This window comes from Rhizobium sp. P28RR-XV (assembly GCF_012641385.1).
Taxonomy (GTDB): domain Bacteria; phylum Pseudomonadota; class Alphaproteobacteria; order Rhizobiales; family Rhizobiaceae; genus Rhizobium.
Genome location: NZ_JABAIG010000007.1, coordinates 57672 through 115342 on the forward strand (window position 1 = coordinate 57672; position 57671 = coordinate 115342).

General features: G+C 58.7%; 52 protein-coding genes, 3 pseudogenes and 1 riboswitch (2 of these 56 cut by a window edge). Of the genes and pseudogenes, 31 read left to right on the plus strand and 24 right to left on the minus strand.

The window, feature by feature from the left end:
• The 4 genes from HGP12_RS15930 to HGP12_RS15945 form a co-directional block, all read right to left on the minus strand.
• A protein-coding gene (locus HGP12_RS15930; RefSeq protein ID WP_168879208.1) for a ribonuclease H crosses the window boundary here: on the minus strand, positions 1-138 show its start. The gene continues 357 nt to the left of window position 1, outside the view; the window shows 138 of its 495 coding nt (coding positions 1-138); its start codon is at positions 136-138; its stop codon lies off the left edge, out of view.
• A gap of 67 nt (positions 139-205) precedes the next feature.
• Complete coding sequence (locus tag HGP12_RS15935) at positions 206-1477, minus strand: type II toxin-antitoxin system HipA family toxin (protein ID WP_168879209.1); 1272 nt, start codon at positions 1475-1477, stop codon at positions 206-208.
• A 1-nt stretch (position 1478) separates the two neighbouring features.
• Positions 1479-1811: a multiprotein-bridging factor 1 family protein gene (locus tag HGP12_RS15940; protein WP_205926488.1), complete on the minus strand. Its 333-nt coding sequence runs from the start codon at positions 1809-1811 to the stop codon at positions 1479-1481.
• 314 nt (positions 1812-2125) lie between these two features.
• Positions 2126-3811 (minus strand): hypothetical protein, encoded by a 1686-nt coding sequence (locus tag HGP12_RS15945; RefSeq protein ID WP_168879210.1) that lies wholly within the window; start codon positions 3809-3811, stop codon positions 2126-2128.
• Between the two features lie 287 nt (positions 3812-4098).
• Positions 4099-4214: riboswitch (guanidine-I (ykkC/yxkD leader) on the plus strand.
• A 75-nt stretch (positions 4215-4289) separates the two neighbouring features.
• Here HGP12_RS15945 and HGP12_RS15950 point away from each other — a divergent pair.
• The 7 genes from HGP12_RS15950 to atzF are packed head-to-tail and all read left to right on the plus strand — an operon-like array spanning position 4290 to position 13895.
• The gene (locus HGP12_RS15950; protein ID WP_168879211.1) at positions 4290-5363 is read left to right on the plus strand and encodes a putative urea ABC transporter substrate-binding protein; all 1074 of its coding nucleotides are present in this window, start codon (positions 4290-4292) and stop codon (positions 5361-5363) included.
• 59 nt (positions 5364-5422) lie between these two features.
• Entirely contained in the window at positions 5423-6241 is an 819-nt protein-coding gene (locus HGP12_RS15955; protein ID WP_168879212.1) for an ABC transporter permease, read from the plus strand.
• On the plus strand, positions 6238-7065 hold the full coding sequence (locus tag HGP12_RS15960) for an ABC transporter ATP-binding protein (RefSeq protein WP_168879213.1): 828 nt from the start codon (positions 6238-6240) through the stop codon (positions 7063-7065). The genes HGP12_RS15955 and HGP12_RS15960 overlap by 4 nt, the downstream gene beginning before the upstream one ends.
• Positions 7062-7880: an urea amidolyase associated protein UAAP1 gene (locus tag HGP12_RS15965; RefSeq protein ID WP_168879214.1), complete on the plus strand. Its 819-nt coding sequence runs from the start codon at positions 7062-7064 to the stop codon at positions 7878-7880. Before HGP12_RS15960 ends, HGP12_RS15965 begins: the two co-directional genes overlap by 4 nt.
• A 15-nt stretch (positions 7881-7895) precedes the next feature.
• Complete coding sequence (locus tag HGP12_RS15970) at positions 7896-8546, plus strand: urea amidolyase associated protein UAAP2 (protein ID WP_168879215.1); 651 nt, start codon at positions 7896-7898, stop codon at positions 8544-8546.
• A 1-nt stretch (position 8547) separates the two neighbouring features.
• The gene (gene uca, locus HGP12_RS15975) at positions 8548-12084 is read left to right on the plus strand and encodes an urea carboxylase (protein ID WP_168879216.1); all 3537 of its coding nucleotides are present in this window, start codon (positions 8548-8550) and stop codon (positions 12082-12084) included.
• Positions 12084-13895: an allophanate hydrolase gene (gene atzF / locus HGP12_RS15980; protein ID WP_168879217.1), complete on the plus strand. Its 1812-nt coding sequence runs from the start codon at positions 12084-12086 to the stop codon at positions 13893-13895. The genes uca and atzF overlap by 1 nt, the downstream gene beginning before the upstream one ends.
• A gap of 442 nt (positions 13896-14337) precedes the next feature.
• Here atzF and HGP12_RS15985 read toward each other — a convergent pair whose 3' ends face one another.
• Positions 14338-15300, minus strand: coding sequence for an HD-GYP domain-containing protein (locus HGP12_RS15985; protein WP_168879218.1), 963 nt, complete (start codon positions 15298-15300; stop codon positions 14338-14340).
• 53 nt (positions 15301-15353) lie between these two features.
• Entirely contained in the window at positions 15354-17192 is a 1839-nt protein-coding gene (locus tag HGP12_RS15990) for a bifunctional diguanylate cyclase/phosphodiesterase (RefSeq protein ID WP_168879219.1), read from the minus strand.
• Positions 17193-18072: 880 nt separating this feature from the next.
• Between HGP12_RS15990 and HGP12_RS15995 the strand changes: the two genes are divergently transcribed.
• Both HGP12_RS15995 and HGP12_RS16000 read left to right on the plus strand, forming a co-directional pair.
• Positions 18073-18756, plus strand: coding sequence for a response regulator transcription factor (locus tag HGP12_RS15995; RefSeq protein ID WP_168879220.1), 684 nt, complete (start codon positions 18073-18075; stop codon positions 18754-18756).
• Positions 18749-20080 (plus strand): sensor histidine kinase, encoded by a 1332-nt coding sequence (locus tag HGP12_RS16000; protein WP_168879221.1) that lies wholly within the window; start codon positions 18749-18751, stop codon positions 20078-20080. Before HGP12_RS15995 ends, HGP12_RS16000 begins: the two co-directional genes overlap by 8 nt.
• A 5-nt stretch (positions 20081-20085) precedes the next feature.
• On the opposite strand, the gene HGP12_RS16005 is transcribed toward HGP12_RS16000, so the two are convergent.
• The 3 genes from HGP12_RS16005 to HGP12_RS34480 are packed head-to-tail and all read right to left on the minus strand — an operon-like array spanning position 20086 to position 21410.
• Positions 20086-20853 (minus strand): cytochrome b/b6 domain-containing protein, encoded by a 768-nt coding sequence (locus HGP12_RS16005; RefSeq protein ID WP_168879222.1) that lies wholly within the window; start codon positions 20851-20853, stop codon positions 20086-20088.
• A 33-nt stretch (positions 20854-20886) separates the two neighbouring features.
• Positions 20887-21282 carry a cytochrome c gene (locus HGP12_RS16010; RefSeq protein ID WP_168879223.1) on the minus strand — a complete coding sequence of 132 codons (396 nt, stop codon included), beginning with the start codon at positions 21280-21282 and terminating at the stop codon, positions 20887-20889.
• 5 nt (positions 21283-21287) lie between these two features.
• On the minus strand, positions 21288-21410 hold the full coding sequence (locus HGP12_RS34480) for a hypothetical protein (protein ID WP_281408513.1): 123 nt from the start codon (positions 21408-21410) through the stop codon (positions 21288-21290).
• A gap of 359 nt (positions 21411-21769) precedes the next feature.
• On the opposite strand from HGP12_RS34480, the gene HGP12_RS16015 reads away from it, so the two are divergent.
• From HGP12_RS16015 to HGP12_RS16035, 5 genes are all read left to right on the plus strand, one after another.
• Complete coding sequence (locus HGP12_RS16015) at positions 21770-22081, plus strand: hypothetical protein (RefSeq protein ID WP_168879224.1); 312 nt, start codon at positions 21770-21772, stop codon at positions 22079-22081.
• A 444-nt stretch (positions 22082-22525) separates the two neighbouring features.
• The gene (locus tag HGP12_RS16020) at positions 22526-23839 is read left to right on the plus strand and encodes a divalent metal cation transporter (protein WP_312862905.1); all 1314 of its coding nucleotides are present in this window, start codon (positions 22526-22528) and stop codon (positions 23837-23839) included.
• Between the two features lie 220 nt (positions 23840-24059).
• Positions 24060-24773: a CBS domain-containing protein gene (locus HGP12_RS16025; RefSeq protein ID WP_168879225.1), complete on the plus strand. Its 714-nt coding sequence runs from the start codon at positions 24060-24062 to the stop codon at positions 24771-24773.
• Between the two features lie 246 nt (positions 24774-25019).
• Positions 25020-25625 (plus strand): VOC family protein, encoded by a 606-nt coding sequence (locus HGP12_RS16030; protein WP_246703428.1) that lies wholly within the window; start codon positions 25020-25022, stop codon positions 25623-25625.
• A complete protein-coding gene (locus HGP12_RS16035) occupies positions 25625-26509 on the plus strand; it encodes an NAD(P)H-binding protein (RefSeq protein WP_168879226.1) in 885 nt (294 codons plus the stop codon). The genes HGP12_RS16030 and HGP12_RS16035 overlap by 1 nt, the downstream gene beginning before the upstream one ends.
• Before the next feature lie 48 nt (positions 26510-26557).
• Here the strand turns inward: HGP12_RS16035 and HGP12_RS16040 are convergent, their stop codons facing one another.
• The 5 genes from HGP12_RS16040 to HGP12_RS16060 all read right to left on the minus strand — a co-directional run bounded on the left by HGP12_RS16040 (position 26558) and on the right by HGP12_RS16060 (position 30957).
• A complete protein-coding gene (locus HGP12_RS16040; protein WP_168879227.1) occupies positions 26558-26791 on the minus strand; it encodes a hypothetical protein in 234 nt (77 codons plus the stop codon).
• A 366-nt stretch (positions 26792-27157) separates the two neighbouring features.
• Positions 27158-27361, minus strand: a complete 204-nt coding sequence (locus HGP12_RS16045; RefSeq protein ID WP_168879228.1) for a hypothetical protein — start codon at positions 27359-27361, stop codon at positions 27158-27160.
• A 242-nt stretch (positions 27362-27603) separates the two neighbouring features.
• Complete coding sequence (locus tag HGP12_RS16050) at positions 27604-28104, minus strand: NUDIX hydrolase (protein WP_168879229.1); 501 nt, start codon at positions 28102-28104, stop codon at positions 27604-27606.
• On the minus strand, positions 28097-29782 hold the full coding sequence (locus HGP12_RS16055) for a Na/Pi cotransporter family protein (RefSeq protein WP_168879230.1): 1686 nt from the start codon (positions 29780-29782) through the stop codon (positions 28097-28099). The genes HGP12_RS16050 and HGP12_RS16055 overlap by 8 nt, the downstream gene beginning before the upstream one ends.
• A 173-nt stretch (positions 29783-29955) precedes the next feature.
• On the minus strand, positions 29956-30957 hold the full coding sequence (locus HGP12_RS16060) for a LacI family DNA-binding transcriptional regulator (RefSeq protein WP_168879231.1): 1002 nt from the start codon (positions 30955-30957) through the stop codon (positions 29956-29958).
• Positions 30958-31140: 183 nt separating this feature from the next.
• On the opposite strand from HGP12_RS16060, the gene HGP12_RS16065 reads away from it, so the two are divergent.
• From HGP12_RS16065 to HGP12_RS16100, 8 genes are all read left to right on the plus strand, one after another.
• On the plus strand, positions 31141-32169 hold the full coding sequence (locus HGP12_RS16065; protein ID WP_168879232.1) for an ABC transporter substrate-binding protein: 1029 nt from the start codon (positions 31141-31143) through the stop codon (positions 32167-32169).
• Positions 32170-32258: 89 nt separating this feature from the next.
• Positions 32259-34496 (plus strand): iron ABC transporter permease, encoded by a 2238-nt coding sequence (locus tag HGP12_RS16070; RefSeq protein ID WP_168879233.1) that lies wholly within the window; start codon positions 32259-32261, stop codon positions 34494-34496.
• On the plus strand, positions 34493-35557 hold the full coding sequence (locus tag HGP12_RS16075) for an ABC transporter ATP-binding protein (RefSeq protein ID WP_168879234.1): 1065 nt from the start codon (positions 34493-34495) through the stop codon (positions 35555-35557). The genes HGP12_RS16070 and HGP12_RS16075 overlap by 4 nt, the downstream gene beginning before the upstream one ends.
• 35 nt (positions 35558-35592) lie before the next feature.
• A complete protein-coding gene (locus HGP12_RS16080) occupies positions 35593-36393 on the plus strand; it encodes an inositol monophosphatase family protein (RefSeq protein WP_168879235.1) in 801 nt (266 codons plus the stop codon).
• A 157-nt stretch (positions 36394-36550) separates the two neighbouring features.
• Positions 36551-37861 (plus strand): sn-glycerol-3-phosphate ABC transporter substrate-binding protein UgpB, encoded by a 1311-nt coding sequence (gene ugpB / locus HGP12_RS16085; RefSeq protein WP_168879236.1) that lies wholly within the window; start codon positions 36551-36553, stop codon positions 37859-37861.
• A gap of 66 nt (positions 37862-37927) precedes the next feature.
• Positions 37928-38809, plus strand: coding sequence for a sn-glycerol-3-phosphate ABC transporter permease UgpA (ugpA, locus tag HGP12_RS16090; RefSeq protein WP_168879237.1), 882 nt, complete (start codon positions 37928-37930; stop codon positions 38807-38809).
• 9 nt (positions 38810-38818) lie between these two features.
• Positions 38819-39667, plus strand: coding sequence for a sn-glycerol-3-phosphate ABC transporter permease UgpE (gene ugpE / locus HGP12_RS16095; RefSeq protein ID WP_168879238.1), 849 nt, complete (start codon positions 38819-38821; stop codon positions 39665-39667).
• The gene (locus tag HGP12_RS16100; protein WP_168879239.1) at positions 39667-40719 is read left to right on the plus strand and encodes a sn-glycerol-3-phosphate import ATP-binding protein UgpC; all 1053 of its coding nucleotides are present in this window, start codon (positions 39667-39669) and stop codon (positions 40717-40719) included. The genes ugpE and HGP12_RS16100 overlap by 1 nt, the downstream gene beginning before the upstream one ends.
• A 722-nt stretch (positions 40720-41441) precedes the next feature.
• Here HGP12_RS16100 and HGP12_RS34665 read toward each other — a convergent pair.
• Positions 41442-41862 (minus strand): annotated as a pseudogene (locus HGP12_RS34665) (DUF1223 domain-containing protein).
• A gap of 228 nt (positions 41863-42090) precedes the next feature.
• On the opposite strand from HGP12_RS34665, the gene HGP12_RS16110 reads away from it, so the two are divergent.
• Genes HGP12_RS16110 through HGP12_RS16120 form a run of 3 tightly spaced genes read left to right on the plus strand, consistent with a single transcriptional unit; the run spans position 42091 to position 44050 of the window.
• A complete protein-coding gene (locus tag HGP12_RS16110) occupies positions 42091-42954 on the plus strand; it encodes a cytochrome b/b6 domain-containing protein (protein ID WP_168879240.1) in 864 nt (287 codons plus the stop codon).
• Positions 42951-43727 carry a molybdopterin-binding protein gene (locus tag HGP12_RS16115; protein ID WP_168879241.1) on the plus strand — a complete coding sequence of 259 codons (777 nt, stop codon included), beginning with the start codon at positions 42951-42953 and terminating at the stop codon, positions 43725-43727. The genes HGP12_RS16110 and HGP12_RS16115 overlap by 4 nt, the downstream gene beginning before the upstream one ends.
• A 53-nt stretch (positions 43728-43780) precedes the next feature.
• On the plus strand, positions 43781-44050 hold the full coding sequence (locus tag HGP12_RS16120; RefSeq protein ID WP_168879242.1) for a hypothetical protein: 270 nt from the start codon (positions 43781-43783) through the stop codon (positions 44048-44050).
• A gap of 662 nt (positions 44051-44712) precedes the next feature.
• Here the strand turns inward: HGP12_RS16120 and HGP12_RS16125 are convergent.
• The 5 genes and pseudogenes from HGP12_RS16125 to HGP12_RS16145 all read right to left on the minus strand — a co-directional run bounded on the left by HGP12_RS16125 (position 44713) and on the right by HGP12_RS16145 (position 49402).
• On the minus strand, positions 44713-45603 hold the full coding sequence (locus HGP12_RS16125; protein ID WP_168879243.1) for a LysR family transcriptional regulator: 891 nt from the start codon (positions 45601-45603) through the stop codon (positions 44713-44715).
• A gap of 139 nt (positions 45604-45742) precedes the next feature.
• Entirely contained in the window at positions 45743-46060 is a 318-nt protein-coding gene (locus HGP12_RS16130; protein ID WP_246703429.1) for a hypothetical protein, read from the minus strand.
• 30 nt (positions 46061-46090) lie between these two features.
• Positions 46091-46551, minus strand: a pseudogene (locus tag HGP12_RS16135) (DUF1348 family protein).
• A gap of 115 nt (positions 46552-46666) precedes the next feature.
• Positions 46667-48733, minus strand: coding sequence for a pyridoxamine 5'-phosphate oxidase family protein (locus HGP12_RS16140; protein ID WP_168879244.1), 2067 nt, complete (start codon positions 48731-48733; stop codon positions 46667-46669).
• Between the two features lie 57 nt (positions 48734-48790).
• Positions 48791-49402: a glutathione S-transferase family protein gene (locus HGP12_RS16145; protein ID WP_168879245.1), complete on the minus strand. Its 612-nt coding sequence runs from the start codon at positions 49400-49402 to the stop codon at positions 48791-48793.
• 318 nt (positions 49403-49720) lie between these two features.
• On the opposite strand from HGP12_RS16145, the gene HGP12_RS16150 reads away from it, so the two are divergent.
• Positions 49721-50620, plus strand: a complete 900-nt coding sequence (locus HGP12_RS16150) for a diguanylate cyclase domain-containing protein (RefSeq protein ID WP_246703430.1) — start codon at positions 49721-49723, stop codon at positions 50618-50620.
• A gap of 95 nt (positions 50621-50715) precedes the next feature.
• Here the strand turns inward: HGP12_RS16150 and HGP12_RS16155 are convergent, their stop codons facing one another.
• Positions 50716-51615 (minus strand): AraC family transcriptional regulator, encoded by a 900-nt coding sequence (locus tag HGP12_RS16155; RefSeq protein ID WP_168879246.1) that lies wholly within the window; start codon positions 51613-51615, stop codon positions 50716-50718.
• 173 nt (positions 51616-51788) lie between these two features.
• Between HGP12_RS16155 and HGP12_RS16160 the strand changes: the two genes are divergently transcribed.
• On the plus strand, positions 51789-52748 hold the full coding sequence (locus HGP12_RS16160; protein WP_168879247.1) for an aldo/keto reductase: 960 nt from the start codon (positions 51789-51791) through the stop codon (positions 52746-52748).
• 258 nt (positions 52749-53006) lie between these two features.
• On the opposite strand, the gene HGP12_RS16165 is transcribed toward HGP12_RS16160, so the two are convergent.
• Positions 53007-53381, minus strand: coding sequence for a VOC family protein (locus tag HGP12_RS16165; protein WP_168879248.1), 375 nt, complete (start codon positions 53379-53381; stop codon positions 53007-53009).
• Positions 53382-54335: 954 nt separating this feature from the next.
• Here HGP12_RS16165 and HGP12_RS16170 point away from each other — a divergent pair.
• The 3 genes from HGP12_RS16170 to HGP12_RS16180 are packed head-to-tail and all read left to right on the plus strand — an operon-like array spanning position 54336 to position 55703.
• Entirely contained in the window at positions 54336-54863 is a 528-nt protein-coding gene (locus HGP12_RS16170; RefSeq protein ID WP_168841476.1) for a DUF4142 domain-containing protein, read from the plus strand.
• Positions 54864-54889: 26 nt separating this feature from the next.
• Complete coding sequence (locus HGP12_RS16175) at positions 54890-55480, plus strand: DUF2934 domain-containing protein (RefSeq protein WP_168879249.1); 591 nt, start codon at positions 54890-54892, stop codon at positions 55478-55480.
• A gap of 19 nt (positions 55481-55499) precedes the next feature.
• Positions 55500-55703, plus strand: a complete 204-nt coding sequence (locus HGP12_RS16180; protein WP_168841635.1) for a hypothetical protein — start codon at positions 55500-55502, stop codon at positions 55701-55703.
• A 492-nt stretch (positions 55704-56195) separates the two neighbouring features.
• Here the strand turns inward: HGP12_RS16180 and HGP12_RS16185 are convergent, their stop codons facing one another.
• Both HGP12_RS16185 and HGP12_RS16190 read right to left on the minus strand, forming a co-directional pair.
• On the minus strand, positions 56196-56447 hold the full coding sequence (locus HGP12_RS16185; RefSeq protein ID WP_168841478.1) for a YMGG-like glycine zipper-containing protein: 252 nt from the start codon (positions 56445-56447) through the stop codon (positions 56196-56198).
• A 102-nt stretch (positions 56448-56549) separates the two neighbouring features.
• Positions 56550-57050, minus strand: coding sequence for a DUF4142 domain-containing protein (locus HGP12_RS16190; protein WP_168879250.1), 501 nt, complete (start codon positions 57048-57050; stop codon positions 56550-56552).
• Positions 57051-57259: 209 nt separating this feature from the next.
• Between HGP12_RS16190 and HGP12_RS16195 the strand changes: the two are divergent.
• Positions 57260-57671: pseudogene (locus HGP12_RS16195) on the plus strand (SDR family NAD(P)-dependent oxidoreductase); it runs 379 nt beyond the window's last position.

Here is a 57671-nt window from a genome sequence, read left to right on the forward strand (position 1 = left end):
ATTGTTCGACGAGCCGATATCGGAACCGCTTGCGGAATGTACCTGTCGGTCGCCTTCCAGAACAACGAACGCCCATCCTCCGGAGTTGGAGGCGGCATCGAAGGAGCCGTCGGTGTAGATGTGAAGCGTAGCTTGCATTGCTGAAAGCATGTCCCGCTATTAGGCAGCAACTGCCATCATATTCAGCCCCCGCGAGCGCCCCAGCTTAGGGGCTAGATCTGTCGTCGGGTGCATCAGGTGAATCGATACCAGACGGTTCTATGGCCTCTCGCCGATGCTCGAGCATCGGCGGAGAATCCAAGATGTCGCCAAGATAGTCGATGTCGACCCCTGCGACACCGCATTCTGAAAAAACATCCCGCCATCGTGCGATCCATCCGGCCACTTGGTTCCATTCGTGCCGAGCATCCTCTTTTGACATTCCGAAGTGAGGTGCCGCCGCCACGGCGTGCGCGATGCTGAAGTCGTTTAGAAGCGTGGGATTCGGAGAAATCTGGATCGCCTGTTGCCCGAGACCGTTCATTTGGGTCGGAATGTCGAAAGCCGGCGACAGGATCCATCCGTCCTCGGTATGAAGAAATGCGTGGTTCTTCGTGTGGTCGTCGGTGTTGTCGATCATGATGTTAAACGCCATTCTGCGGAACAGTTCTCGCTGCATCGACTGGATACAGTCGGGGACTGCGTGCCGCCGGATGATCGCAGCGATAGTGGCATAGCTGTCGTCGGTCTCTGAAGCCAGCATCGTGCGCGCTGAAACAGCGTGGACGCGCTGGTCATCGAAACGGTCAAAACGACGGACCATCAGAATATGATCGATACCGCCGTGGATGACACGTGACGATGCGACGTATAGTCCGGCTCGACGGCCCAGCTCCATGCAAGCATGCTCGACAAGCAGTTGATCCACGTTGCTGCCACGCGGAAACTTGGCGATCCACTCTTCCCCATCATCTTCGATCAGCATCTTGGGGTGGGCGCCGCCCATGCTGCCGGCGCTGGCGATGAGCTGCCTTTCTTGTTCGCTAAGGGGTTCGCGCTCGAGGACGCGTGCAATCAGCGTCTCCGCTTCTTGAAGGGAATCCACACTCATGAGCGGCTGCTCGTCGACGGGACGATACTCGTCAAAGCTGGAAGACATCCCAAGCGCACCGAAACGGCGGTCGCCCGCATACCAGAGCTTGTCAAGGGGGCTCAGTCGCGACGGGCGTGAGACGATCCTGATCATGCGCTCGCCCCAGCGATCCGGCATGGCGTCTTCGATCGCGCCAGGAGCCACCATGTCCTTCAAGGGAGCATGCACCTTTTTGTCGTGGGTGAGATCCGGAGAGAGAGGGAATCCTGAACGTCTCCACTCGTCATCCAGTTCAAGAAGGCATCTCCGATTGCTCGCCTCGAGCTTCACTCGCCCAACGAGGCGCGGCGCGATGGGGTTTTCGAGATACCAGACCGCAAGAAAATTTCCGCGGAAGTCACCCATGCTACCCTCTCTTTCGGCTCGCCCGGTTCACGTCCAGCATTGTGGCGTATTCGTCCTCGCCAGGCTTGAGAATTTCCGCTAGCTGTTCGGACTTCCCAAAAACCCAAAGCGCCGCGGCATAAACACCTATCGACACCTTTGCATCTCCCGCCTCCATCCTGCGCAGCGTAGGGATCGAAGTCCCCATCCTCGCGGCCATGGTCTTCAAGCTGTCTCCTCTACGCTCGCGGGCGGTGCGCAGGTGAGAGCCAAGTGTTTCCAGCGCAATCACCGTTGTGTCAGTAAGTATTTCAAGCGACGGGGAACTCTTGGACATAAACGTAAGCTTTCTCATATTCACCATATCGTGAATATATATGTTCTTTCAGGCCAAATTCAAGAGTCACCTGCCCGTCCCGCGAACGTGGAGAGAGCCGTCCAGAGCCGTCTTGAGAAATGCGTCACGATGTGAAGCTGCAAAGGCATTAGAGCCAAGTGTCCCGGGCTCCAAACATGCCACACGGCGTCTACGGCCCTTGCGCAGTGTGGCATTTGTCCGGCCTCCATCTTTCCACGATCGAGTTGTAACAGCGACCATAGCCGATATCTGTGATCGCCCGGTCATTTTCCGCTGGACAGGCCCAGCTTGCTCCCACGGCCTGTATCAACCTATGCCAATTCTATACGTCCTATGCTCTCACAATTGCGAAGCTGGTCGAATGGGATGACGGCGATACGGCCGTCAAAAGTGCCAACGGCCAAAGAACCGTCAACCACATCCATGCAGTAGATGACCGTCGGAAGACCTTCGATCGTTACTTGTCCGGTGATCACCACCACCCCGTCCGCTGCACTCAGCAAGGAGAGCGTGCCGTCCAGAAAAGCGACAAGGATCAACCCTTCTTTTCGAGCGTGTGCGATGGCGCTTGCGCCGGCGGTAGTGGCAAAGCGCCAAATTTCCTGGTCCGCTGTGGCATGCCTCAACCATCTGGAGCGAAGACTGCCGCCTGCGGCATCGCCGCTCGGGATTGGTTTACGGAAGATAAACCCTCTTTTGCCTTTGTTCGGGTCCGGATCGTAATGCCGCCCCGTCATGATTATGCCAGGCCCCAGTTCATCCTCGACGTAACAGCCCAGACACTCCATTGCATGGCTGGCGTGACTGCCGTCTGCTCTCAAGACCGGCCAGAGCGGCTCGACGGCGCCGTCTGGATGGACACGGCAGAGACGCTTGTTCTCATGCGATGTCTCGGGTCTGCCTTGAAGGATGAAGAGATCGGGCGCCGCATCGATTCCCAGGAAGTGGTTGAAACAATCATAGTGGCCGAGATCGGCGAAGCGCGCATCGCTTGTCTCGAGATCGACGATGACGTCGGCTTTTGCCTCTCCCGCCCGATGCCTGTCCAATCGCCCGAGCACCAGCCCGCTCTTTGAGGAAGCGAAATTATAGCAGCCTTCAAAAGTTATGATTTCCGAAAGGCTGTCGTTGAGAAGCGCCAATAACCGTGAACGCTGTATCTGCCAGCCGGAAACGTCATATACCGCGATGACGGGAGGGGACGTCCGCAGGATGTCTGCCCCGTACCGTCCGTCTTCCTTGAAGCTGATGACGCCGCCGCTCGCCAAATCATGGATTTCGAGCAGGCAGTCATTGTGAACCGCCGCTATCCTGGCATCGTCCAGCCAGGCGACGTCCCAGATCGCGCCTCGGCTCGAAAGTTCATCGACGCCAAACCATTCGCTGAGCTGTTTTCCTGTCGTCTCGTGCCCATTGGGATCGGGTGTCGCAAACTCGAGCGTATGCCTGACGATCGCCTGACCGGGGTCAATCACGACGTCTGCCATTTCCGCCCTACCGGGCTGTCGATACGGAAGGCTCAGCGGATAAACCCGGTCAAACGGGTCATCTCCCTCTCCCCATTCTTCATTCCAAGGCCGGACCAGAATATCGAGCCGCTTTCCGTCCTCACTGAAGCTGCAGCGTTCGACTTCCGGCACCGACTTGACCGCAAGCCAGGACCGATCCGCTTGCCAATCCCAAAGAAATAATTCGCCCTCGAACATGTAGCCGCCGTCATAACTACCAGCTGCCACGGCAATGACCGGATCGAAAGGATGAAAGCTCACCTCGTTGATTGGCAGGCGTAAATGGTCGAAGACAGCAAAAGGGCTTGCTTCACCGCGGTGATGAAGCGCCAGACGTTGATGTATCCGCTGCCCCATGTAAGTCGCCCGGCCGGGAGGGTTTGTGAGAAATGGGAGTGTACTTGCGATCGCAAGCATGCTGCCGTCAGGGCTCGTGAACGCCCGAGAAATCGCCCCGCTTCCTCGGATGGTTGGTGAATAGACGATCAAAAACTCAGTCTCCTCGATACCGCGCGGTACTCACTTTCACCTAGTGTTCAGTTGCACTAATCGCGGCCGACCGACCCCTGGCCGGCGCATGCCCAGACGCGAGTCCACATGCTGTTCCCGGACTGTCACCGCCACTATTGCCTAACGGAAAACCAAACTGCCGTTCAAAATTGCATATTTTTCGGGCGTATTTTTCACTTGCCAAATTCCTTCATCAACAAGATTTCACCTTCCGCCAACAAAATCAATTGCTTATAAACTGGCACGGCTCTTGCTTCGAAAACTGCAGAGTTGGTGGCTAGGGTTCCGGCGCTCCTTTTTGGAAGCGTGTCTGGTCCGAGAGCTACCACCGGCTGGGGGAGAAATCCCACCGGATGCACGGCGGGATAAAAGCCCGGGAGACCTCGTAAGCCAAGGGATTGGCGGTGCGATGGTCTTTGCCGATCCCTTTTTGAAAAAAGCAAAAAGGGGAATTTCTATGCAGACTTTTTCGAAAATCCTTTCCGTAACGGCACTTTCGGTGTCGCTGGCTTTCGGGCTCGGCTCCGCTGCAAGCGCCGCTCCGAAAACCGATTTCAAGGTTGCCTGGTCCATCTATGTCGGATGGATGCCTTGGGGCTATGCGAGCGACCACGGCATCGTCAAGAAGTGGGCTGACAAATACGGCATCAAGATCGAAGTCACGCAGTTCAATGATTACGTCGAGTCGATGAACCAGTACACGGCCGGCGCCTTTGATGCCGTAACGCTCACCAACATGGACGGCCTTTCGATCCCGGCCGCCGGCGGCGTCGATACGACCGCCGTCATCGTCGGTGACTTTTCGAACGGCAATGACGCCGTCATCCTGAAGGACAAGGCAAGCCTCGCCGACATCAAGGGCCAGAACGTCAATCTCGTTGAATATTCCGTATCGCACTACTTGCTTGCACGGGCGCTCGACAGCATCAAGCTAACCGAACGCGACGTGAAGGTGGTCAATACCTCCGACGCCGACATGGTCGCGGCCTACAAGACCCCCGACGTCTCCGCTGTCGTCACCTGGAATCCGCTGGTCTCGACCATTCTGGAGGAGGCTTCCGCCAAGAAAGTTTTCGACAGCTCGCAAGTGCCGGGCGAGATCATCGATCTGATGGTCGCCAACAGCAATGTGCTGAAGGACAATCCGAATTTCGGCAAGGCACTCGCCGGCATCTGGTATGAAACGGCGGCGCTGACGAAGGCCGACACGCCAGAAGGCAAGGCGGCCCGCGAGGCGATGGGAGCCGCATCGGGCACGGACCTGAAAGGATTCGAGGCGCAGCTTGCCGCAACCAAGCTCTTCGACAAGCCCGCCGACGCGGTTGCTTTCACCGCCTCGCCGAACCTACCGAAGACGATGGATCTGGTGCGCAGCTTCCTGTTCCAGAAGGGCCTGCTCGGCAATGGTGCGCCGTCTGCCGATGTCATCGGCATCGAAATGCCTGACGGCAAGGTTCTCGGCGACAGCTCGAACGTCAAGCTACGCTTTACGGAAACCTACATGAAGGCCGTCGCCGACGCTTCGCTCTGAGCGAATCTTCACAGGCGGCGCCGGAGCGCCGCCCGTTTCCTTCATCCGTGGAGATTCTCATGCGCTGGATCAATACAAGGCCGGGCCGTGGTGCGCAGCTTGCCTTGACGCTGTTGCCTTTTGCGCTGCTGATCGTCGCCTACGGCGCCGGTTCGGCGGCGCGGCTTGCCGAGAACGCCAACGACAAGTTGCTGCCCAATCTTGCCGCCTTTGCTGATGCCATCAATCGCATGGCCTTTCTCGCCGACCCGCGCACGGGAGAATATCTACTATGGTCGGACAGCTGTGCGAGCCTGATCCGGCTTTTTGCCGGCCTCGGCATCTCCACGATAACGGCGCTGCTGGTCGGCATGCTGATCGGCATGCTGCCTTATCTTAAAGCCCTGCTCTCTCCCTTCGTCGCCGTTATCTCGATGGTGCCTCCGCTCGCGTTATTGCCGATCCTTTTCATCGTCATGGGCCTTGGCGAGACGTCGAAGATCGCGCTCATCGTCATCGGCGTCACGCCGACGATGATCCGCGACCTGGCGCTGAAGGCGCTGGAATTGCCGCGCGAGCAGATCGTCAAAGCCGAGACGCTCGGCGGCTCCTCCTGGCAGATTGCGCTTCGCGTGGTGCTGCCGCAGATCCTGCCGCGATTGATCACCTGTCTTAGGCTGCAGCTCGGCCCAGCCTGGCTGTTCCTGATCGCCGCCGAGGCGATCTCGTCCGATTCCGGCCTCGGCTACCGCATCTTTCTCGTCCGTCGATATCTGTCGATGGATGTGATCTTTCCCTATGTCGTCTGGATCACGCTGCTTGCCGTGCTCATGAACTATCTTCTCGATCGGCTGCGCATCGCCGTCTTTCCCTGGTCCGAACTGGAGAAGCAGGCATGAGCGAACTCAGGATAGACAAGGTCTGGAAGGAATATGGCGACCAGATCGTGCTTGAGGACGTCTCGCTGACGGTCGCCTCTCGCGCCTTCGTCGCCTTGGTCGGCCCGTCCGGCTGCGGCAAGTCGACCTTCCTGCGCATGCTGCTGGGACAGGAGCAGCCGACCAGGGGCACGATCTTTCTCGATGGCGCGGCGCTGCCTTCCGAACCGGGAGCGGACCGCGGCGTGGTCTTCCAGCGCTATTCTGTCTTTCCGCATCTGACCGCCCTCGGCAACGTGCTGCTCGGCAAGGAACTCTCGGCCTCGCGCTACAAGGCCAAACTCTTCGGTGCGGCGCGCCGCGATGCGATCGAGGAGGCGCGTCAGCTCATAGCCGACGTCGGCCTTGCCGGCGCCGAGGACAAATATCCGGCCCAGCTTTCCGGCGGCATGCAGCAGCGACTGGCGCTGGCGCAGGCGCTCATCATGCGGCCCAAGGTGCTGTTGCTCGATGAGCCCTTCGGCGCGCTCGACCCCGGCATCCGTGCCGAGATCCACACGCTGATGAAGCGACTGTGGCATGAAACGCAGATGACCGTCGTCATGGTCACCCATGACATGCGCGAAGCCTTTACGCTCGCCACCCGCGTCGTCGCCTTCGAGCGCCGCCGAGACCGGCCGGAAGAGAAGGAACGCTACGGCGCGACGATTGCCAAGGATATTTCCATCTGGCCGCCGCGCATCGCGGGCACGCCATCGATCTTCAGCCCCGACCGGGACGGCCCGGTCCTTTCCCTGGGGCATCGCCGGGACGACCTGGCTTCGTCGGGAGAAATCCAGCCATGACACATGTCAGACGTTCGCCGGAAGAAATAGCCGCCAACCGCGCGCGCTACGAAGAGCATCAAAGGAGAGGCCTGGAATTCGCGCCCAAGGCTTTGCCCGAAGCAAGCCCGTTGCCTCCGCCCGAAATCGCGCGTGACACGGTCGTGCATCGCGAGGTGATCCCTGGTGGCTGGTACTGGTCGACCCATGTCCGGAAGAATGAAGCGTTACGCGTCAGCCTCGATCACGGCTTCTCGACGCTCTCCCTCGTCGCCTGGAGCGCCGCCGACACCAGCGAGCGGTTGAACCTCCCCGATACGGTGAAGCTGCAGTGGACCACGGCCATCGGCAAAGGCCGGGTGATCTTCTCCGACATGGGCCGGGTGATGTTTTCGGTGACGGAAGACTCCTCGGGTGCCCATGACGGGCTCATGGGCGGCTCGACCTTGTCATCGAACGCGGCAAAATATGGGGAAGGCAAGCGCAACACACGCGACAACCTCGTCCTGCTCGCTACCAAGGCTGGGCTCGACAAACGGGATATCCCCTCGGTGCTGGCGCTCTTCGCCCCCGTCCGCGTCGACCAGGACGGTTCCTTCCTGTGGAGACCGGACCTGCTGCACAGCGGCGATTATGTCGAACTGCGCGCCGAGATGGACATGATCGTCGGCTTTTCCAACTGCCCACATCCGCTCGATCCGAATCCGACCTACCAGCCGAACCCGGTGACCGTCACCCGCATCGCAGCGATGGAGCCACCTGCCGACGATCTTTGCCGGACCGCGACCGCCGAGGCCATGCGCGGTTTTGAAAACAACACGCTGGCGGCGATGTGAGGAGGAGCAAAGACCATGATCGATTTCATCCAGACAGCATCTGGCCGCACGCTCGAAAACGTCGTGCAGGATCATTTCATTGCCGCAGAAGCTCCGTTTTCGACGGTGGTACGGAAAGGCCAGACGTTGCGCATCGAGGATAGCTATGGCCAGCAGGCGATCGACACGCTGTTCTACAATGCCACGGATTTCTCCGAGCGCTATTCCAACCAGGATACGATGCGCGAACAGGGTGCCGCCTATATCTCCACGCATACGAAGATCATCTCGAATGAAGGCCGGGTCATGCTGACCATGACCGCCGACAGCTGCGGCCGTCATGACACGTCGGCCGGCGCCTGCTCCTGCGAAAGCAACACGGTGCGCTTCGGTCACGGCACCAAATATCTCCATGCCTGCCGCGACAATTTCGCTCTGGAGGTTGCAAAGCATGGGATGGGCAAGCGCGATGTCGTTCCGAACATCAACTTCTTCATGAACGTGCCGATCGAGCCCACCGGCAAGATGACAATCGTCGACGGCATTTCCGCGCCGGGCGATTATGTGGAGCTGAAAGCGGAAATGGACGTGCTGCTCGTCATCTCCAATTGCCCGCAGATCAACAATCCCTGCAACGGCTTCGATCCGACACCGATCCGCGTACTCGTATGGGACGGTGAGGTTTGAGATGTTCAAAAAAATACTGATCGCAAACCGGGGCGAGATCGCCGTCCGGATCATCAAGACATTGCGGCGCATGGGCATAGCCTCCGTCGCCGTCTATTCGGATGCCGACCGGTTCTCGAAAGCGGTGCTGATGGCGGACGAAGCGATGAGGCTCGGACCGGCGCCGGCCGCCGAGAGCTATCTCGACATCGATGCCGTCATCGCCGCCTGCAAGGCCACCGGTGCCGAGGGCGTCCATCCGGGTTACGGCTTCCTTTCGGAAAACATTGGTTTTGCAGAACGGCTGACAAAGGAAAGCATCGCATTCATCGGTCCGACACCCGACAACATTGCCGCCTTCGGGCTGAAGCATACGGCCCGCGAGCTCGCCCACGAAAGCGGCGTGCCGCTGCTGCCCGGCAGTGGACTGCTGGAGACAAGCGCCGATGCGCTGAATGCCGCGATCGAGATCGGCTACCCGGTGATGCTGAAATCGACGGCAGGCGGCGGTGGCATCGGCATGCAGCTTTGTGACGACGCGGAAAGCCTGAGCGCGGCCTTCGAGAGCGTGCAGCGTACCGCTCGCGCAAGCTTCGGCGATGCGCGTGTCTATATCGAGCGCTTCGTCGCGAAGGCCCGCCATGTCGAAGTGCAGATCTTCGGCGACGGCAAGGGTCGGGTGATCGCGCTCGGCGAACGCGACTGCTCTCTGCAACGCCGAAACCAGAAGGTGATCGAGGAGACGCCGGCGCCCGGGTTATCCGACGCCGTTCGGACCCGCCTGCATGGTGCTGCTGTCGCGCTCGGTATCTCCGCCCGCTACCGATCGGCGGGAACGGTCGAATTTATCTACGACCCGGCACGCGAGGAGTTCTATTTCCTCGAGGTCAACACCCGCCTGCAGGTCGAGCATCCTGTCACGGAAGCGGTCTTCGGCATCGATCTCGTCGAATGGATGATCCGCCAGGCCGCCGGCGAAGACGTGCTGACCGGCAAGGAAAATCTCGTTCCCGAGGGTGCCGCAATCGAGGCGCGCATCTATGCCGAGATGCCACATGCCGGGTTCAGGCCGAGCGCCGGACTGCTGACCGAGGTTGTCTTTCCAGACAAGATACGTGTCGACGGCTGGATAGAGACCGGCACGGAGGTCAGCCCCTATTATGATCCCATGCTCGCCAAGGTGATCGTAACGGCCGAAGATCGCGGACGTGCGATCGAAGCGCTCGGCAAGGCGCTCGAAGGCAGCGCGATTTCCGGTATCGAAACCAATCTCGATTATCTGAAAGCGATCGCGGCTTCTGATCTTCTGGCGAGCGGCCATGTGGCGACGACGGCGCTCAAGGATTTCGTCTTCGTGCCCGATGTGGTCGAGGTGGTTTCGCCAGGCGCTCAGTCTAGCCTGCAGGACCTGCCGGGACGGCTGGGTCTCTGGCATGTCGGCGTGCCGCCAAGCGGACCGATGGACGAGCGATCCTTCCGCCATGCCAACCGCCTGGTTGGAAACACCGACGAGGCGGCAGCGCTGGAGTTGACCGTCTCCGGGCCGGTGCTGAAATTCTTTTCGGATGTCACGGTCGCGCTTGCCGGCGCACAGATGCCGATGACGCTCGACGGCATGCCGGCTCCGCATGATACGGCGGTCCTCGTCAAGGCGGGCCAGATGCTGGCGATCGGCGTAATCGCAGGGGCCGGCCAGCGCGCCTATCTCGCTGTTGCCGGCGGCTTTGCGGCCCCGGAAGTGCTCGGTTCGCGCGCGACGTTCGGTTTGGGCCAGTTTGGCGGCCATGCGATAGGAACGCTTCGCGCCGGTCATGTACTGCGGCTCGCCCGGACTTCGCAGCCAGAATCGAAGCTGGCCAATGAACCGGCCGAACTCACGCGCGACTGGGAAGTCGGCGTGCTCTACGGCCCGCACGGCGCTCCCGATTTCTTCCTGGAGGAAGATATCGAAACGCTGTTTTCAACCGAATACGAGGTTCATTTCAACAGCGCCCGCACTGGCGTGCGCCTGATCGGTCCCGCACCGAAATGGGCGCGTACGGACGGCGGCGAAGCTGGACTTCATCCCTCCAACCTGCACGACAATGCCTATGCGGTCGGCGCGATCGACTTTACCGGCGACATGCCGATCATTCTCGGTCCTGACGGCCCGAGCCTTGGCGGTTTCGTCTGCCCGGCGGTGATCGCGCGCGACGAGCAGTGGAAGATGGGCCAGTTCAAACCGGGCGACAAAATCCGCTTCCATGCGGTAAAGCGCGTGGATGACCCGATCGCCGGGCCGGTTGTGAAGCGCATCGGCGACGATGCGGGTGCCGCGATCATAGGTCATAGCGAGATGGGGCCGGTCCCTGTGGTCTATCGCCGCCAGGGAGACGACAATCTGCTGGTCGAATACGGGCCAATGCAGCTCGACATCGCGCTCCGCCTGCGGGTGCATCTTCTGATGCAGGCGATCAAGGAGGCGAAGCTTCCGGGGCTCATCGACCTTACGCCCGGCATACGGTCGCTGCAGATCCACTATGACGGAACCGGCCTTACCCGCACGCGCCTTCTCGGCCTCCTGACCGAGATAGAGACCTCCCTGCCTCCGGCGCAAGCAGTGAAAGTTCCGAGCCGGATCGTGCATCTGCCGCTCTCCTGGAGCGATCCGGATGCCGAGCATGCGATGCGCAAGTATCAGGAACTCGTCCGGCCCAACGCGCCTTGGTGCCCGTCGAATATCGAGTTCATCCGCCGCATCAACGGGCTGGCCGACGAACAGGCGGTGCGCGACATCGTCTTTGATGCCAGCTATCTCGCACTCGGGCTCGGCGATGTCTATCTCGGCGCACCAGTTGCCACACCGATGGACCCGCGTCATCGGCTGGTGACGACGAAGTACAATCCTGCCCGGACATGGACGCCGGAAAACGCCGTCGGCATCGGCGGCGCCTATATGTGTATTTACGGCATGGAAGGCCCTGGCGGCTACCAGCTCTTCGGTCGGACGATCCAGGTCTGGAATACCTGGCGCCAGACGCCGGTCTTTTCCAAGGAAAAGCCTTGGCTGCTCGAATTCTTCGACCAGATCCGCTTCTTCCCGGTGAGCCATCGGGAACTGAGCGAAGCGCGTGCTGCCTTCCCACATGGCGGCTATCCGATCCGCATCGAGGAGAGCGAATTCTCCTATGCCGCCTATGAGCGGGAACTTGCCGCCAATGCGCAGGCGATCGGGGCCTTCAAAGCTCGCCAGCAATCGGCCTTCGAGGCCGAGCGGCAGCGTTGGAAAGATCTCGGCCTCGACAGCTTTTCCATCGACGAGAGCAGCGGTCCTGATCTCGGGAGCGACATTCCTGCGGGCTGCTTCGGCGTCGAAAGTGCCGTGCCCGGCAACGTCTGGAAGGTCCTCGTCGAGGAGGGCCAGCCGGTCGTCGCCGGCGAGACACTCGCCATCATCGAATCCATGAAGATGGAAATCAACGTGACCACCCACGCCGCCGGCCGTGTCCGCGATTTGCGCGCAGGCCCCGGCCGCAACGTGAAAGCCGGCGATGTCCTCGTCGTGCTGGAGGAAATCTGATGTTCCCTGCCATTCTCGATCTCGCTTCGCTCAAAGCCGCCTATGCATCCGGATTGTCTCCGCTCGATCTCGTCGAGGAGGTGATCCGCCGCCGCAAGCGTTCCGACGATCCGGCGATCTTCATCACGCCCACTCCGGACGATGACCTGCGCGCCGCCGCCAAGGCACTGACGGCACAAGCGCCCAAGCCGAACAGCCTGCCGCTCTGGGGCATTCCCTTCGCGGTCAAGGACAATATCGATGTGGCGGGTCTTCCGACCACGGCCGCCTGCCCGGCCTTCGCCTATTACCCCGACGAGGATGCGACGGTGGTGGCGCGGCTCAGGGCCGCCGGCGGGCTGGTGATCGGCAAGGCCAATCTCGACCAGTTCGCCACCGGCCTCAACGGCACGCGCTCGCCGCACGGCGCACCGCGCTCGGTCTTCGACAGGGATTATGTATCGGGCGGCTCGAGCTCCGGTTCGGCGGTTGCCGTCGCCTCGGGCCTGGCCAGTTTCGCGCTCGGCACCGACACGGCCGGCTCCGGTCGCGTGCCGGCAGCCTTCAATAATCTTGTCGGCATCAAGCCGACGCCGGGGCTGGTGCCGAATGTCGGCGTGGTGCCGGCCTGCCGCAGCGTCGATGTCGTCACTATTTTCGCTGCGACGGTCGGCGACGGCGTTGCAATCCGCAAGGTGATTGAGGGCCATGACGCCGCCGACCCCTTCTCGCGCAAGGCCGCCCCCGCAAGCCTGCCCGCCTCCGGCCTGCGGATCGGCGTGCTCGACGGAGCAGAACGGGAATTCTTCGGCAACAGAGATGTGGAGGCCCTTTATGACGCTGCGATCGAACGGGCGCGCACCCTCGGAGCGACCATCGTTCCCTTCGATTACGCTCCGTTCCGGCAGGCGGCAGAACTGCTCTATAACGGACCCTGGGTCGCCGAGCGGCTGGCGGCGGTGAAAGATTTTCTCGCCAGCAATGCCGATGATTTCGACCCGACGGTACGCACCATCATCGAAGGCGCGAAAACCTACGACGCCGTTGCCGCCTTCGAAGGCAGATACAAGCTCGAAACGCTGCGCCAGAAGACGAGGTGGGAATGGGAGAAGGCTGATATCTTGATGCTGCCGACCTCGCCGACCACCTACACGGTCGAAGAGATGATAGCCGACCCCATCGTCAAGAACGGCCATTTCGGCCGCTATACCAACTTCGTCAATCTGCTCGATTGCGCGGCGATCGCCGTTCCGGCCGGCTTCGACGCCAATGGCCACCTGCCTGCCGGCGTCACTCTGATCGGCCCGGCCTTCACCGACGAAGCGCTGGCCCCCTTCGCCGATGCCATGCATCGAACCTTGAGCGCGGGAATGGGTCGGGATCGCGCGGCAACAATCCCCGAGGCAAGCCGCGTGCCGCCGGCAGATGATGGTTCAGTGCCGATCGTCGTCGTCGGGGCACATTTGAGCGGCATGCCGCTCAACCACGAACTCACCTCCTCCGGTGGCTATCGGCTGAAAACCTGCCGGACGGCCGGCGACTACCGTCTCTTCGCGCTGCCGGGAACCATTCCACCTAAGCCAGGGCTATTGCGCGAACCCGGCTTTGCAGGCGGCGGCATAGAGGTTGAGGTCTGGGCAGTGTCACCGGAGGCCTTCGGCCGCTTCGTCCAGAAAATCCCAGCGCCGCTCGGCATCGGCAAGGTGACCCTCGATGACGGCACAGCGGTTTCGGGTTTTCTCTGCGAGAGCCACGCCACAACAGGAGCCAAAGACATTACCGAGTTTGGCGGCTGGCGAAATTTCATTTTCGCCACAGATGCCACGGCTTGAATAGTGGAGAGACGAGATGAGAAAGCTCCTCCTACGGACAATACAAATCATTCTCCAGGGCCTGATCGCCAGAACCCATGCGATCGACGGTTGCCGTTTAACGCAATCCTCCCGCCGTTCGCGGACAGGCATCCCGCGGGAGTGATCGATCGTTCTAATCGGAGCTCGGCGAACCGCTGATAATCGCGATCGTGTACACAGCGTGCCCGTCTCCGAGACGCAGGAGAATATTTTTATGAGCGGTGCCCGCAAAACTCGAAGAGGCAACCATGCGCATCCCGCTTTCAGTCGTGGCACGGCCGGCGTAGAATCCGATTACAATTTCGAACCTTCGATGTCGGGCGACGGCCGAACGAGGCCGGCACAAAAAAGCAGCCCGCTTAATTCGCTAGCACCTGGGCAGATCTACGATTCCGATTAGCCGCAGCGCTAAAGGCCACGGCTAATGGATTGTCCCGCTAATGACGATCTTCGAAACGAAAGCTGACAATAGTTTGACGTCGAAGTGTCCCGGCGAATTCATCATCATGTTGATCGCTTCGGCTCGAGTGAAAGCGCGTTTGTAGGGCCGGATCGTCGTCAGCGCCTCGTAGACGTCGCAGATGGCTGCAAGACGCGCGACGTATGGTATCTTCTTGCCGTAAAGCCTGTCCGGATAACCGCTTCCGTCGTACCGTTCATGATGATAGCGGCAGATATCGAGTACCTCCATCGGTGCGGTGCCTGCTCTTGATATCATCTCGTAGCCAAGCTTCGGATGCCCGCGAACAAGTTCCATCTCGCTGGCAGTCAATTTGCCAGTTTTGGTGAGGATTTCTTCGGAAAGCGCCATCTTTCCCAGATCGTGCACGAGCCCACCGAGACCAAGCAAGCGTACGTCGTCTTCTGCGTGGCCAAGGCCACGTGCGAAAGCAATCATCAAAGCGCTGACTGCGAGAGAGTGGAGAAAGGTGACTTCGTCCTTCTCCTTCAACCGGGCGACTGCGATCAACGCACTCAGGTTTGTGAGCGTTCCGGACATGATCCGCTCGACTGCCACGCGAGCCGCATCGTCAGCAAAGCAAGCCTTTACGCGGGCATCGTCGAGCACCCGCTTGAGGTGTGGTTCGACATCCTCAATCGATTGTCTCGCTCGCTCGATCTCCTGCGCCGTGTACACTGTGAGGAGTTTCGCCTCATAGCTCGCCGCATTGTTGCATGGCGGCGAAGCTGTTCGGTCGAGAGACCTGCCTTTGGCGACATTGATGACGACCGTCTTTACGTGGCTCGCCATGATCCGCCTGACGTCGTTGTTTGACATTATCAGAAATGGTTCGGAGCGCGTCACATTACCATGGCCGCCGAGCTCGATGTCCTCCACGAACATTCCAACTCGCAATTGGTTCACCTGGATCCGTCTACGCATTCTCGACCTCTGAACATGCACCGGCGAAATATCGAATTATGGAATGGCGCGCTCTAGGCCGTCGCCTGGAACGTGGATCTCTTACTTGGCCCTTGGTGGGAATCCCACTGAAGCCGTTGACCGCGCTCGCCGAGAAGCGCTGCGGCCTGCACGCGGTCGACCGCTCTTGAGAAAAGATATCCTTGTCCGAGCTTGCAGCCGAGCTTTTCAAGCTGTTCTGCCTGGGTTTCGGATTCTATTCCTTCTGCGATCACTCGAATTCCAAGATTGCTGGCAATGCTGATAAGTCCCTCGACGATGAACATGCCCGCATCTCCAGGTTCCATCCGATCGACAAAGGACTTATCGATTTTGATGATATCCACGGGCATCGTCAGCAAATGAGTGAGGGAGGCAAATCCGGTTCCGAAATCATCCAGCGCCACCTTCAAACCTTCTGCCCGCAGGGCCTTGATCTCGGTCGCGACAACGTGATCCCGCTGTCCGAGATAGACCGACTCCGTCACCTCGAGGATAACGTGGCTAAGGGGAACTCCTGCCTGCCCGAAAGCCCGGCAAATTTTTCCCTTTAGACCCCCACCGCGAAAGTCGGCAGCCGAAAGGTTGATGCCGACATGTTGCAGAGGAAGTCCAGCATCGAGCCAGTCTCGAATGTCTCGAGCCACTCGTGTGATCATCCGCTGTGTCATTTCGGACGCCACGCGAACGTCCTTTGTGGCTTCATGAAAATGCGCCGCGGCTACGACTTCGCCCGAAGGCGTTGTCATCCGGCACAGCGCTTCAAAACCGACAATCTCCCGTGTATCGATGCGCACGATGGGCTGGTAGTGCGGGTCGATACGATCCTCGGAAAGGGCGAGACCGACATCTCGAACCGCTCTAAACCGTCTCGTCAACGCAGTGCCGAGACCGGCGTGAAACCCGACATACCGGCCGCGATAATTTTCCTTTGCGTGATAAAGCGCAACGTCCGCGTTTCGACGGATCTGATCGGGCTTTAAGCTGTCTTCTGGCGACGCCCCGCCGATGGTCGCGGCCGGAAAGACGACATGTCCATCACAGTTGGCGGGTAGTGCCAGCGCCTTCTGGATTTCAGTCGCTGTTTTTTCAAGATTTAGATCCCGCTCTGCAAACACGATCATGGCGAATTCGTCGCCACCGAGCCTGAAGGTAAACTTTTCATCGACCGCGGCTGCGATACGATTAGCCACGACGCGTATCAGCGCGTCGCCAGCAGCATGACCGAACGTGTCATTCACCAGTTTCAGATTATCGATGTCCGCCAGCAAGATCCCCCAGGAACGATCGGACGGATCTAGCTGATTGTTCAGAACTAGATCGAATGCCGCGCGGTTCGGCAGGCCCGTCAAAGCATCCGTATAGGTCAAGCGCTGGCGCTCGATGACCCGCTCTTCCCGGTCAATGGCGATCGAGCAAAGATGAACGCAAGCGTCGACGACTTTTTGTTCCAGCTCGCTCGGCCCTCGGGACTCCCGATAATAAAACGCAAATGTGCCGACGACGCGTTCGCCACTCTTGATCGGGCTGGACCAGCAGGCCCGGATGCCGATCGGCATAGCGAGTGACCGGTAGTCCCGCCAGCGCGGGTCTGTTTCGATGTCCGTGACGATGACCGGCTCTGCACGGTAGGCAGCCGTGCCACAGGAACCGGCCGATGGGCCTGCCTTCAGGTTTTCGATTGCAGCCGAATATGTTTCGGGGAGTGATGGGGCTGCAAGAGTATGCATGCAGCGTCCATCGTATGCCAGAACTGAGGCTACAACACCCGGGATGGCTGCTTCAACTTTCAGGCAAAGCTCCGACATCGTGCTCGCCAGCGGTTCCCCTTTGGCAATCATTTCAAGAATGGCATTTTGCAACTCAAGGATCATCGTTCCGCATCTCGAAAACGAGGCCTTATCTATCACGCGGGCTTTCAGATCGGGTTACCTGAATGATTAAAGTTTGAGAGTTGCGCACCCGGCCGGCAGTCGCCTTGGCCGAGCAGGAATGACCTCTTTGAAGCCTGTTGCGGATTGGCAGCTTTGCTCCGGTGCCGATCGTTTCGGTGCAGGCGCTTGAGCGCCGCTCACGCCAGAACCGGTGACCAATTGCCCGCTTGAACTAACGGGCGTCTGCGTAAGGCCATCAATGCAAATGCGCCGATGCCGAAACCCGCCGTGGCTACTCCGATCCAGCGCCTGTCAATGAAACCGTACGCGTCCGGGCCGCCCCCAATGGACGCGGGCAATCTAGCGGCCCAGTAGCGCCGACGTTTGAGGCTCCGTCTGGCTCCGCCAAAATATTCACCGGAGCCAGAATCGCAGCCATGGCGTGCGCAGCCCCCATTCCGCAAGGGATGCAGTATCATGTTCACCATTGGTGACCCTTCGTTGGAGCTATCCAGGCGGCTATGACTCAACGGCATCGGTGAACCAATCACCCTCCAAATTCCAAGATTTAGGTCAAAGACATTCAGACAGGGTGCACCGTGTCATATCAAAGTATGAAAGTGCACCAAAGGGCTCTTCTCCATCCGCCACGTTGAAGTCAAACACATCAACCTTCTTGCCTTTTGATCGAATGAAGCATTCTTCGCTACTTGAAATGTCGCCCAAGCGCATAGCTCCGATCCAGATTTAGATGTTCTTGCAAAATTCCTTTCAAATTGTATGGTTTGTTGGCCTCGATTGAACGGTAGAGCAGCGGCGAGCACCACTGAAAACGAGTCGTTGCGGTGCGTAACCACTGGGGTTGCGAATCGAGGTGCGGATGCGCTTGTTACTGGTAGAGGATAGCCCGCGCCTGCGCGACCTGCTGGCCGAAAGCGTCCATCAGGCTGGTTGGCGCCTGGATAGCGTGGCGACGGTAGACGCCGCACATTTGGCAATACGAGCGGTCAGCTATGACCTGGCTCTGATAGACCTCGGCTTACCTGATGGCGACGGTTTGGATCTCATTCGGGACCTGCGCCGCAGCGGCTTTATCCCGCCCATCCTTGTCGTCACCGCGCGAAGTTCGATCGAGGATCGCGTGGCTGCCCTCGATGGTGGTGCCGATGACTACCTCGTCAAACCGTTCAATCACATCGAACTGCTCGCACGCTGCCGCGCCCTTCTGCGCCGCAGAGCGCCGCAGTACATCGAATCCATTATTATTGGCGGCCTGTCTTTCGATCCCGCGAGCGGCATCGTGACAGTAGGCGATGAACCGCTCTCGGTCGCGCCGCGCGAACGGTCCGTTCTGGAATTGCTGCTTCGCAACGCTGGCAGGGTCACTCCCAAGCAAATAATCGAAAGCAAGCTTTCCGAATTTGGCGGCGACATCTCGACCAATGCTGTGGAGCTGGCGATTTCGCGCTTGCGCCGCCGCCTCGCTCCATTCGATTTGCCCATCAGCATCGAGACAATTCGTGGCATCGGCTATTTGCTGCGGGAGAAGAGGCAAGATGGTTGATCAATCTGCCCGGCAAACGCTGATCCGCATTATCGCGCAGCGCGTCGCGCTGTTTGCAGCGCTGGCGATGGCGCTACAGGCCGCACTCGTCTTTGCCGATTATTATTTCGACAACGAGCAATTAGCGACGTTGATGATTGAGCGTGAAACCGCAATGCTGTCGAACGGATTCGAACATCGTCACGACGAAGCGCCCTACAAATTGCCGCATGACCTCTACCGTTACGGCATCCAGGACGGCTTCTATATCACGCGCATCCGCAGACCTTCCGGTCAAATTCTCTATACGAACTGCGACGCGCGCTGCGACAATCACCTGCTGCCGCAGGAGGTCAATCCGCCGGACCTGTGGTCCCGTATGCTAAGCGACGGCAAGCCGCTGGCTGTCGCTGGCGGCAAAACATATGAAATCCTGGGCGAGAAGATTTTTGTCGAGATCGCGATCCTGCACGACAGCGACGGCATTATGTGGGCGGTGATCGGACGTGAGTTTGCAGATCATCTCGCCATCCCGATGGCGATCATGCTATTTTTCGTTCTCGGCGGCACATTGTTGTCAATCCACCAAGCCCTGCGCCCCGTTGCAAAAGCGGCGCGAGAGGCCGGCGATCTCGATCCGCTGGACCCCGGCCATGTGATCAACCAAACCGGCATGCCGCGGGAAATTGCCGATCTTGCGGCTGCGGTGAATCGCAGCCTTGCGCGCATCGGTACGCTCATGAAGTCGCAGCGTCTATTCACCACAGCTGTTGCGCACGAAATCCGCACACCACTGGCGATGATGAAGCTGGAACTCGGCAACATTGAACATCCGCGCGCCCGAAAAATCGAAGCCGATTTGGACGCATTGGCGAGTTTTGTAAGTCAGATCACGGCTCTAGGGCGGCTCGAAAGCGCCGACCGTGCGGCGTTCCGACAGGTCGACCTGGCAACGCTAGCTGATTGGGTAGTCACCGACATCGCTCCCCTGGTTTATGACCTCAATCACACCATCGCCTACAGCAATCTTGGCGCCGGCTCCATTGAAGGTCATGCACCACTGCTTGAGGACGCGTTACGCAACCTCATCGAAAATTCTGTAAAACATACCCCGGAAGGTGCGGCCATCGAGGTTATCGCTGGCCCTGGCTTGCGTTTGACGGTCAAGGATAATGCTGGCGTTTTTGACGCACCAGCGGAAGTCCCGTTCGATGATCTCAAAGCCGACCATTTGGGTATCGGGCTAGAGATCGTCCGCCGGATTATGGCCTTGCATAAGGGACGGCTAGAGATAGACGTGGAGACTGGCCACATTACAGCCATGACGCTTATATTTAACAACTAAGAACTTTAGATTGAAGAAAAGAAGCTACCGCCGAAAAGCGTGACGGCGCCATAGACCAAGCCAGACGCAATCAGCAGACAGACGGCGGCAACAGCCAGCGAGCCACCCCTCGCCTCTTTGTAGTCAACATAGGCTTCGCGTCGTTTGCGACCAGTGATCATGGCGCCGATGAGATTTTCACGCTTGACGAACTGGTAGTAGAAGTTTGCGACGATATGCAGGCCAACCAAGGTAAGGATCGCGAGATAGAACCAGGCAGAGTGGATCGACGCGGCCCAATTCGAAACGGTATCACCCACCTGTTCAGCAAAAGGCCCAGAAGCGGTCACACCGTCGCTGGAGAACATACCAAGGAGCACTTGAACGCCACAAGCGACAAGGAGACCGACAACCATCAGCCCACCGGCGGGGTTGTGGCCAAGGTAGCGCTCCGCGCTATTGCGCCGTAACGCCTTGAGATAGGTCCATGCGGCGGCGGGAGAGCGTACGAAACCAGAAAAGCGAGCCGTTGAACTTCCGAAAAGGCCCCAAAGGATGCGATAAACCACCAGCACGAGAACGCCGTAACCGGTTGCTTTGTGCACGGTCATGTTCGGATCGTTGAAGCTGCTCGACACCCAGGCCGTGATGATCAAGGCGACGAGCGACCATTTGAACAGACGCGTGGGAAGGTCCCAGGCGCGAACGACATCGCTCTTGGCAGATTCAGTTTCCCTGCCATCCTCGGCAAATGGCTCGGAATAGGGTTCATAGGCGGATCGTTGTTCGCTCATGGGGAGTTTCCTGTTCGGGAAGATTTGCGGCGGCTATTTGTAGGTCGTGTGGCAGGACTTGCATTCGGCTGCCACTGCTACGAAGGCCTTGCGGAACGAAGCCCTATCCTGTGCCTGTTGGCTCGCACTGTTGGCAATTGTGGCCATCTTCTTAAACCGGGCATGGAGATCCTTTTCCCTGGGGCCACTCTGGTTAGCGAATAAGGCGTCGGCAGCCTCGGCATCCGCCGCGTAGCGCTGCAGGATCTGCTCGGCTGCCTTGCTGTCGAAGTTGGCAAGCACGGCCTTAGCCGAGGTCGTATTGTCACCCATGCTGCGCATGATGCTCTTGAACGAAGCAGCGACGGCCGGCCCCGCCAGGATGGCGAGAACGAGACCGGTGCCGATATAGCGATTAAGCTTGGAGGATGATTTTCGCGAAACTGTCATGATGTTCAATTTTCGTTGATTTCCAAAGGGTTTTTAAAGGCAGGTATCGGGTCATTGACGGCAGTGACGACACTGAAGCTCTCAAGTGCCCTGATACCTAAGGGGGCAATTGCGGCAAAATCCACCATCACACCCTTTCTGCGCTCCGCTTTCATCGTCCTATGACAGGCAACTGACAGGTTTGTCAGTCGCGATCGTATTGTTCGGAAGATCTGAGGCCGAACTATAGGAAGACTGAAAGTCCGTAATCCGTGCAATGGAAGTGAATGGGGCGGCCTCCGCGGGGCAGGCTCGACGATCCCGTATTCGGCAGGAATACTGAGCTTGCCGCCCGTCTTGCGCACAATCAGGGCGGCGTCTCACGTCAATGAAACGCTCTATTTGTCTCGCGGGATAGAATCCTCTTCATCGTTGATTCGGATCAATGCTGCTATTGCGATTGCCGCCAGAGTGCTTCGTGGAACCAAATCCATGAAGGAGAGAGTCAATGCTCAGAGCTAAACGCGATAACCTCGGTGGCGCACCCTCAAAAGCCATTCCCTCGATGGGGGAAGTAGAAGGCCGGATGATGATTCTCGAACTCATCGCGCTCACCGCACTTACCCGCTTGATACGTCTTCACGACGTCGGTGACAGAGCCGATCTCTTGAAAGCGATGCGCCACGCGATTGATCGAAAATGCCATGACGCTAGGCTATGTGGAACCGATACCGATTCCGCCGAGAAATACGCAGAAGAATTGCTGGCCTGTGCGCAAGAACAAGCGATTGACCTGGAAGCAATTCGAAACCATGCATGATGTCGTCTTGGAAGATCCAATGTCCTTCGGACTCCACGTGGGTAATTCGGTTGAGCTTTGGCTTCAGTCGAAGCCAACGTCACGGGGGATACTTTCGGCCAATTGAGAGCAGCCGTAGAACCCCAATGACATCACGACAAGCGATGTCGTAACGTCCAGTCTGTCAATGAGCGTTCGAAACGAAGCGCGCTCTTACGTGCCAAGAATGTGAGTGGCCTTCCAGTGTTCGGTAACCCGCTGGCGGCAGAGCTGGCGGTTGGCACCGACAAGGTCGACGTCCCGTCAAATACAGGCAGATGCAATGCAAAGTATCCTTCATTCCATTATCGAGCGAGAGGTGGTTCGAACAACTATGAATAGCATTGGAAGTATCAGGGGATATCTCGATCGGGCAATGCTCCGATCTTCGAACGTCGGCCCTGCCACAACCCGAGATAGTGGCCAGTGACACAGGACCTCGCCCCTATTGGCCAAACCTCGCGGCGATCGCGATTATCGGATCGTCTTGCTCGCCTGCGAGAGCACCCGCTGGCCAGTGTGGGCCCCGGCCTCATCACCGGCGTTGCCGATGATGATCCGAGCGGTATTGCCACCTACTCGCAGGCGGGGGCGCAGTTCGGCCTGAACATGTTGTGGACCATGCCGGTGTCATTTCCAATGATGGCAGTGGTACAGGCAACGTGTGCAAGGATCGGGCGTGTGACGGGACAAGGTTTGGCGGCGAATATAAAGACCGCTTTCCCACCGTTCGTCCTCTATGCCGTGGTATTCTCTCTCCTGATCGCCAATATTCTGAATATTGCCGCCGACGTTGCAGCCATGGGCGAGGTCGCAGAACTGGTTACGGGCTTCAACAGGCACCTGATGACAATGTTCTTCGTCTTCGGGACGCTCGCACTCCAAGTCTTCATCCCATATCACCGCTATGTCGCGTTCCTGAAGTGGCTAACAATTTCGCTCCTGGCCTATGCGGCGGTCCTCTTCACTGTCCATATCGATTGGCAACAGGTCGCCTTACGGACGGTCAGGCCGATCATCACCCCGACATCAACCTACTTTGCCGTCGTCGTCGGCGTGTTCGGCACGACGATCAGTCCCTATCTTTTCTTCTGGCAGGCATCAGAGGAAGTGGAAGACATGAACGCCCAACCCAATGCGACGGCGTTGTCCAAAGACACTCAGTCAGCCCCCAAAGAGCTTCGACGGATTGGCTGGGATACCTGGAGTGGCATGCTCTACTCCAACCTCACGGCTTTTTTCATCATTCTGGCAACCGCCGTGACACTGAATGTCGCCGGCATCACGCAGATCGACACCGCCGCGCAAGCGGCGAGCGCGCTACAGCCGTTGGCTGGTCCGTTCGCCGCTCTTATCTTTGCACTCGGAATTCTAGGCGTCGGTCTCATCGGCGTGCCTGTTCTGGCAGGTTCCGCCGGCTATGCCCTTGCGGAGGCGATGGGATGGAAATTCGGGCTAGAACGCACACCCAACGACGCCAGAGGCTTTTACGGAGTGATCGCCATCAGCGTGCTGCTGGCTCTGGTCATTCAGTATTCGCCGATCAATCCAATGAGCGCACTGTTCTGGAGCGCTGTCATAAATGGGCTTCTGGCAGTTCCCCTGATTTCCATCATCCTGTTATTGGCGGCAAACCCGAAAGTCATGGGTTCATACACGATAGGGAAATTGGCGGCATGCATTGGCTGGGCGACGGTCGCGTTGATGGCGGTTGCAGCCATGATGATGTTCGTCTCATAGCAGCGCCTTCCCGCAATTTTCGCGCTGTGGTCACTTGAAGTTTCCGCGCTGCTTTCAAGCCGGCGGCCCATTGTCATGCAAACAAAGCTTGCCGATAACCTCAACCAGGCATGCTCATTTGATGTCGATCAAAGCACGGTTATCCTCCGCGCTTTAGCCTTCTTGGCATGTAACCACCCTTGTCGGTAACCACAAGCCAAATTATCGCCGGGAGACGACCGTGCTCATCCAAGAAATCATGAACGCACCAGCTTTTACCGTAAGCCCCAAGACATCTGTTTTGGATGCGGCCACACTTATGCTCGACCGTCACGTCAGCGGTCTTCCGGTCGTCGACGTCGGCGGAAATCTTGTCGGCATTGTTAGTGAAGGCGATTTCCTTCGCCGCGGGGAATTGCGGACCGAGCGCAAACGATCCCGGGTGCTCGAGTTTCTGACCAGTCCCGGCAAGCTTGCTGATGAGTATGTTCTTTCGCATGGCCGTAGCGTTGGCGAAGTGATGACGTCAGAAGTCGTCACCGTTGCCCCCGATGCTACGCTCACCATTGCCGTCGATTTGATGGAGAAGCATGGGATCAAGCGATTGCCCGTCGTCGTCCAAGGCAAAGTGATCGGAATGGTCTGCCGATCGGACTTGTTGCGGGCATTGGCCAATATGCTACCAAAGGAGAAGGTACAGGCCAGCGACGATCAGATCGCCGAGGCGATCATCGCGGAACTGTCGCGTCAGAGCTGGAGCCGGAATGGCTACATAAATGTCAACGTTGTGAACAGCGTTGTCGAATTATCCGGCACGGTCTTCGACGAACGGGAGCGGTTGGCTGCCACGGTCGCTGCGGAGAACGTGCCGGGCGTCAAGTCTGTTACCGATCACATCACATGGATCGATCCTTATCTCGGCGTTGCAGTGCCGGCGTCCAGTGAACAAGCCTGAATAGCGGCGCGAGGGAGGACGGCGAGACGGGGCGGCGGCCGATGGGCTCAATGCCCCGTCTTGACCGTTTTGGTCCGTGCTCAGGCACTTGGGTACGTGTAGAACTCCCAAGAGGTTGGCGTCTGCGACATGTTGGCAGAGCTCCTGGGCTTTCGTTGATTGTCTTCAACGCACAAGAGGTGCCGATATCGGCATCCATGGCAACCGTACCCCGGCTTAGCACTTGCTTGCGTGAACATGTTGTCGATGAACGACGCCTCGATGGCCGATTTAGGAATTTTCGCGCATGGCGCGACTGCAATAGCGGCCAATGCCGACATCCCGCATGTGGAAGACCTTTCTGAACTCTCTTGGTCGTTCGGCGTTATGCCTAGGACATCAGGAATGCGGGAGATAAGCATGACCAAACCCAAGCTCATTGGTGTGAACCACGTCGCGCTCGAGGTCGATGATGTCGACGCAGCGCTCGAGTTCTATGGCGAGATCTTCGATTTCCAGCTCCGCGGGAGCCACCGTGATGAGAGCGGTGTTCTACAGAGGGCTTTCGTGGATATGGGAGACCAGTTCCTCGCCTTGAGCCGTGGCAGGACACAAGAGCGCGACACGAACCGTCATCTCGGTCTGGTCGTCGACGACAGATCGAGCGTCATGGACCTTGCCACCGCGGCCGGCGCGATCGTTCCGGAAGGCCGCCCATTCAACTTTCTCGACCCTTGGGGAAACCATGTCGAAATCGTCGAATACCGCGAAGTCCAGTTCACCAAGTCGGCCGCCGTACTTAAGGCGCTGGGTGTCTCTGCCGACAAGACCGAAGCCGCGAAGGAAGAAATGCGGAAGAACGGAGTTTTGTGATGTCGAAACGAGATGCTTTCGTCGTACTTGGCGCGTCCGGCCATATCGGATCGGTCGTTGCTCGAAGGCTTCTTCAAGAGGGGCACCAGGTCATCGCGGTCGTGCGCGACGAAGCCAGGGCCAGTGACCTCAAATCCGCCGGCGCCGACATCGCCGTCGTCGATGTCGGTAATATGGAGGCTCTTCGCGCCACGCTTAATCGTGGCCGACGAGCATTCCTATTGAACCCCCCGGCTCCCGTCACCATCGATACAGATGCAGAAGAAACCCGGACGGCCACGACCATCGCCGACGCAGTCGCCGGAGCGGACTTGGAAAAAATCCTGGTGGAGTCCACCTACGGCGCGCAGCCGGGGAATGCGATCGGCGATCTCTCTGTTCTTTGGAATTTCGAGAAACGCGTTGGCGCAGCCGCGATCCCGACGGCCGTCAACCGCGGCGCATATTACTTCACCAACCTCGATATGCTGCTCAACGAGGCTCGGCAGGGCTTTATCACCACGATGTTCCCGGCGCATTTGAAGATACCGATGGTGGCTCCGACCGATCTTGGCATGGCTGCAGCAAGACGACTGACCACTCCGCTCGACGACGTCGGAATCCAGTATGTGGAAGGACCGAAGGCATACTCGTTCGACGAGGTGGCGGCTGCTTTCGCCGAAACGCTCGAGCATGCCGTTACCGTCCGAACGATTGAACGAAGCGAGTGGGAATCGAGCCTGAAGCAAGCGGGTTTTTCAGAACAAGCGGCCCATGCCTACGCGCGAATGATCGAGGTATCGTTGGGCGGATTCGATATGCCCGAAGACCCCATGCGTGGAACAACTAGCTTGCGGGCTTACATCTCAGGCCTCGTGAAGACCGGGGCTTCGGCACATTGCTGAAGTTCGAAGGGCTGAGATTTGCGGTTCCCCACCCCAATCAGCACGTCATCAGCGCTCGCGCTCGGGATTAGAATCGGCACTCCCCTGCAGGACACACCAGAGCGCCGATGCCGCTGCTCCGTGCGCGTTTCCGGCTCGGCGCGCGGCGACAAGCTCGATCAGGCCGCCATGGAAATAGCTGCTGGCCATGGAGTTCAAACGGCCGTCGCGCAACTCAGCAGCGACAAGAAAATCCGGCATAGGTCCCCAACCAAGTGCCTGCAGGATCACTTCTTTTTTCATGAGTAGATCACCGACGGTGCAGGTCCGGGCGCCTTCGATGACGTAGCGGGCCATTCTACCGCGCTATCTCGAATGATGCATTGGACCAGGTCCAGCGTCCGCTCCAGCGACGCCTCCTCCAGTGGAAAAGGCAGAAAATTCGGAGCGACGACGGGAATCAGCCGGATGCGTCGAAGATTGATTGTTTCAAAGCGCTTCAGCTTAGAGACATAACCGGGATGAGGGATCGACTGCCCGCCATCGCCCTTCCTCTTCAAAGAATTCGGCCATCTTGACGGGGATGGAAGTTTCCTGACGGCGATCTGGCCGGATGAAGAATTGAGAGGACGTCCGGGACGTGAGCCGCGTTTCTACATAATATTTGGTTCATTGCCCGTTTTCCTCAGCCTTCAGTTGATCGATCGCGTCGAGAGCGTCGTCCGCCGACCATCCCGCACGTAGAGCTGCAGCGACAAGACGGATCTCGACTTCCTGCTCCAGCCTAAGAAAGGAAACCTCGAGCGCTTCTTTCGCCGTGACGATGTGATCGTCATGGGGGACAACGGGGGGAATTCTAGCAGTTTTTGGCACAGCACGCCTCCCTTGAAGTTGAGGACTGTTCTCAGTGGTTTTGACATTGGCCCGGATCAGATTTGCCTTGGTTCGGCGTCCGGTTGGCGAGGTTTAGAGCTCGTGCGCCCTTTTGATAGGTACGCCGGGGCTCCAAAAATGTTCCACTTAATGTCAACTTTCATTGTGAAATTTGGGCACAGCGCCTGACCCGGACGATTCGTCATCGCAATTCCCACCGGGACCAACTATAGCCGGAGAGCTCATCCTTTGCCTTTCTTGTCTTCTTTGAGCAGCGTATCCACCCCGCGCAGCAGGCTCTTCAACTCCGGCTCGCGGACATGGGCGGCGGCTTCGTTGGGCGAGAACCATTGCAGCTGGCGCTGCCCGCGCTCCGGAAAGCGCTCGGCCAATTCGGCGACGTCAAGAAGATGGACTTGAACGACAGAGGGGACGGTCTCGCCGGTGCCGAGGACTTTGAGATAGGTGTAGTAGCCGAAGCGTTTCTTCCTGGCCTTTCCTCTGACGCCTGCCTCTTCCCAGGCTTCGCGTTCGGCGACCTGATGCGGAAGCTTCCTGTCCATCGGCCATCCCTTGGGAATGACCCATCGGCCGCTGTCGCGCGAGGTGATCAGCAGGATTTCGACATTTTCCTGCCCCTGCGCTCGCCGGTAACAGATCGCGCCATATTGTTCGATGGAGCGGCCGGCGAAGAGTTTGTCCGCCTCGCCGGCCAGACGGCTAAGATAGGTCTTTTTAGTCATTCGCGGTCACGGCCGCCTGTGGGACCGGGCTTGGCGTCCGGCTCTGCAGGAGTTCGCCGCGCTCTTCCAAAACGGGATAGGCAGCGGCGGCGACCAGGTGGGAATTGATCTGCTTGAGATCACGCAGCAGATCGAGGTGAAGCGAGCTGGTCTCGGCGGTTTCGATCCCACCTTGCCGCAGGCGCTGAAAATGGGCTTCCGTTCCCTCGCGCTCCGCCTTGCGAAAAATGACCTTCTCCTCTGCCAGCAGGCGGGCGGCACTCTCGTTCTGTGTCATGAACAGGGCGGCCGTCGTCCGCAGGTTCGATTGCAATCGGTCGAAAAGCCTTGCCAGTTCGAGCTGCCCCTCCTTCGAGAAGCTCAAACTCCGGCGAAGGCGCTTGGCCAGGTGCGGCAGCAGGTTCTGGTCGAGCACGTCGCCGGCATGCTCCATGTTCATCGAAAACAGCAGGATTTCGTTCAGACGCCGCCTGTCGGCTTCGCCGAGCTCATCGGGATCGATCGAAGTCAGATAGGTCTTAACCGCCGTGTTGAGGCTGTCGAGGATGTTGTCCAGCGACCGCAACCGCGTCAATGCGCGGCGATCGGTGTCCGACAGCGCCGATTTCGCGCCGGCGAGCATTTCCGACAAGACGTCGACCAGCCTCAGCGCCTCCCGCGCCGCGGCCCCGAGAGCAACGACAGGCGTCTCCTTGGCGGCCGGATCGAGATATCTCGGACGTGTCGGATCGGCCTCGTCGATTCTCTGCGGCAGCAGTTTCGTCAAAAGATCGGCATAGGGCCGCAGCAACGGCATGAAGACCACCGCCAGAACGATATTAAAGGCACTGTGAAAATTGGCGACGGCACGGCCACTGTCGCTGTCGACCATCGCCGACAGGCGCGTGGCGGGCTCCAGCAGGCCGATCACCGCGATCACCCCGACGATACGCGTCAGCATATTGCCGATCGGCAGCCGTTTGACGGATAGATCGGTGCCCGACTGCCCTTCGATCAGCGGGTTGATCGCGGTGCCTAAATTGGCACCGAGAACGAGAGCAAAGGCCTGATCGAGATCGACAAGCCCCTTGCTTGCCAGGGACATGATGAGCAGCACCACGGCGACACTGGAATGGGCGGCCCATGTGAGGATGGCCGCAAGAAGCATGCTGAGCACCGGCGTCGCGGCGATCGCGTCCAGCACATAGGCGAGCGCTTTCGACCCTTCATATTGCGTCATCAGATCGAGCAGCTGATGCAGCGTCAAAAGCATGAAGCCAAGCCCGATCATGACGCGCCCGAGATCGTGAATGCGCGAGTTCCCGATCCGCCGGAACATCAGGACACCAATGAGGATGAGCGCCGGCGAAGCGGCCGCGACGTCGAAGGACAGCACCTGCACGATCAGGGTCGTTCCCACATTGGCGCCCAGCATGACGGCAAGCGCCGGCACGAGATCCACCAGTCCGCCGGCTGCAAAGCCCGATGCCATCAGGCCGGTTGCCGTGCTGCTCTGCAGGATCGCGGTGACACCGATGCCGGCAAAGAACGCCTTCATGCGATTGCTCAAGGCGCGGCCGAGAAAAGAGCGGAGATCCGGGCCGAATGCCCGCTGTATGCCGGTCTGGACCATGCGCGTGCCCCACAGCAACAGGGCGATGTGGCCGGCCAAAGCAACCAGGCCGAAAATAAGCGCCATAGCGGTCCTCCGTATGTCTGTGATGCCCGGATAAATGCCGAACATCAGCATCTCGATCAACTAACCTTTTATTAGCCGACTATGTTCTTTACCTTCTCGCCTTTCGCAAGACATACTGTCATAAAACGGTCACAAATAAAATTTCCCTGTTTATAAACAAGGGAAATGATCCTTTACCCGCCTCTGATCGTCTCACGCCAGACCAGGTCCGCTTGCAATGTCAGCGATCTTCCCTCGGCAACGCCGCTTTCCGACAACCAAGTCACGGCCTCACGTGCAATGACCGTGACCGGTTGCGAAAAAGTGGTCAGCCGATAAGAAGACCAGGATGCCTGTTCGATATCATCGAAACCGACGACACACAGCTGTTGCGGGATGGACAGCGAAAACTGGTGGCGAGCGGCGTCCATGAAGCCGCAGGCGAGCAGATCAGTCGCGCAAAAGACCGCATCAGGCCGCTCCTTGCGCGTCAGAAGGCGTTGCGCCACGATCTGGCCGGCCTCATATCCGGTCCAGCCATGCCTTTCGACCACGACGTCAAGACCCTGCTCGCGGGCTGCGGCGATGAAGCCCTGCTCCCTTGCCATGAGGCTCGGCGTACCGGCCTCGGAATTCGCAAAAGCAAGTCGCGTACAGCCGGCCCGCACAAACGCCGTTACGACGCGTGCGGCGGCCTCCCGATCATCGAGATTGATATGCAGCGGCCCCGATTGGTCTTCATCGCGATTGATCAACACGAGGCGCTGCCCGCTGCGCAGACAGAGCTGCGTGATCGATTTGTCCGGCAACCCCGATAAGATCACGGAGGCATCGGCGCGGTAGCGGATCGCCTGCTGCAGGGCCTTGTTGACGCTGCCGTCGGAGCGATCGGTATTGATCAGCATCGCCACCTTGCCGGCAAGCTGCAGGTGTAGCGTCAGTTCACGCAGAAGAGCGGAACGATAGGGTGTCGCGACATCAGAAACGATGAGGCAGACGATGCCGCTTTCGTTACGCATCAATCCCCGAGCAAGGTGATTGACCTGGTATCCCAGCTCTTCCGCCGCCTGCAGCACCTTTTGCCTAGTGGCTTCGGAGACGCTTGCCCCCGGCGTGAAGGCACGGGAAACCGCCGAGCGCGAAACACCTGCGCGCTGCGCCACTTCCTCAGCGCTGACAAAATCTCGTTGCGACACCGTGCCTCTCCCATTCGCTATAGGACTTGATCATAGTTTGCAATCGCGTGCAACGGCCCGTTATGTCGGCAATGTGAAACTTTTATGACAATCCCGGTTGACAGGGTGGGCTAAGCAATGCAGCATTTGCACACGCTTGCAAAAAGTGCTCGGCGTGGAGGCGCCGTACAGGAGGAGGACATCATGCGATTGGTCAACATGGCTGCGGCAACCCTTGCCGCGGGAATATCTCTTATTGCCTGGTCGGCGCATGCTGCAGGTGATCTCAACGTGATCTGCTCTGCCGATCCTGAAGTCTGCGATCTGATGAAGGGCCTGTTCGAGAAGCAGAGCGACATCAAGGTCAACATGGTTCGGCTTTCCGCAGGCGAAACCTATGCGAAGATCCGCGCCGAAGCGCGCAATCCGAAAACGGACATCTGGTGGGCGGGAACCGGCGATCCGCACTTGCAGGCCGCGGCCGAGGGCCTGACGCTCGAATATAAATCAGCGCTCTTGGACCAGCTTCAGGATTGGGCAAAGAAGCAGGCCGAAAGCGCCAATTTCCGAACGGTCGGCGTCTACGCGGGAGCCCTTGGCTGGGGGTACAACACCGATATTCTGAAGAAAAAGGGCCTGAAAGAGCCGAAGTGCTGGGCCGATCTGCTCGACCCCTCCTACAAGGGCGAAATCCAGATTGCCAATCCAAACTCGTCGGGGACGTCCTACAATACACTTGCCACACTGGTGCAGATCATGGGTGAGGACAAGGCCTTCGATTATCTTTCGAAGCTCAATGCGAATATCTCACAGTATACCAAATCCGGTTCCGCGCCGGTGAAAGCAGCCGCGCGTGGGGAATCGACGATCGGTATCGTCTTCATGCATGACGCCGTTGCTCAGACGGTTGAAGGTTTCCCGATCAAGGCGGTCGCACCTTGCGAGGGCACCGGCTACGAAATCGGCTCCATGTCCATTATCAAGGGCGCGAGAAACCTCGATAACGCCAAGAAATGGTATGATTGGGCCCTAAGCGCCGATGCGCAATCGCATATGAAGGACGCGAAATCCTATCAGCTTCCCTCCAACAAGTCGGCCGACGTTCCGAAGGAAGCGCCGAAGTTCGAAGAGATCAAATTGATTAATTACGACTTCAAGAAATATGGCGATCCAACCGTTCGCAAGGCTCTGCTTGCGCGATGGGACAAGGAAATCGGCGCTAAGGCCAACTGATCGCCTCTGTCGATTGCCCTTGCAGGCCGGCTCTTATGCATCCGGCCTGCTGAACTTCCGATTTTGCTGAATGGAATGCAAATCCAACCATGACCAATAGCAAACGCCGGCTGGATGTCGCGCTGATCTTCGGCACCGCTGCCCTGATACTACTCCCATGGTATCGCATCGAGGGTGGCTTCTTCGGCCTTGGCTGGCTGGGCAGCTTTCCAGGCGACCCCTCCACAGCGCCCGGAATCCTGCAGATTGCCAGTCATGGCCGATGGTGGCTCGCGATTGCCGTCGGGCTTTTCGTGCTCGGCGGCATCGCGCGCTTCGTCTCCGATCCGATGCCGCGTGGTGCGCTCATGGCGCTTGTCGGCGCAGTGGGCTTTGCTTTTATATCGCTACAAGGGCTCGCCATTACGGCATCTGGCTGGAGCTGGTCGATCTGCCAAACCCTGTTCGGTGCTTTGCCGGACGGACAGCCGGCCATGGGCGCTGGCGCCATCGTCCTCGGCATCGTCTTTGTCCTTCTCTTTTCCTTCGGCCTTGCCGAACGCGGGGCTATGAAGGGCGACGCCTTCGTCGTCAGCGCCATCACAATGCTCGTTGTGCTGGTCGCGATCTTCGTCTTCTATCCCGTCGGCAGCATGTTCGTGGGCGCGTTCCAATCCTTCGACGGATCGTTCGATCCCAGTGGCTTTACAACGAACATCCAGGATCCGTCGATCTGGAACCTTGGCTGTATTATTGGCGGCGACCGTTGCGGCGTCGCCTGGCGCACACTCTGGCTTGCCATCCTGACGGCAAGCGGGTCGACGCTGCTCGGGCTCTGCTTTGCCCTGGTCGTCACTCGTACCCGCTTTCCCTTCAAGAAGGGACTGAGGCTGCTGACAATCCTGCCAATCATCACGCCGCCTTTTGTGGTCGGTCTGGCGTTGACCTTGCTGTTCGGTCGAGCGGGCGTCGTCACGCATGCGGCTGCTTCACTGCTTGGAACAGAACCGAGCCGCTGGCTCTATGGCTTGACGGGTATCTGGATCGCTCAGGTTCTCTCCTTCACGCCGATATCCTTTCTCGTGCTGATCGGCGTCGTAGAGGGTGTCAGCCCATCAATGGAAGAGGCGTCGCAAACGCTGCGCGCCAATCGCTGGCGCACATTCTGGCGGGTCTCCCTGCCGCTGATGAAGCCGGGCCTGGCAAATGCCTTCCTGATCGGCTTCATCGAGAGCATGGCGGATTTCGGCAATCCGATGGTCCTTGGCGGCAGCCACGGCGTTCTGTCGACGGAGATTTTCTTCAGCGTCGTCGGCGCCCAGAACGACCCGTCGCGTGCGGCCGTCCTTGCCATGATCCTGCTGGTCTTCACGCTGAGCGCCTTCCTTGCGCAGCGTCTCTGGCTGCAGAACAAGAGCTTTGCGACCGTCACGGGCAAAGGCGATTCCGGCGCTCACGCCGCCCTACCCCGCGGCCTTTCAATCACGGTCCATGCGCTCGTCATTCCCTGGATGATCTTTACCGTCGTCGTCTATGTCATGATCTTCTTCGGCGGTTTCGTGCGCACCTGGGGCCTCGACAACACGCTAACGGTCGAACACTACATCAAGGCCTTCTCGATTGGTCTGCGAGACGATGGCAGTCTTGCCTGGAGCGGCGTTGCCTGGAACTCTTTCTGGACGACGATGGAGATCGCCCTGATCTCCGCACCCTTGACGGCGGTGGTCGGCCTGCTGACGGCCTACCTGACCGTGCGGCAGAAATTCCTCGGCCGCGGCCTGTTCGAATTCGCGCTGATGATGAGCTTTGCGATCCCTGGCACCGTCATCGGCATTAGCTACATCATGGCTTTCAACCTGCCGCCGCTAGAGATGACCGGTACCGCGCTGATCCTGGTCGCCTGTTTCGTATTCCGCAATATGCCGGTCGGCGTACGCGGTGGCGTTGCGGCCATGAGCCAGCTGGATAAGAGCCTCGACGAGGCCTCGCTGACGCTGCGGGCCGACAGCCTGCGAACGATCCGGAAAGTAATCCTGCCGCTTTTGCGGCCGGCGATTACGGCAGCACTCGTCTATTCCTTCGTGCGAGCCATCACTTCGATCAGTGCCGTCATATTTCTCGTCAGCGCCCAATACAATATGTCCACCGCCTATATCGTCGGCTTGGTCGAGAACGGCGAGTACGGCGTCGCGATCGCCTATTCCTCCGCGCTCATCGTCGTCATGATCATCGTCATCGCCGGCTTCCAGCTGCTCGTTGGAGAAAGACGGCTGAGACGCGTAAATCGTATCGCGATCACTTCCTTACCGACCGCGTCCGCAGCCCTTGCCCAGGAGAAACCTGCATGAACCCGAAGGCTACCGGTTCCGTCGTCTTCGAGAATGTCCGAAAGGCCTTCGGCGCCTTTACCGCCATTCCCGACCTGTCGCTGACCATTGAACCCGGAACGCTCGTGACGCTGCTCGGCCCTTCCGGCTGCGGCAAAACGACGACACTTCGGATGCTGGCGGGGCTTGAACATCCGTCCTCCGGCCGCATCCTGATCGGCGGCAAGGACGTCACCATGCTTCCCGCCAACGAGCGCGACGTCTCCATGGTCTTTCAAAGCTATGCCCTGTTTCCGCACATGACGGCGCTCGACAATGTCGCCTATGGACTTCAGTCGTCAGGTATGAAGCGGAAGGAGGCACGAGACAAAGCAGAAGAAGCTCTCGGCCTTGTCGGCCTTGCAGGCATGGGTGCGCGTCTTCCAGCCGAACTCTCGGGCGGCCAACAGCAGCGCGTCGCCGTCGCGCGGGCTCTCGTCCTCGAACCGCAGGTGCTGCTTCTTGACGAGCCGCTTTCCAATCTCGATGCGCGGCTGCGCCGGCGCGTCCGGACAGATATTCGCGAATTGCAGCAGCGGCTCGGCTTTACCGCCGTCTACGTTACCCACGACCAGGATGAGGCGCTTGCCGTGTCCGACCGCATCATCGTCATGAAGGATGGCGACATCGCACAGCAAGGTGCACCGCGCGAGCTTTACGACACCCCGGCGTCAGCCTTCATCGCCGATTTCATGGGTGAGGCGAATGTCATGCCATGCGATGTCATCGAAGCCGACGGCGATGGCGCCATGATCGCGATCGAAGGACTCCGCCACAGGATTAACGGCCGTTCGCTCAATCCCGGTCCCGCCCAGCTTGCCGTGCGGCCGAACGCCATCACCCTGACGCCAAGGACGAGCAGCGGCCTCTTCAATGGCCAGATCACCCACTCCGCCTATCTCGGCGATCACGTCGAATATGAGGTCAAGACCGCTCGCGGCTCGCTCTTCGTCATCGACGCAACCGTCGATTCCGCCCTTCCTGCCAAAACGGATGTGACCATCGCCTTCAAGGATCGTGGCATCGCCATCATCGGCGACTGAGCGCCCCCAACATCAGACGATTAAGGACACCTCACATGACATCCGCTCCCCTCGCCGATCTCGAAACACGCCTCGCGCTTGCCGAGGCGATGGCCCAGGAGGCCGGCAGGCTCGCCCTCGATTATTTCAAGCGCCGCGAGACCCTGATCATCGAAACCAAGCGCGATCTGCACGACGTCGTATCGATTGCCGACCGGGAGGTGGAAAATCTCATTCGAGGACGCATCCAGGAAGCGCATCCCACCGACAGCATTCTCGGTGAAGAATATGGTCTGGAGACAGGCTCGTCCGGCTACACCTGGGTCATCGATCCGATCGACGGAACCAGTCCCTTCGTCAACGGTATGCCGAACTGGTGCGTTTCTATTGCGGTACTGTGGGGCGGCATTCCCGTGATCGGCGTCATCTCGGCGCCATGCCACGACGAGCTTTACGTCGCCGCCCACGGCAAAGGCGCTATGCTGAACGGCAAGAGCCTCAAGCTGGACCCGTCGCGCAATATCCGCAACGCCGTGACCGGCATCGGCGCCAACAATCATGTCTCGCCGGCCTTTGTCGGGAAGATGGTCGAGCAAGTGCTCGAGGCCGGCGGCAATTTTATCCGCAACGGCTCAGGAGCTCTGATGCTCGCCTATGTCGCCGCCGGCCGGCTGGTCGGCTATTACGAGCCGTATATGCATGCTTGGGATTGTCTTGCCGGCTATTGCCTCGTGAAGGAAGCCGGCGGCTGGTACCATCCCTTTCCGACAGACGGTGAACGGCTGACAAAAGGATCGGTGGTTCTGGGTGCTGCTCCCGGTGCAATCGACGACCTCAAAAAGATAGCTGGCTTATAAATTTCTCGGGTGGACAAGAGCTGAGCAGATATTAGTTTAGGTGAACGCGCTTGCAAGTTTGATCGCTGGGTGCGGCGAATGCATAGTGTAAAGCGGACTGGCAGATCGAGGAGGATCGGCCAATCCGTTTCGCAAGAGGATAAAAATGGGAGGAATAATGCCTAATTTTTTCGCTTCGAGCTGCCTTGTGGTGGCTGCAATTTCATTCAGTGGAACATCGCACGCGCTTGCAGCAACCGAGCTGCAATGGTGGCACGCCATGTCGGGCGCCAATAACGAAGTCGTCGAGCAACTGGCCACGGAATTCAATGCGAGCCAGAAGGACTACAAGATCGTTCCGGTGTTTAAGGGCACGTATCCTGAAGCACTCAATGCCGGCATCGCCGCGTTCCGTGCCAAACAAGCGCCAGCCATCCTGCAAGTCTTCGATGCCGGCAGCGGCGTAATGATGGGCGCTGAAGGCGCCATCATGCCAGCGGCCGACGTGCTGAAGAAGGGAGGCTACACCTTCGACAAATCACAATATTTGTCGGGCATTGTTTCCTATTATTCGAAGCCGGATGGCACAATGCTGTCCTTTCCGTATAATTCGTCTTCGCCGATCCTCTATTACAACAAGGCGACCTTCAAGAAGGCCGGTCTCGATCCCGAAAGCTCGCCGAAAACCTGGCCTGAAGTCTTCGAAGCGGCCAAGAAGATCAAGTCGAGCGGCGCTTCGGCCTGCGGCTTCACTTCCACCTGGCTCACCTGGATCCAGACCGAAAATTTCGCCGCCTGGAATAATGTCAGCTATGGCTCCAACGAAAACGGCCTCGGCGGCACCGACGTCAAACTGGCTTTCAATGCGCCGCTGTTTGTCCAGCATTTCCAAGCGATCGCCGATCTCGCTAAGGACGGCACCTTCCGCTATGGCGGTCGCACCTCCGAGGCAAAGCAGCTCTTCACGTCTGGAGAATGCGGTATCCTGACGGAATCATCCGGCGGCCTCGGCGACATTATCAAGAGCGGCATGAATTACGGCATCGGGCAACTTCCTTATTACGAAGGTGAAGGCCGACCGCAAAACACCATTCCCGGCGGCGCCAGCCTTTGGGTTTTCGCTGGCAAGAGCGATACCGAATATAAGGGTATCGCGGAATTCTTCCATTTTCTGTCGCAGACCAAGATCCAGGCGCGCCTGCATCAGGTGTCCGGCTATCTGCCGGTGACGACGGCCGCCTATGAGGAAACCAAGAAATCCGGTTTCTATGACAAGAATCCCGGTCGCGAAACGCCGATCCTGCAAATGCTCGGCAAGGCGCCCACGGCCAATTCCAAGGGCGTGCGCCTCGTCAACCTGCCGCAGGTGCGCGATATCATGAATGAGGAGTTCGAGGCGATGTTGGCCGGCAAGGAGGATGCCAAGACGGCACTCGACAAGGCCGTTGAGCGCGGCAATGCCGCCATCCAACAGGCCATCGGCAATTGATGCGCTGATGCGTTTGGCCCGCGACCGTCACGGCTGCGGGCAGTTTCCCCATCATAGGAGATCGCCGTGCAGCGCGTCGTCTTTCCGAACAAGCTCCTTCCCTATTTCCTCGTCACTCCGCAGATCGTTCTCACGGTCGTCTTCTTTTTCTGGCCGGCAAGCCAAGCGCTTTATCAATCGATGCAGCGCGAAGACCCCTTCGGGCTGAAGAGCGGCTTCGTGGGGCTTGCGAATTTCCGCGCCGTTTTGTCCGACGAGACTTACCTGCATTCCCTGCAGGTGACGGTAATTTTCAGCATTGCTACGGCACTGCTGTCGATGGTCCTCGCGCTCGCGCTTGCCACCGCCGCCGATAAGGTCGTGCGCGGCCAGACACTTTATCGCACGCTCCTGATCTGGCCTTATGCGGTTGCGCCCGCCGTCGCCGGCATGCTTTGGCTCTTCATGTTCAACCCGGCCATGGGCACCTTCGCCTATATCCTGCGCCGTAACGGCTTTGCCTGGGACCCGCTTTTGAACGGCAGCCAGGCCATGGTGCTGGTCGTCGTCGCTGCGGCCTGGAAGCAGATCAGCTACAATTTCCTCTTCTTCGTGGCTGGCCTGCAGGCGATCCCCAAATCGCTCTTGGAAGCCGCCTCCATTGACGGCGCTCGCGGCAACCGGCGCTTCTGGACCATTGTCTTCCCGCTGCTCGCGCCGACGACTTTCTTCCTCCTGGTGGTCAACACGGTTTACGCCTTCTTCGACACCTTCGGCATCATCCATGCCGTGACCGGTGGCGGCCCGGCAAAGGCGACGGAGACCCTCGTCTACAAGGTCTACAATGACGGTTTCGTCAACCTCAACCTCGGCTCCTCAGCGGCCCAGTCGGTCATCCTCATGGTGATCGTCATAGCGCTGACGGCATTTCAATTCCGCTTCGTCGAAAAGCGCGTGCACTATGCGTGAGGCGAGCCGATGATCGAAAAACGTCCCATCGCCAATCTGATCGGCCATCTCATGCTGATCCTTGGCATCGTCGTCGTCGCCTTCCCGATCTACTACACCTTCGTTGCCTCGACGATGACGTCCGCCGAGATTTTGCGGCCTCCGATCTCGCTGTTGCCCGGCGGGCATTTCGCTGAGAATTATGGTGAGGCACTCTCCGGCGGTGTCGAGCGCGTGGTCGGTGTCAGCCTGCCGCGCATGCTGTGGAACACGTTCGTCGTGGCGGTCGTCATCGCTGCCGGCAAGATCGCGATTTCCTTCCTGTCGGCATTCGCCATCGTCTTCTTTCGCTTTCCGCTGCGGATGGTGTTCTTCTGGATGATCTTCGTCACGCTGATGTTGCCGGTGGAGGTACGTATCCTGCCGACCTACAAGGTGATCGTCGATCTTGGAATGATCGATACCTATGCCGGCCTCACCCTGCCGTTAATGGCATCGGCAACAGCGACCTTCCTGTTCCGGCAATTCTTCCTGACGGTGCCGGGTGAACTGCTGGAAGCCGCCCGCATCGACAATGCCGGCCCCTTCCGCTTCATGCGCGATATCCTGCTGCCGCTGTCGAAGACCAATATCGCTGCCCTGTTCGTAATCCTCTTCATCTATGGCTGGACGCAATATTTGTGGCCACTTCTTGTCACCAATGACGCGAAGATGTCGACGATCATCATCGGGCTCAGAAAGATGGTGGATTTCGCCGACGCGGCGACACCCTGGAATTTCGTAATGGTGACGGCGATCCTTGCGATCATCCCGCCCATCCTCGTGGTGGTGCTGATGCAGCGCTGGTTCGTCAAAGGCCTTGTAGAGACGGAGAAATAATGGCTGGGATCACCCTTAGGGACGTTCGCAAAACCTATGGCGGCAATGTCGATGTAATCAAAGGCGTGTCGCTCGATATCGCCGACGGCGAACTTGTCGTACTGGTCGGACCTTCCGGCTGTGGCAAGTCCACGCTCTTACGTATGATCGCGGGCCTCGAAGCTATCTCCTCTGGCGAAATTAATATAGGCGATCGCATCGTCAACCGCCTTGAACCCTCAGAGCGCGACATCGCCATGGTCTTCCAGAACTACGCGCTCTATCCTCATATGACCGTGCGCCAAAATCTGGCATATGGCCTGAAGAACCGGAATTTCCCAGCAGCCGAGATAGACAAGCGCATTCAGTCAGCGGCACGATCGCTCGAGATCGAACCCTTCCTCGAGCGCAAACCACGTCAACTCTCCGGTGGTCAGCGACAACGTGTAGCGATGGGGCGCGCCATTGTGCGCGAACCGGCGGCGTTCCTGTTCGACGAGCCGCTTTCCAATCTCGATGCCAAGCTACGAGTGCAAATGCGCGTCGAGATTAAACGGTTGCAACGCTCGTTGGGAACCACCAGCGTCTATGTCACTCATGACCAGATGGAGGCCATGACACTTGCCGACCGCCTGGTCGTATTGAATGGCGGGCGGATCGAACAGGTCGGCACGCCGATTGAGCTCTATGAATGCCCTGCCACGACATTTGTTGCGACCTTCATCGGGTCGCCTTCAATGAACCTGCTCAGGATCACAGAAAAAAGCGGCGCCGTCCTCGCACCAGCCATGAGCCAGAATGCTGGCGACGCGACAATTGGAATTCGGCCCGAGGATCTTTATCTTGCCGAGGACATAAATGATGCAGCCCTCATCGTCCGTGCGCGTGTCCAGGCGATAGAGTTGGTCGGTGCTGAAAGTTACGTCTACGGCATCTTGCACGATGAACAGACCATTGTCTTTCGTGTTCCCGGTCGCTCCCGGATAGTGATAGATTCCGACCTTGCCGTCGCTGCTTCCGCCGAAAACCTGCATTTCTTTGACGGCGAGGGAAACAGGCTAGACCGGGATTGATGATCGGCCTCCTATCCTGGCAGCTTGTTCAAGGGCATTGGGTTCGCTGCGATTGGAATCCTTGGTGCAATCCCAGTTCTATACGGAACCTGGAAGGGTCGCCTAAAATCCGGACGATAGAGATCGCGCCATCGATCAAGCGAAACGTGAAAGCTCGCCTTTCCGCAAGTTAGATTCAGCGCGACGTGACGACCGCTTATGCTCCCCTATGCTCGCCGGACTTCTCGTCAGCGGCCCAACGTATAACTATCTTTGGCCCTGAGCCATCGGACGAGAAATGGGTAAAGCGGTAGCTCCGCTTTAAGACAATGCCCCAACGCAGCTGCTAAAAGCTGGGCGGCATTATGAGTATCTTGAGTTGATCGATGGGATCAGACACGGAAACCAGCGGGAAATGGGCATCGCGACGGATCATCTCAAGACGAGGATTTTGCCAGCAAGGCTCAGTCCGTGGCCGCTGCCAGCACAGAACCACCTCGTGGCTGTTGAACGAGAATTGCCGAGTGAAGGACATGCGACGCCTTCGAGAAACCGAATGTCGCAGGACTTTCGTCCCATTGCCCGATGCGTTTCAATGCAGGGACGACGTTTATTTGGGCCAAAGTGCCGCCGGCGCCTTCGCCTCGCGCAATTGGTACGTTGACAATGTTTGGGTCGTACTGGATCAACCAGACATCCGCCGCCATTCCTCGGCCATCGCCGCGCCCTGTCTCCGCGCGGCTTTAGCTAAGGGTGATGGACGGCCCCGTCAGGTGGGAAACGGTTGACAGAAGTTGGGCCAGTTCGACGAGATTGTTCCCAACCACAGTCGTTGTGCCGTTGATAACCATCTGTGGTTTAAAGGACCATGACTGATGCAACGGCGCCTCGTATGCAATCTGTCTATCCGCAAATTCCTGTTTTCCGAATATGTCCTTCCAGCCGAGATAATCCCAGTATGTGACTGAAGCTCAACGCGAGGACATCGTCGCGCTTTCTGAGCTTTAACAGGTTGGCGTTCGCGGGCGGGCAGGACGAACATCCCCAGCTTGTGAAGAGTTCAACAACCGTGAAGGGACGCATGTCGCTCGGTGCCGAATGAAAAACGCCCACCATGACATACGCGACCGTTGCGGCGACCATTAACTTCGCTATCGGCCTCATCGCTTCTCTCCCAATGGTTCCATCATCGATGTCGCAACGAGATGGTCGCTTATTACATGGTCACGGCTTCGTGACCGCCGGGCAGCTATTCTTAGGCGAGATCTCTCCAGCTGCGAGGCGATGTAGCGCCGTCTACAAAAGATTATTTCACAATGCCTGTGATGAGAGTACTTTAGCATCCTTATTTGCCCGATAGGACCGTACCGTAGCCAGCTCTGGAGGAGCGCCATGGCGACCGTTGACCATCTGGAAACAGCGTCGCCGACGAGAGGTCCCACGACGATCTTCGTTAACCGTCATTCGGTGCTGACGCGCATCACGCACTGGCTTAATCTTCTTTGCCTCAGCCTGTTGCTAATGAGCGGTCTGCAGATATTCAACGCTCATCCATCGCTCTACTGGGGCCAGTACGGCGCCGATGCCGATCCATCCTGGTTTTCGATCGGGACTGTCCACGACGGAGATAGCACGCGTGGCGTCTTACGCGTTGGAAGCCTGTCTGTTGCGACAACAGGTGTTCTCGGCGTTTCGCGGGTCGGCGGCGATGTGACCGAGCGGGGCTTTCCTTCCTGGGCCACCATCCCGAGCTATCAGGATCTCGCGACCGGCCGTCGATGGCATCTGTTCTTTGCCTGGCTCTTCGTGATCAACGGATCGATCTATATGCTTTACGGTGTCCTGAGCGGTCATTTCCGGCGCGATCTCGCGCCGCGCGCTGACGAGCTCTCGCCCTCTCATCTTAAAGAAGAGATCGCCGACCACGCACGCCTACGCTTCCCGAAAGGAGAAAAGGCGCGCCATTACAATGTTCTTCAGAAGCTCGCTTATCTCATTGTTATCTTCATTCTGCTGCCGCTTATGCTTGCAACCGGGCTGACCATGTCACCCGGCATGGATGCCGGCTTTCCCTTTCTGCTTGATTTCTTTGCTGGCCGGCAGTCGGCGCGCTCCATCCATTTCATCTGCGCCTGGTCGATCGTCTTCTTCGTTGTGGTGCATGTCACAATGGTCATCCTTTCCGGTCTTTGGAACAACATGCGTTCGATGATCACCGGCCGTTACAGGATCGAGAATAACGGGGGTGGGGAATGACGTTCTCCATCACACGACGCCACCTGTTGATCGGATCAGCGGCTGGGCTGGGTGCAATCGGCCTTACCGGCTGCGACGACGTCGTCCAGAACGCCAAGATTCAAAATGTCCTGGCGATGGCGGAAAAGCTGACGATGAAAAGCCAGCGAATTTTGGTTCCGAGCGACAAGCTGGCTCGCGAGTTCTCGGAAGCGGACATCTCGCCGACCTTCAGGCCGAACGGTACCAGTCAGCCGGACAGCGAAGACTATGCCCGGATGACGGCGACCGGCTTTGCGGACTGGCGGTTGAAGATTGACGGTTTGGTCCAGCACCCGCTTGAGCTCTCGTTAGCGGATCTAAGAAAGTTGCCATCGCGGACGCAAATCACGCGGCATGACTGTGTGGAAGGCTGGAGCGCGATAGGGAAATGGAGGGGCGTGCCGCTTGGGCTTCTCCTACAGAGTGCCGGTATCAGGCCGGGAGCTCGCTATGCGGTGTTTTACTGCGCCGACCAGCTCGAACAAACGATCGACGGCAGCGGCACCTACTACGAGAGCATCGATCTAATCGATGCCTTTCATCCGCAGACAATCCTTGCTTATCAGCTCAACGGCAATGATCTGGAAGTGGCACATGGCGCGCCACTGAGGCTGAGGGTTGAACGCCATCTTGGCTACAAACACGCAAAATATCTCACGCGCATTGAAGTCAAAGACAGCTTCGCCAGCCTATGGGGTGGCAAGGGCGGTTTCTGGGAGGACCGCGGCTATGAGTGGTACGCGGGGATCTAACCGCTCGGAAACGTCTGACTACGGGCAATTAGGCCCATCAAGAGGAGGAGAATATGCTCAAGCTTGCGATTGCGACTGCTTTACTGATGACAGCCTTCACATTGCCGGTCTATGCGGCGAACGCGATGGTGATGAAGTGCGATGACGCTTCCATGATGAAGGCGCAGAGCGACGTGGATGCTATGACCGGGCCGATGATGAAGGAAAAGAAGGCGATGGCATCTAAAGAAATGATGATGGCCAAGGATGCGATGAAAGCTAAAAAAATGGACGATTGCAAGATGCACATGGACAAAGCCATGAAGAGCATCGGCAAGATGTAAGAAGCCAACCATGGCGGCCGGTCAACGTCCGGTCGCCACCATCAAAGATCATTTGTTCAGTCGACCAGCCAAGCGCTGCATGAGATCCATTTGTTTATAGAAATCGCCGCGATCATGCTGGGTGCATCCTCGCGAAGCGGATAAAAGACGCAGTGATGTTCGCATCGCGCTCATATCCTGAAGGACCTTTGCCCTCCGCCAGATTTGCGATACCTCGGTCCAAAGCTCGGACGTGGCGGCGTACCTCGGCGGCACCCCATTGCGCACGCGTGCGGCGAATTACCGAACGCAGATCAGTTTTTCGCCTCGGCGGTAAGAGTATCGGCCCTCAACCCGCCATTGGGTTTGAGGCGCCGACCGCGGCTGCCTTGGAGACGATATGTCCTTTCACAGAAAAACGATAATCTGCGCAATGTGGAAATGATAATTACGGCGCATGAAATAATTAGAGAGTATCACGACCTGGTGGCTTGAGCAGCTGTCATTGGAGATCGGCGTCCCAAACGGCGGGATCTCGCACGAGGCCAGCGAAAGGATGCAGCGGCAGTTTAGAGCGTGGTGCGTAAAAGTGTAGGCGCTTTTTTGGACGACATCACGCTCTACTTCTTTGATTCTAGAGCGGATTCAGATTTTAGGTCGAACAGACCTAAAATCATCCGGCTCTAGTTCAACAGCCGGTTTTCCCGAAGGCGCGCCGCTGCCATGTCCACGAAGGCCCGAACCTTGGCGGGCGCGTGTCGCCCTTCCGGGTGAAGGATGTGAATGGGCATTGGCGGCTCTTCATAGTCGCTGAGAACGATCTGCAGCTCCCCCGCAAGCAGGGCTGGACCGATTTGGTAGTGCAGGACTCGGGTCAGTCCCCAGCCTGCCCGGGCGGCCGTGATCACGGCGTCGTTGGTGTTGCATTGTAGAAGGGGGTCGATCGTCACCCGATGATCGTTTGCAAAACGCCATTCGGGCGATGCCCAGGCGCTTGTGGACGCGGCAATGCGATGGTTCTTGAGCTCGGCCGGTGTGGTCGGAACGCCATGGTTCTCGAAATAGCTCGGGGACCCGCAGATGACATGTCGAACGGTCCCGACCTTTATGGCGGAGAAACCTGAATCCCGTAGATGGCCGATACGAACGGCGACGTCGACGCCTTCTTCGACGATGTTGACCGGGCGATCGATAAACAGCGTCCTTGCATGCATGGTCGGGAAGGTGTTCAGGAATTCGGTCACGATAGGCAGCATATACATCTGCCCGAACAATGCAGAAGCCGTGATGGCCAGCATACCAGTCGGAGTGGCATAGGAGCCTCCCGCAGCGGCCTCCGCTTCGGCGATATCCGCCAATATGCGGCGGCAATCGTCGAAATACCGTGTGCCAGCCTCCGTCATTTTGACGGAGCGCGTCGTGCGAACGAAAAGGCGGGCGCCAATCAGATCTTCAAGCGCTGCAACGGCGCGGGTGACAGCCGGTGCACTCATATGCATGTGCCGCGCGGTATCCGCAAAACTTCCGGTCTCCGCAACCCTCACGAAAATCCGCATTGCCTGCCATCGATCCATTCGCCCCTCAAAGATTGCTCGTGTTGCTCAACGTGACCGTCGCCCAGAAATCTATCAATCCCGAAAGAGATCGAGCAAGACCGTTTCGAGCTTGATACCAATGACATGGCTGGCGATGTCATGAAAGATTGACGATGGCCTATACGGATCGCAACAGAGATCGGCTGATGTAGGACGCTGCCAGTCTTTCGATGTCGGCACAGGCTCGCGTGCCGACATCGGCTTTCAAGGCGCGCTCGCGGTGCTCGGCGTCTGGCTTGAGAGCCACGGCTATTGCCTTGGAAAGCTGGAAATCGAAGCTCGAGCCCTTGCGGGCCATATCGACTTCGGCCCCCGTCATGCCGAGCGCCTTTGCGTCCATTTCCTGCTGTCGGGCAAAAATTGGATCCCCGCGTCCGGCAGTAAGCGCGAGCTCGATCGACAGCCGCGCCCGAGCCTCGAGCTTGAAACCTGCCATGGTGGCGACCTCCCAGATGCGGATCTGGCTTTAGAAGCCGAAGTCGCTCAAACCCTGGTGATCGTCAGGCCGGCGGCCGAGCGGCCAGCGGAACCTGCGCTCCGCCTCCGTGATCGGGTGTTCGTTGATGCTGGCATGCCGCGCCCGCATCAGCCCGTCCTCCGCGAATTCCCAGTTCTCGTTGCCATAGGCACGAAACCACTGACCGCTGCCGTCGTGATATTCGTAGGCGTAGCGAACGGGCGGTTGCCCTGGAAAGCCCAAATCTCCTTGATCAGGCGATAATCGAGCTCGCGGTTCCATTTGCGCCTCAGGAAAGCTTCAGCCTCGGCACGATTGGTCGCGAATTCGACGCGGTTGCGCCAGCGTGTGTCGAATGTATAGGCGAGCGCCACCTTGGCGGCATCGCGGCTGTTCCAGCCACCTTCGGCAAGACGGACCTTTTCGATGGCGCTCTGTTCATTGAAAGGGGGAAGTGGCGGACGAGACATGGTTCGGTGCCTTATAGATTGGAAATGGATGCGGCGGCGTGGCCGACACCAGGCGGAAGATGATCGGCACGGAGCCGATCTGTCTCTGGATGCCTTCCGGCATCAATGGGAAGCGTCAGAGTTCGAGCTGGATCTGGTTTTCCTCATCGCTCTCCTGCTCGGCGGGCACCGAGCAGCACAGCAGCACTTCGCCTCCGCCAATCGCCGCCGTCGGCTCCTTGATGTAGCTCACCGTGCCCTTGGTGAGCTTGGTGCGGCATGTGCCGCAACTGCCTTCCCGGCAACTGAATTCGGGGCTGAGGCCGCGCGCTTCCGCCAACTCAAGCAGCGTACCGGCCTCAGGTGTCCACCGGGCTTCCTTCAGCGATCCCATGAAGGCGACCGGCACCGGCTTTGTAGATGGCGGTCGACGGGTGGATGGGCTCGCCCCGGCGTCGAACGTTCGCTTTAGTGATGACGGGCCGAAAGCCTCCGCATGAATGCGGTCATCGGCTATATTATAGCCGCGCAAGCCATCGTAGAGTGATTGGGTGAACTGTGGCGGCCCGCACAGGTAGAAATCATAATCGTTGAACGGCAGGTGGCGGGACAGGAGCGGCATGTCGATGCGCCCGATGGCGTCATAGTCAACGCTTTCTTCAGCGCCATTGGCATCGCTCAAGACCCGGATCAGCCTCACCGCGCCCCGCGCGGCGCTGACGAGCTCGGAGATTTCCCGGTCGAACGGGCGCTCCTGTCTGGAACGCGCCGCGTGAAAAAGAATGATCGGGCGAATGCGCTGCTTGCGCAGGCCCTCGTAGACAACGTGGCGCAACATGGCAAGCAAGGGCGTTATCCCGACCCCGCCGGCAAGCAATACTGCCGGACGGGTAGCGCGGGCGTCGATGATAAAACTGCCGGCCGGCGAGCGTGCCTCGATCGTGTCGCCGACGCGGATATGATCGTGGAGGTGCTGTGATACCGCGCCGTCGCGCTTGACACTGATGCGGTAAACGCCGTCCGAGGGTGCCACCGACAGCGTATAGGTTCGGATGATAGGCTTGTCGACGCCTGGAACGCTGATGCGGATCGGCAGATGCTGGCCGGCAACATGCGGCAGCAAACCCGCCCCATCGCTTGGCTGAAGGTGAAACGAACGGATGGAGGCGCTTTCTTCCACAATCCTGGTCACGGTCAGGGCGCGCCATCGGGTGGCGAGTTCCGCGGCGCGCAGCCGATTGGCCGCCTGCACCCAATCGCCGGTCATCAACGAATTGGCGGACCAGCCGTCCTCCCGGAAGGACCAGCGCAGTGCCAACGCGTTCCGCCGGCGGATGATCCGGCGTGCCTTGAACGTCCACAGTCGTTCGGCGCCCTGAAAGGCCGCGATCTCCGGTGAATCGAGAATAAGCTCGGCGTCACCGGTCATCTGAAGCATGTCGCCGCTGGAATAATCGACGAAGACAAGCCCGGCCTTGCCGTTCAATAGGATGTTGCCGAGCGTTGCGAAAAAGAGGTTTCCGTCGAAGTCCGGGATTGTCAGTGTCCCATCGCCCGCAATGCGAACGAAACCGGCCTTGCCGCCGCGATGCGACACGTCGACCTGGCGTCGATCCTCGCGATCGGCATAGGAGGCGACGAAAAACGCATCCGCATCCGTGATCATGGCGCGTGCGGCACCATCGAGGTCGGGCAGGTCTTCGACGGTGTCGGAAAAATCTCCGCCCGGATCTCGAACGAATTCGAAATCACGCAGCTGAATGTAACGCGGGCAGTTTCCAAAGCTCTGGTCGACATCCACACGGAAGCCGTCGGGTGAATCGGAGACGAAGCCGTTCATTCGGTTGCGCCGCCTTGTGTGCATCTCCATGCCAAGCAGGCCGATTGGCCGGCCTTCGGCCAAACCCTCGCTTGCGGGGTCTGTTGGATCTCTTGTAATCGCGATATTCAAGGCGGTTGGCGATGGAGAGGACATGAAACCCGGGCGCCCTTCAAGGAAGGTTGCCCACGCGTCACCACGGCTGTCGACGCTGGCTAGCACGATGAACGGCAGCTGGGCGTAGAAGTCGCGATGCTGGTCTGGCATGAAATCGCGGATGACACGCTGGCCGACGGTCGCCATGCGTTCGGCGACGCCGACCTTCTGCTGAATATAGGTCTCGCCTTCGTGCCAAACCGGGAAGGTCTTCAAGGTCTCGTTCATGTCCTGTCTCCGAAATGAAGATCGGGCGCACGCATGCCGCACGCCCTTATCCCGGGCTCAAGCCGCAAGGCCGACCGGCGTGTGAGCGAAGGGGACGAAGCCCGCCAGCGCCTCGATACGACGAAGGAACGCGTCGACGGCAGGGTAGGTGGAAAGGTCGACATTGCCTTCCGGCGCACGGGCCACATAGCTGTAGATCGCAACGTCCGCGATCGTCGGCGCGTCGCCGACGAGCCAGTTGTGCTCAGTAAGCTGGCTTTCGAGTTTGCGCAGCAGCGCATGGGCGCGGCCGATAACCTCTTCTGGATTATATTTGGCGCCGAAGACGGTGATTAGCCGCGCCGCTGCCGGACCATAGGCCACTTCACCGGCGGCAACCGACAGCCAGCGCTGGACAGCGGCGGAGCCCTTGGCGTCTTCTGGTAGCCAATCCGTCCGGGCCGCTTTCTTTGCGAGATAGACCAGGATGGCATTGGAATCGACGATCACAACGTCGCCATCCTCCAACACCGGCACCTGGCCGAATGGGTTCAGCCTGAGAAATTCGGGCGTCTTGTGCGCGCCGGACTTCAGGTCGACTTCGACCAGCTCGTGGGGCAGGCCGAGCAGCGAGGCGAACAAACGTGCCCGATGCGAGTGACCCGACAGAGGGTGATGATAAAGTTTCATGGTGCGCTCCCTAACTCTTCTGGCCGGGTCTATTCCCGATCCGTATGCCGAAAGTGCGACAGGTAGCCGCAAATGAGAACGGTCGCGTTTGGCAGTTCATAATTGCAGTTGACGCAATAATTCCAAAAAACGCGCGGAGGGGTGTGACGGGTCAAGATGTGGAACACTGACCAATATTCTCTCGGTGGATTTCTAAGCTAAGCCATGCCTCGCGCGTGACCCCATGCCCATTTACACGCTGAAGATGAAAAGACCCAGGACCATGGATCAAGATCAAGCGCTGGTGTTCTGTCGCAAACCAGGCACCAAGCGCGAACAATGGTTCCGGATAATCATCCGAAGGCAGTTCGTTCGGGGAAACAACGGTGCAAAGCAATAAATTTTACAGGATTTCTTAAGCCGGTTTTGTCAGGCCTCTGTTTAGCCTATACTGAATTACAGAATGGGGATAACTCCGATATGATTCTACAACGGCGACATCCCTCCGCCACCATTGTCAAAGTCCTGTGGAGGGCTATGCTCGGCGCGCTGTGCGCCGTGGTCGGTTCCGTCGGTCTTGTACTTGTATTAAATTTATTGATGCCGGATCGACCATTTTTGGTCGGATTTGTCGGTGCAGCACTTATTTCCGCATTTGTGGCCTTTCCGCTGCTTTTTGCCTTGCAGCTCAAAAACGGCGTCGTCCGCAATATGCAGGAAAACGCCACCCAGGCGGCGCGCTACGACAGCGTGACGAAGACGCTGAACGGTACGGCCTTTGCCGCGGCCGTCGAGCACTTTGTCGACCGGCGCAAGCATTCCGCCGCCGATGCCGGCGGCATCGTCATCGCCGTCATCGTCGATACGCTCGACGACATCGGCCGCCGCTACGGGCTGCAATGGGCCGACACGGTGATGCAATCGCTTGCCTCGATCATCCAGTCCTCGGTTCGTCGTGGCGATCTCGTGGCACGGCTCGCGACCAACGAACTCGGTATCTTCCTTCCTGGCGCCACGATCGAAAACGCTCACGACATCGGCACCCGCATCCGCGCGGGCGTCTCCGCGGCTACCTTCAGCGCCGACGGCGCGCCGCTTTCCTTCGCCATCCGCCTCGGCGGCATCTCCTTCGACGGCCCGGCCGACTTCACCCACCTCCGCCAGCTCGCCGACCAAATGGCCTTCGAGAACGACGACGAAAGCGATGGTTTCCCGATCAGCGTGCTGCCGGCCGCGTGAGAGGGATAGCGCAAGCGCACCCTTTCGAATGCGTTCTCGTTGGCCCTCTGAATATTGGACCTAAACATTAATGCGCCGGCTTCTGTAAGCTGAACTCAAGCGACCACCGCCAAGCTCGGCGAAGCGCGCAAGCGGGCTATGTCGCGCGCCGGCGATTCCCCAAAGTGGCGGCGATATTCGCGACTGAACTGCGTCGGGCTTTCGTAACCCACGCGGAAAGCGGCAGTCCTGACGTCGATGCCCTGGACCAGCATCAGGCTGCGCGCGTCCTGCAACCTCAGTTGCTTCTGGAATTGCAGCGGCGTCATCGCCGTCACGGCGCGAAAATGCTCATGCAGGCTCGACGCACTCATGCCTACTTCCGCAGCAAGCCGCTCGATGCGGAACCGTTCCCGGAAGTTCTTCCCGATCCAGGCGATGGCACGGCCGACCTGAGCCACCCGACCCTGGCCGGAGGTGATGTGGCGCATCCTGGCGCCGTCCGGGCCGGCGAGCAGATGATAGAGGATTTCTTGTTCGGCAAGCGGCCCGAGCACGGGCAGCGCCGCCGGATCGTCGAGCAGGCGCAACAGGCGTAGGGACGCGTCGAGCAGACCGGCGCCGGCGTCGGACACCTTCTTGCCTATCGGCGGAGACGGCGCACCCTGCGGCGGCGACACGCGCAACGCCAAATCCCCTAGCATGACCGGATCGAAATCGAGATACAGGCAGAGATAGGGCTTATCGGGCGTCGCCTCGACCACATGGCCTATCGCCGGCAGATCGTAGGTCACGACCCCATACCGCCCTGGTGCGTATCTGAAGACGCGGTCGCCCAGCGTGACCTCCTTGCGCCCTTGTGCGACGAGGCACAGTTGCGGCCGGTAAACATTCGGCATCGGCATCGTCACCGTGGAGGATCGAACAAGCGTTACACGCTCGAAAGGGGTGGCCTGGAAGCCATCCTTCGAGACGTGTCGGGCAATGACGGCCGCGATTTCGTTCAGTTTTTCCATGAACCGGACCATCACATGCGAGCGGGAGGGCGGCAAGGTGAACCCGTGGAGTTTCTGGAGGATTAGGCAGCAATCCCCGCGCATCAGGCTAACCGCTCGGCGGCGGCACGCGTCATAGTGTCAGCGGCGACTAGGTCACAGCAAACCAGCCGCGCAACAAATATGGAGCAAACATGACAACTAATAATCTGAAGATTCCCACGATCGCACTGGGAACCTGGGCCTGGGGCGACTGCGGCGAGACCGGCGACGGCTACTTCGGCAGCCCTCTGAGCAAGGCTGGCCTGGAGGAGGTCGCCGACAAGGCGCATGCAGCCAACTTCACTTTGTGGGATACTGCTGTGGTATATGGCATGGGCCGTTCAGAGACCGTACTCGGGCAGGTACTGAAGCGCTTCGCGCGCAATCAATATCAGCTCTCCACTAAATTCACCCCGCAGGCCGCGGAGACCAGCGATGATCCAGTGTCGGACATGCTGGAGCAGAGCTTGGCCCGCCTCGGCACCGACTACATCGACCTCTACTGGATTCACAATCCAGCCGACGTGGCGCGGTGGACTCCGCACCTGATCCCGTTGCTGAAGAGTGGGAAGGTCAAACATGTCGGCGTCTCGAATCACAATCTGGGCGAAATCGAGCTCGCCAACCAGATCCTCGGAGAAGCCGGGTTCCGGGTCGAGGCTATCCAGAACCACTACAGTCTCCTCTATCGAAGCTCTGAGCAAGCTGGCATCCTGGACTACTCCCGCAGCCACTGCATCCCATTCTTCGCCTATATGGTGCTTGAACAGGGTGCCCTGACCGGCAAGTACAGCTCGGAGACCCCGCTGCCGCAAGGAAGCAGCCGGGCAGAGACTTATAATGCCATGCTGCCTCAGCTAAAGGCGCTGACGGACAAGCTCGCCTCAGTCGGCCACAGCCAAGGTGCGGCAGCTCCCGATGTCGCGACGGCGTGGGCCATCGCCAAGGGCACAATACCGATCATCGGTGTCACCAAGCCTCATCACGTCGATGGTTTGGTCCGGGCCGGCAGCATCACTCTTGCCGGTGACGACATCGCAGAGCTGGAAATGCTTGCTGAGGCCGCTGATGTGAATACCCGCGGCTGGTGGGAAAAGGAGATGCAAGTCTGAAGCTCCGCTTTCCCAAGATGACCGCCGTTCCGACCAACACGGTCGGCGATCATCTCGCATCTGCCTCTGGCGCAATGAGCTGCCGCGTTCAAATTGCGCCAGACAGCCGCTCTCGGGATCGGCTTGCCGCCTGCCCCCAACGACCAGACGGAGCGCGATGCCGCAACGACGAAGGTTTGCCAGAAGCCGACATTCCCACGCCTGTTCACCTCTTTAGCATCAATCACGCTGTCTACCACGCGCTGCCTGAGACCTAAGTCATTTCGTCGGCTTAGTCCGCGCGGTCAATTTATTTCGATCAGGATCGCGAAGATACGCGACGAACGCCCCGTTTGGTCGCTCCGCAGGCGGGCTCTCGATCGCTGTGCCGCCATGCGCGATACCGGCGGCATGCCAGGCGAGAACGTGATCTTGGCTCGCGGCGGCTATACCGATAGTCCCGCCGTTCGCCGCGGTTGCGGGCTTGCCGTCGATCGGTGTCGTGATCATCAGCCGACCGCCCTCATGGACATAGATCAGCCTTCCTCTCGCATCCATCTCGCCCGGATTGCCTCCCAATGCAACGAACGTGGCGTCGTAGAAGCTCTTGGCTCGCTCCAGGTCGTTGCTTCCGATCATGATGTGCGTGAACATGCTTCATCTCCAGCATAGTATCCAATGGGTCCCATCCAGGCCAATCTAACCCAGCCATGGGTCAGCCGCAAAACTCTCGACTAACGCCGCACTTGTTTTCCGGATTTTTGCACATCGCAGAATAGGACGCTTCGCGCCGGCCGCAATGTCCGGTGTGGATAATCGTTGTCACTCGATTGCGATCGCGCGCGCCGCGGCAGCGACATGGTGCGCCTCGAGGACATTGGATTAACGGACAACTCAATTTCGGATCGGGAACTCGCAAACGCTGTCGCCAAGCATAAGTCGATGTTTCGCCGAGAAAGCGATTTCGGATTTCAGAATCACTTCAGCTCAATCACCGAACGCTACTAGCCCGACACCTCTACTCACCGCCCTTTCGAAAAGATCGTGCATCTCCTCCAATGTGTTAAGTTTTTGCCGATTTGCTTCTAATTCGCGTGCATATGCCGCTAACGTCCCAGCAACACCTTTACCTGCCGGAGCTTCAGCATCGAAACCGCGAAATACGCGAGATCGGCGCCCGCCTGGCGGCGCTTATTGAACAGGTAGCAAATAAACGGTGCGCATCGAGATCAAAGGAACCCGCGAGTTCTAGTCCGTCAGGGTTTGAGGTACGCATTTAGTGAAGCGATCCACATCGTAGATATGCAGCATATCCAGTCAATTCCAAAGCTCATGGCGCCCTGGGCGGGCAAGCCTCAGGTCCCGACAATGCGCATAAGGTAAATGTCAATCTAGATGCGGCCTGCGGCTTGACAAGCCTTGCCTTGCCCTAAGGATCTTGAGTAGCAAAGCGACTGGGAGAAGCCAACAAGAAGAGCAGGTGTGCAAGACACCTGCACGTTCAAATATGCCATCTAGATATTGCGGAAATAAGAAAGCCGCCGGATTTTCCGTGGAACACTCGGGGTCGACTAACCGTTTAGGCGGAAGACAATCCAGGAGGTTCTCATGAAACACTTCGCTATCGTATCACTCGCCCTCGTGCTCGCAGGTCCGGCTTTCGCGCAGTCTGCGGCCGAGAAGACCGGCGTCAATTCCCTGATCGGCGTTGCGCCAAAGACCGATGACTTCGTTCAGGAAGCGGCGACCAGTGATATGTTCGAGATTGCCTCCAGCAAGCTTGCCTTGGAACGCGGTGACGCTGCAACAAAAGCATTCGCCCAGCAGATGGTGACCGATCATCAGAAGACCACCGACGAACTCAAGGGACTGGTTGCAAGCGGCAAGGTGAAGGCATCGCTTCCGACAGCCATGACATCCAGTCAACAAAGCATGCTCGATAAGTTGAACGGGCTTCAGGGCGCAGACTTCAACAAGCGATATCATGCCGATCAGCAATCCGTTCATGAGGACGCGGTCGATCTCTTCAAGCGCTATGCCGAAGGTGGTGACAATGCCGATTTGAAGGCGTGGGCCGCCAGTACGCGTCCGGCTCTGGAACACCACTTGCAGATGGCGAAGGGCCTCAACAAGTAGGCTGCAGGCATGACAGGAGGAAAATCATGACCGATGAAGAAGCAAGAAAGCTGCGCGCCTATCAACTTTGGGAAAGCGAGGGGCGCCCCGAAGGTCGGGATCTTGCGCATTGGTATCAGGCCGATGACGGCGAGACCGGGGTAGCGGATCAAGACGCTCGGTACGTGCCATATGATCCTGGTGCAGCGGCCGCGGGATCGCTTGTGATCAAATTTTATCATTCCGGCGATCAGATTCGCGGATACGTTCGCAAGATTGCCGAGACGGGCGAAGACGATACGATATTTCCTGGCGAGGAGATGGAGCCCGAAGCCGCTTTTAAACTTGCCGAATCCCACAATGGAGGTAGCGGCAAGCCGATTTTCGTAGAGCTCGTCGAGGGCGTCGAATGGGATCCGTCATGGGGCGCGCTCGGCCGTGGTGATCTCGAAACGAGTCTAGTCGAGACAGATGACTCTCGCTCTGCGGATAATCCCACCACCGCGCGCCGTCGCTCCCGTGTAGCTCGAGGGGCTGGAAAGGGACTGGACCGTGCGATGGGCAAGACGCAGCCTACCCAGGGAACGATCGAGACTGCAAGCCCAACCGTCCAGGAGCCCAAACGTGGCAAAAAATGAAAGCCCGCCCAAAACGCAAATCGAAAGGGACGCCAGAGGCCAGTCCGAAAGCAACCACGCTGGCGGATCCAACGACGGCGTCAGCAGCGCCAAGCCGCGTGTCATCACGCATTCCACCGACGCGACGGTCAGCAAGAAGCCGCCTGGCAAGGACAAAGACGCAAAGGACTGGGACGTCCATTACGACGAGCGCGATATGAATGACGGTGAGTTTCGAGGATAGAATGCCACTTGAAACAACGCCTTCCAGCGTAAGCCGGACTTCTAAGAGGCGCGATTGCCCGGTTAACTGCCAAGAGGCGTAATTTGATAGGAGAGCCTGATGCACGTCTCAACCTTCCTGCGCCTGTTCGCCGACCCTCATTCCGCCATTGTACCCTTGCGCCACCCGCAAAGTAGTTTCTGTTCGTAGGGTTCGTCGTGAAAAACTAGGCCTTCTTGCTGGGAGCACTCGGCGACGCCTCTGCAGCATCGCCTTGTCGCACGGCCCTCCCGATTCGTGAGGGAGGCGTGCCCAGCGCCCGTCTCCCGTGTGGGGATAGTACTGACCTTGCTTTCCGACCATCGGCTTCGATCGATGTTAGGATGCCGACCATGTTTGTGATGGCGAAATTAACCGAAGCAAAGGCAAGGCACGACCCATCGCACGGCACGATCGGCACTCCACCTCAACCTTGTTTGGCGTCCGTTTCGATTTGCCGGCTCGTATGAGCGATCAGCAGCGGTCTACGTAACGGCGGCCATAGCGATCACGGTAATAGCATTGGCCCGGCTGTCCCGCGACATTGCCGATGAGTGCACCGGATACGCCACCAATCGCAGCGCCCACCGCCGCTCCTCGAACGTTCCCCGTGGCGACGCCCCCGACCACGGCTCCCGTAGCAGCTCCAATCCCAGCACCTTGCTCCGTCGGCGAACATGCCGTCAGCAGTGCGACCACAATCCCAGCGCTGAACACGTGTCTCATCTTCGTCTTCCTTTCGAAGTTGGTTCAATCTCAATGCATCTTATAGGCGAAGTGACATTTAAGCCGCCAATCTCCATGCGAGCAGGCACGGTACTTTCCTCGCTATTTGTTCAGATCCTTGGCCATCTGAAAATGGTGTTCAATGGCAGGCCGCGTGCTCGCCGCCCATGCCTTCAAATCAGCATTGTCACCACCTGCTGCGTAGCGCTTGAAGAGATCGACAGCCCCCTTGTGAACTTTTACTTGATCAGCATGATATTGCTTGTTGAATAGCACCCCCTGCAGACCGCCGAGCGTCTTCAGCATAGCCTGCTGGCTTGATGTCATGGCATTGGGAAGCGCTGCTTTTACCTTCCCTGAAGAAACCAGTTCTTTGAGCTCACCGGTGGTCTTCTGATGATCGGTCACCATCTGCTGCGCAAAGGTCTTCATGGCGTCGTCACCTCGCTTGAGCGCAAGCTGACCGGCGACGATTTCAAACCTATCGCTCGTCGCTGCCTCCTTGATGAAATCGCGAGTTTTCGGTGCGACGCCGACCAGGGAGTTAACCCCCTTTTTTTCGGCGGCTAAGACCGCCAGAGCAACGATAGCGACGCGTTTCATCGGAATCTCCTCCGTTCGCTGTCGTTAGAACAACTGAATGACCGAAGAGTTCCCGGGCAAGAGGATTTGCGATTGCGGTAGTGAACCTCCGATGGTTTCGTGGTCGTCTCGCGGTAGATCGGGCTGGGCGGCGGCGACCGAACCGCGCAGGTAATTGCCATCCTTTACAGCGCTGATACATTCCCATGTCTCAACCCGAAGGAGCCACCATGCAGATCGATCTCACAGGAAAGACGGCTGTGATCACCGGATCCACAGAAGGCATTGGCTACGCGATGCCAGTCAGCTGGCGCGAGCTGGTGCGGACGTCGTGGTAAACGGCCGCTCAGAAGACAAGACCACGAAGGCTGCCGAACGCTTGAAAGGCGAAGGAGGAAGGGGGAGCGTGATGGCCGCCGCAGCCGATCTCTCTACCAAGGAGGGTTGCAACGCGCTGGTGGGCGCGGTCCCCCATGTGGACATCCTTATCAACAACGCCGGCATCTTCCAGCCGATCGATTTCTTTGACGCTGAAGACGACGTCTGGGACCGCCATTGGCAAGTGAACGTCATGTCTGCCATCAGGCTGGCACGGGCGTACCTCCCTGGGATGGAGAAGCAGAACTGGGGCCGTGTTATCTT

Coding starts and splice junctions, on each gene's coding strand:
- HGP12_RS15935 (WP_168879209.1), bottom strand. CDS start 1,477: ATGGGTGACTTCCGCGGAAATTTTCTTGCGGTCTGGTATCTCGAAAAC.
- HGP12_RS15940 (WP_205926488.1), bottom strand. CDS start 1,811: ATGAGAAAGCTTACGTTTATGTCCAAGAGTTCCCCGTCGCTTGAAATA.
- HGP12_RS15950 (WP_168879211.1), top strand. CDS start 4,290: ATGCAGACTTTTTCGAAAATCCTTTCCGTAACGGCACTTTCGGTGTCG.
- HGP12_RS15955 (WP_168879212.1), top strand. CDS start 5,423: ATGCGCTGGATCAATACAAGGCCGGGCCGTGGTGCGCAGCTTGCCTTG.
- HGP12_RS15960 (WP_168879213.1), top strand. CDS start 6,238: ATGAGCGAACTCAGGATAGACAAGGTCTGGAAGGAATATGGCGACCAG.
- HGP12_RS15965 (WP_168879214.1), top strand. CDS start 7,062: ATGACACATGTCAGACGTTCGCCGGAAGAAATAGCCGCCAACCGCGCG.
- HGP12_RS15970 (WP_168879215.1), top strand. CDS start 7,896: ATGATCGATTTCATCCAGACAGCATCTGGCCGCACGCTCGAAAACGTC.
- uca (WP_168879216.1), top strand. CDS start 8,548: ATGTTCAAAAAAATACTGATCGCAAACCGGGGCGAGATCGCCGTCCGG.
- atzF (WP_168879217.1), top strand. CDS start 12,084: ATGTTCCCTGCCATTCTCGATCTCGCTTCGCTCAAAGCCGCCTATGCA.
- HGP12_RS15985 (WP_168879218.1), bottom strand. CDS start 15,300: ATGCGTAGACGGATCCAGGTGAACCAATTGCGAGTTGGAATGTTCGTG.
- HGP12_RS15990 (WP_168879219.1), bottom strand. CDS start 17,192: ATGATCCTTGAGTTGCAAAATGCCATTCTTGAAATGATTGCCAAAGGG.
- HGP12_RS15995 (WP_168879220.1), top strand. CDS start 18,073: ATGCGCTTGTTACTGGTAGAGGATAGCCCGCGCCTGCGCGACCTGCTG.
- HGP12_RS16000 (WP_168879221.1), top strand. CDS start 18,749: ATGGTTGATCAATCTGCCCGGCAAACGCTGATCCGCATTATCGCGCAG.
- HGP12_RS16005 (WP_168879222.1), bottom strand. CDS start 20,853: ATGAGCGAACAACGATCCGCCTATGAACCCTATTCCGAGCCATTTGCC.
- HGP12_RS16010 (WP_168879223.1), bottom strand. CDS start 21,282: ATGACAGTTTCGCGAAAATCATCCTCCAAGCTTAATCGCTATATCGGC.
- HGP12_RS34480 (WP_281408513.1), bottom strand. CDS start 21,410: ATGGTGGATTTTGCCGCAATTGCCCCCTTAGGTATCAGGGCACTTGAG.
- HGP12_RS16015 (WP_168879224.1), top strand. CDS start 21,770: ATGCTCAGAGCTAAACGCGATAACCTCGGTGGCGCACCCTCAAAAGCC.
- HGP12_RS16030 (WP_246703428.1), top strand. CDS start 25,020: ATGAACGACGCCTCGATGGCCGATTTAGGAATTTTCGCGCATGGCGCG.
- HGP12_RS16035 (WP_168879226.1), top strand. CDS start 25,625: ATGTCGAAACGAGATGCTTTCGTCGTACTTGGCGCGTCCGGCCATATC.
- HGP12_RS16040 (WP_168879227.1), bottom strand. CDS start 26,791: ATGAAAAAAGAAGTGATCCTGCAGGCACTTGGTTGGGGACCTATGCCG.
- HGP12_RS16050 (WP_168879229.1), bottom strand. CDS start 28,104: ATGACTAAAAAGACCTATCTTAGCCGTCTGGCCGGCGAGGCGGACAAA.
- HGP12_RS16055 (WP_168879230.1), bottom strand. CDS start 29,782: ATGGCGCTTATTTTCGGCCTGGTTGCTTTGGCCGGCCACATCGCCCTG.
- HGP12_RS16065 (WP_168879232.1), top strand. CDS start 31,141: ATGCGATTGGTCAACATGGCTGCGGCAACCCTTGCCGCGGGAATATCT.
- HGP12_RS16070 (WP_168879233.1), top strand. CDS start 32,259: ATGACCAATAGCAAACGCCGGCTGGATGTCGCGCTGATCTTCGGCACC.
- HGP12_RS16075 (WP_168879234.1), top strand. CDS start 34,493: ATGAACCCGAAGGCTACCGGTTCCGTCGTCTTCGAGAATGTCCGAAAG.
- HGP12_RS16080 (WP_168879235.1), top strand. CDS start 35,593: ATGACATCCGCTCCCCTCGCCGATCTCGAAACACGCCTCGCGCTTGCC.
- ugpB (WP_168879236.1), top strand. CDS start 36,551: ATGCCTAATTTTTTCGCTTCGAGCTGCCTTGTGGTGGCTGCAATTTCA.
- ugpE (WP_168879238.1), top strand. CDS start 38,819: ATGATCGAAAAACGTCCCATCGCCAATCTGATCGGCCATCTCATGCTG.
- HGP12_RS16100 (WP_168879239.1), top strand. CDS start 39,667: ATGGCTGGGATCACCCTTAGGGACGTTCGCAAAACCTATGGCGGCAAT.
- HGP12_RS16110 (WP_168879240.1), top strand. CDS start 42,091: ATGGCGACCGTTGACCATCTGGAAACAGCGTCGCCGACGAGAGGTCCC.
- HGP12_RS16115 (WP_168879241.1), top strand. CDS start 42,951: ATGACGTTCTCCATCACACGACGCCACCTGTTGATCGGATCAGCGGCT.
- HGP12_RS16120 (WP_168879242.1), top strand. CDS start 43,781: ATGCTCAAGCTTGCGATTGCGACTGCTTTACTGATGACAGCCTTCACA.
- HGP12_RS16125 (WP_168879243.1), bottom strand. CDS start 45,603: ATGGATCGATGGCAGGCAATGCGGATTTTCGTGAGGGTTGCGGAGACC.
- HGP12_RS16130 (WP_246703429.1), bottom strand. CDS start 46,060: ATGGCAGGTTTCAAGCTCGAGGCTCGGGCGCGGCTGTCGATCGAGCTC.
- HGP12_RS16140 (WP_168879244.1), bottom strand. CDS start 48,733: ATGAACGAGACCTTGAAGACCTTCCCGGTTTGGCACGAAGGCGAGACC.
- HGP12_RS16145 (WP_168879245.1), bottom strand. CDS start 49,402: ATGAAACTTTATCATCACCCTCTGTCGGGTCACTCGCATCGGGCACGT.
- HGP12_RS16150 (WP_246703430.1), top strand. CDS start 49,721: ATGGTTCCGGATAATCATCCGAAGGCAGTTCGTTCGGGGAAACAACGG.
- HGP12_RS16155 (WP_168879246.1), bottom strand. CDS start 51,615: ATGGAAAAACTGAACGAAATCGCGGCCGTCATTGCCCGACACGTCTCG.
- HGP12_RS16160 (WP_168879247.1), top strand. CDS start 51,789: ATGACAACTAATAATCTGAAGATTCCCACGATCGCACTGGGAACCTGG.
- HGP12_RS16165 (WP_168879248.1), bottom strand. CDS start 53,381: ATGTTCACGCACATCATGATCGGAAGCAACGACCTGGAGCGAGCCAAG.
- HGP12_RS16170 (WP_168841476.1), top strand. CDS start 54,336: ATGAAACACTTCGCTATCGTATCACTCGCCCTCGTGCTCGCAGGTCCG.
- HGP12_RS16175 (WP_168879249.1), top strand. CDS start 54,890: ATGACCGATGAAGAAGCAAGAAAGCTGCGCGCCTATCAACTTTGGGAA.
- HGP12_RS16185 (WP_168841478.1), bottom strand. CDS start 56,447: ATGAGACACGTGTTCAGCGCTGGGATTGTGGTCGCACTGCTGACGGCA.
- HGP12_RS16190 (WP_168879250.1), bottom strand. CDS start 57,050: ATGAAACGCGTCGCTATCGTTGCTCTGGCGGTCTTAGCCGCCGAAAAA.